Below are 57671 nucleotides of genomic sequence, written 5' to 3'. Positions count from 1 at the left end.
GCGGGCGGCCGGCGGACGGCCACCCGCCCGGGCCCGGTCCGGTAACGGGCCGGCGGGCGGTCCCCGCGGGCCGCCACCGGTCGCGTCGTCCGGGCCGGGCCCGGTTCAGCTGTTGGAATTCCCGCAGTACGTCGTGGTCGTCTCGACCTTGTCGAGCAGCCGGATCGAGATCCGGTCGACGCCCGTGCCCGCCGTCGTGCCGGTGGACCCCGCCACCGGTACGGATGGAGCCTCTTCCATATCTTCCCCTTTCTCGACGTGGCGGCATCGGTGCCGCCGTGCGCAGCGCCGGGAGGTCATGGCGGGCCGGGGGATGGGGGCCCACATGCCGGGCAGCGGGGGTCCGGCGGGTGGCGGGTATAGACGTGCTGGTCCGGGGCGACCAGGTTGACGCCGGTGACGTAACCGCCGGGCAGCTCCGGCACTCCGGTCACCAGGGAGATGACCGCGTGCGCGGTGAGATGGCCCGACACGCCGGCCGAGGTGGCGATCACCCCCGTGTCACCCAGCACGGGCGGCGGCGCGTCGAGCGACGCCTCGACGGTCTCGGTGAGGCACTCGTAGCAGGGGCCGGCGGGGTCGAAGACGGCCACGCTGACCAGCGGGCCGCTGTACCCGCCGACCGCCCACGGCGTCTTGGCCGCCCGGCACGCCCGGTTGGCCCAGACCCGGATGCCGTCCGGGCCGGCGGGCTCGTCCGCGCACAGCGCCAGCGCGTCGAACCCGCGGACGAGTTCGGCCAGCTCCTCCGCCCGGACGATCTGCCGGACCTCGCCGGTGATCTCGGCCGACGAGTTCACCTCGGCGAGCCGGGCGACCGCGACGCTCGCCTTCGGCCGCCCGATGTCGGACTCCCGGTACAGCGACTGGCGGGTGAGGTTCGACAGTTCCACCACGTCGCGGTCGACGCAGTGCAGGGTGCCCACGCCGCAGGCGGCCAGCGCCCAGGCGGCGTGGCTGCCGGTGCCGCCCAGCCCGAGGACGAGTACCCGGGCCCGCTTGAGGCGGATCTGGGCGTCCCAGCCGTGCGGGCGCGGCCGCAGGTCGACCCGGCGGAAGAAGGCCATGTTGCGCGAGTATCGCTCCTGCTCGGTGGCGCTCAGCTCGCCGGGCGGAGTGGCGGCGGCGTCCTCGACGTATCCCGACCCCACCAGCAGGTCGACGATCCGCTGCGCGGCGTCCACGCTTAGACCGGGGAAACGATCGTGCAGATGGCCGGCGATCTCCCGCTGGGTCCGGGTGCCGTCCATGATGTTGAGTGCGGCCCAGGCGAAACCGTCCGGGTCGGTGATTTCCGCGGCGATCCCATAAATGGCGCCACCAATGCGGATTTTGTCTTGTCCGTATTTATGGGGACGGTGTTCCGGTTTCACTCTGGGCAACCGCACGGAGACCTCGGGTACTCGTGGCCGACGGAACCGGCTAAAGGATGATGCTGGCCCCGGAGGATCTCGTCAATACCGTACTGGACTCGATGCTAATACATTATGAAATGTAGGGATCTGGTAGGAAAATGTGGTGTACGACGCCTTTCTTGCGTTCAGCGGGCGGTGAAGTCGGCGAAGTCGAAGCCGGGGGACACCACGCAGCTGACCAGCACCGCCGCGTCGCCGGCCGGGCGGGCCGCCTGCCAGGTGCCCGCCGGAACCAGCGCCTGCGGCACCTGACCGGCCTCCACCTCCGGACCGAGCAGCACCGTCTCGACGCCCGGCGTCCCGCCGGCCGGCGGGTGCTCGCCGGTGCCGCCGAGCACCAGTGCCAGCGGACCGCCGCGATGCCAGAACCAGACCTCGTCGGAACGCACGGCGTGCCACACCGACTCCTCGCCCGGCTGGAGCAGGAAGTAGATGCCGGTGGCGGTCCGGCGCGGGCCGCCGTACCCGGGCGGCTCCAGCGCCACCTCCGTCCGCCAGGTCTCCCGGTACCAGCCGCCCTCCGGATGGGGCAGCAGGCCGAGCGCCTCGGCGACCGGCGGCCGCTCCCGCACGGCGACGAACCGGCCGCGCACGTCCCGGCGCAGGAACCCGACCCGGTCCCCGTCCACCACGACCAGCTGGCCGGACTCGGTGAACCGCTCGTTGGCGACGCGCAGCGCCTCCTGCTCGCCGGCCACCGGCTCCCCGGGGCCGTCCGGATACGCCTGGAACGTCATCAGCAGCACACCGATGATCTTATCGACACCTGGCCGCCTGGCCACGGGTCACCGCGCAGGCCGCCGGGTCACCGCGCCACCCGGGCGCCGGGTCACCGCGCCACCGCGCCACGGGGCCACCGCGCCACCGGGCCACCGGGCCACCGGGCCACCGGGCCACCGCGTCACTGGGCCACTGGGCCGCCGGGTCATGGCGCGCTGCGGGGCGTCGGTCTGTCGAGCCGCCGGGCGTCCGCCATGGCCGGTCCGGCTGCGGGTGAGGGTGCCTCCGGCGGCTCGCCCGGCGGTCTCGGTGGCGCCGGGCGGACGCGGTCGGTCAGGTACGGCCGGTCCGGCCGGCGGCGGGGGCGGGTTCCGGGGCCGGCGCGGTGTCCGGTGCCAGGGGGAGGCGCCGGATCGCGGGCAGCGCGAGGACGAGCAGCGCGGTGACCGCCTGCCAGGCGGCGCCGAAGGCCAGCACCGGCCCGGCGCCGGCCAGGTCGGCGGCCGGCCCGGCGGCGGCCAGCCCGGCCGGCCCCAGGGCGAACGCGCCGACCGCGGTGAAGGAGGTGACCCGCGCCAGCACCGCCGCCGGCAGGTGCCGCTGGTTGACCATCGCGTACAGGGCGCCGCTCACCGCGGCGCCGACCCCCGCCACCAGCGCCGCCGCGCCGACCAGCGGCACGGGCAGCCCGGCCGCCAGCGCCGCGGACGGCAGCGCCCAGCCGAGCGTGGCGAACGTCGCGACGGCCAGCGGCCGCCGCCACGCGCGGCGCCCGCCGACCAGCGCCAGGCCGCCGGCCACCGACCCCGCGCCGTAACAGGCCATGATGATGCCCCAGTCCAACGCGCCGCCCAGCCGGTCGTGCGCGACCACCGGGCCAAGGACGAGGAACGGGGCCCACACCAGCATGTTGAACAGCGTGAACTGCAGCGTGCTGACCCACAGCCAGCCGCGCGAGCGGAACTCCCGCCAGCCCGCGCGCAGCGCGGCCGCCTCGGATCCTCCGCCGGACGCGGCGGGGGAGTCGTCCACCGCCAGCCGGGCCAGCATGATCGCGCTGAACGCGTAGGTGGCGGCGTCCAGCGCGATGACCGGCCCAGGGCCGGCCGCCGCGACGGCGAGGCCGGCCAGCGCGGGGCCGCTCACCGTGGCGAGCGACTGCGCCAGCCCGCCGAGCGCGTTGGCATCCTGCAGCTTGCCCTCGTACTGCCGGCCGGCCGCCGCGACCCGGGGGACCACCGCGCCGCGCGCGGGCAGGTAGCAGGCCTCGCCGGTCCCCGATATCACCGCCAGGACGGCGAACACCACCGTCGGCGGGCGGCCGGACATCAGCGCGACGGCGAGCGCCGCCTGGCCGAGGCAGCGGATCAGGTCCCCGGCCACCATCATCCGGCGTGGTCCCAGCCGGTCGGCCAGCACTCCGCCGGCCGGCATCAGCACCACCATCGGCAGGATGCGGGCGGCCATGACCAGCCCGAGTTCCCGCCCGGACCCGCCGGCGCCGAGCACCGCGAAGCTGAGCGCCAGCGAGGCCATGGCCGAGCCGAGCAGGGACGCCGCCTCACCGGCGAAGAACAGCCGCAGGTCGCGATGGGCGAGCGGGACGAGCCGCCGCCGGACCGTATCTCCGATCACGCCCGCCAGCCTGACGCCGCGCCCCGGCACTCTTCAATACCTTCGCTGAGGAAAGTTGAGTCCCTTTACTGCAGCAACGGCGCGCACAGCAGGCCGGGAGGAACCACCTGGTCGAGGGCATTGCCGCAGCGGTAGGGTCGGCTCATCGTCATCACCGGCGTCTGTTTTTTACTGCGGTAGAGCCCTAGTCCGCAGGAGGGAGTCACGTGGCCACCGGCCCGGCACCGGTCGAGCATCCGGCACCGGTCGAGTACGCGGTCGCCGCCGAGCTGTACCTGGCGAGCCTGCGCCTCGGGACGGCCTCCCGGCGCGTCTACCGCATCGCGCTGGCCACCTGGGCCTGGCACCTGGTCGGCCGGGTGCCGCCGCCCGGCCGGTCCCGGCGCGGCGCGGCGCCGCCCGTGCTGCCGCTGGCGCTGCTGGACCCGCCGGACGGCGCCCGCCGGCTGCGGGACGCCCTCGAGCGGCGCGCGGCCGGCGCCGACCCGCGCACCGTCGGGCGCGAGCTGTCCATCCTGCGCGGCGCGGTCACCTGGTGGCGGACCAACGGCTGGATCACCGGCGACCCGCTGCACCGGCTCCGCCCGCCCGCGGCGGCCGCCGCCGCACCGGCCGCGGTCCTCGGCCCTGAGCACCTCAAGGCGATCTTCCGGCTGCCCGCCGGGCTGCGGGAGCAGGCGTGCTGGCGGCTGGTCCACGAGACGGCGGCGCCGATCGAGCGCCTGCTGGCCCTGGACGTGGACGACCTCGACCTGGTCCGCCGCCGGATCCGCGCCGAACCGGCCGTCCGGTGGGGCGCCGGGGCCGGCCGGCTGCTGCCGCTGCTGGTGGCCGGCCGGGCGTCCGGGCCGGTGTTCCTCACCGAGCGTCGCGCCGCGGCCGGGACGCCGGCCCGGGACCGCTGCCCGGTCACCGGCCGCGGCCGGCTGTCCTACCGGCGCGCCGCCGAGCTGTTCACCGCCGCCACCGCGCCGCTGGACCCGGCCGGCCGCGGCTGGACCCTCCGCGACCTGCGCACCGCCCGCCGGCCGGTCGCGCCCACCGGCTGAACCGCGCCGAAGCGCCGGGTGCCCGTCATCCGAATGGCGGCCGTCTTCAGGTGCCGCACCCTGGCGTTCACCGCAGGTGGCCCGAGATCACCCGGGTGAGCGGCCGCCGGACTCCGCCGGCTTCGATCCGGCCGACGGTACGAACGGCGCGCTGTCCCCGGCGGCGAATCGGTGCACATGATCGGGCTTGACGCGGCCGCGCGCGTCGGTCAGCGACGCGAGGTACTCCAGCAGTGACCGGTGCACGAACAGGTACCCCTCACCGGCCGGCCGCATGAACTGGCAGCGCACGGCGTGGTCCAGGAACGGCCGGCTCGGCAGGGGGAAGAGACCGGCCCGCCGAAGTCCCCGGCGCAGCAGGTACTGCTGGATCGCGGCCTGGCCGCCGAGCGCGCCGAGCCCGTACAGGAAGGTGCCGAAGGCGACCAGCGCGCCCACCGCCAGGCCGCGGGCGGCCAGCGAGGTCAGCGCCACGACCAGGCCGGTGAACGTGCCGGCCGCGGTCCCGAGGGCGAGCGCCGTACGCACCCCCTCGGCCAGCACTCCGCGCACCCGCGGCCCTGGCACCTCGCTCCACCGGGGACCGGGCTCGGCCTGGTATACCGCTTCGGCGAACCGCCACACCACCACCCCCGCCACCGTCATCACCACGGCGACGGCCGCCGCGCCGCCGGCGACCGCCGGCCATCCCTGATCCCATCCGAACAGCGCGCCCGCCGCGGCCCCGGCCCCGAGGGCGGCCGGCCGGGCCCGCCGCACCTTGCGATCGTGATGGAGGCGGATGCGGTACCGGCGCTCGAACCGCCGCTCGCGTCCGGTCAGCAGCCCGAAGTCGCGCTTCAGCGTGTGGACGGCCTGGGCCCATCTGGTCCGGCCGAACCTGGTCTCCCGGCGTTCTTCGTCCACGCGCAGGGTGAGATGTAGCAGATCCAGCCGGAGCGGCGGGTAGGCGACGCTCCTCGGCCTCCCGAACAGCGAGCCGACGGCGATGGCGCCCAGCGCGCCCGGCAGGCCCGCGGCGAGGTAGCCCGGGATCGCCAGCAGCGACGCGCCGGCCAGGCCCATCAGCCCGGCGCCATCGTCCAGCAGGAACCGCCCGCCGGCGTCGATCGCCCATGTCTCCCGGACGCGGTCCGGAGTGAACAACACCTGCGCGTCGCGATTCATCTGGTGGGCCAGGAACGCGAGCCAGGTCACGGTCTGCTCGACACCGAACCGGGGGTCGGGCCGGCGGCGCACCATGGTGGCCGTGTACGTGTCGAACAGCAGCCACCGGCGCGGCCCGTCGCCCGGCTCCCCGGGCGCGGCGACCGGCCCGCCGTCGCGGTAGGCGAGCGCCATCACGCTGAGCAGCAGGGGCGAGTCCAGCAGCTCCCACAGGCCGGGATCGGCGGCCAGCGCGGCGCGCATGCCGGCCAGCCCGGCACCGCCCTCGCGCAGGAAGCGCTCCACCGTCGCGCGTTCCAGCGGCAGGACGGTGAGCGTGCCGTACACGTCCAGCCGCGCGGTGAGCTTCTCGTAGTCGGTGGTCCGGCTGCACACCACCAGCGGCGTGAGCCGGTGTTCACCCCGGAACGCGTTGATCTCCTGGACGCAGTCCTCGCGGTACTTCTCGGCCACCTCGTCCAGGCCGTCCAGCAGCAGCGCCAGCCGGTCGCCGTGGAGCCAGGCCTCGGCGTATCGCGCCGGGATGTCGTACCGGGTGCCGACCTCACCGGCGACCCACTCGGCGAACGGCCGGCGCTCGGCCGCCCAGCCCGGGAGTTGCAGGACGACCGGCACCGGCTGCCGGTCATCGGCCGCCGCCCGGTCGAGCAGGTGCTCCAGGAGCTCCAGCAGCAGCGTGGACTTCCCGGCCCCCGGCGCGCCGGCGATCAGCATGGCCCGGTCCAGGTCGTCGTAGACCTCGGGCACGGCGCTCGCCGGGCGCGGACGGCGGTCCGGTCCGTGCCGGCGGGTGGCGGTCATCCGCCACGGGCGCGGCAGGCCGTCGGCCACCGCGAGCCCCAGCTCCACCCGCGCCGTCCGGTGCAGCGAATGGCGCAGCACGCCGTCGATCCAGGTGCCGCGCACCCGTTCCAGCGCCACGGCCCGCGCCGCCTCCGGGTTCCCCGGGTCACCGGCGTGCCCCGGCCGGTCCAAAGCGAGCACGGCGAGATACGCCAGGCCGTAAACCAGCAGAGCCAGGACCGGCCAGGTTGCCCACCACGGTAATCGCAGGTCGTCCAGCGGGCTCGACACCAGGTTCGTCGCGATGCCGGCCAGCGCGGTGCCCACCACGGTCGCGACGGCGACGAGGATCGGCCGCCGTGACCTGAGCCGATGCCCTAGGCGCGGGCCGGTCGTTCTCGGTAAGTGGGGCCGCGCCACGTCGGAGCGCCTCCTGGAAGCGATGCGAAGCGATTTTTCATGAACCGCCCGATGCTACCGCCCACCCCGGCGCGGAACCGGGACAACCAGCGATGTCACCGCGCCCCCCATCTGCCCGCCCGCCGGACGGCTCGGGTCACGGCAGGGCGGTACGGACCTCGCCGGCGGTCACCGGTGAGGTCCCGCCGGTCAGCCGTGCTGGGACGCGCGCGCGCCGAGGACGCAGAACTCGTTGCCCTCCGGGTCGGCGAGTGTCACCCACGACACGTCCTCGTCCTGGCCGACGTCCACCCTGGTCGCGCCCAGGGCCAGCAGCCGCTCCACCTCCACCTGCTGGTCCTGGGGCCGGAAGTCCAGGTGCAGCCGGTTCTTCGCCTTCTTGCCCTCGGGGACCGGCGCGAACAGCAGCCCGGGGAGGATCTCCTCGGCCACCCGGATCTCGTACTCGTCCGCCGACCCGTTGACGACCACCCAGCCCAGGGCCTTGGACCACCATTCGCCCAGCCGGACCGGGTCGGCCGCGTCGATCACCACTTGCTCCCAGATAAGACTCATGCCCTCCTGCGTACCCGACGACGATTACTTATGCGGTGTTTCTTGGCGCGCTGTGTTTTTTGGCGCGCGCTTCGCGCGCGCGGGTTCGGGCGCCTTCAGCCGGCGTTGTTCGAGCGTCGCTCGCAAGTCTTCGTTCCTCAGGCTTACTCGCTCCTCCTCACAACACCGGCGCGCCCGAACCGGCCTGGGAGGGGCCTACGGCGGATGAATCACTCGCTCCGCGCGAAATGGGGGAGTCCGCCTCGCCGGAGCGGCCTGGGAGGGGCCTGCGGCGGATGACGTGACGGTCGGTGGGGCGGTGGGGAGGTGAGGCTCCATGGGGGGGCGGGGTCGGGTTCGTGTCGAGTTCGTCCTAGGTGTCTTGGGCGGGGCGAGTGGGAAGATCTGCCCTTTCACCTGGGAGTGTTGGCCCTGACGAGGGCCGGATTTTGTCGGAGGGCGCCGATAGTGTGCCGCTCGTGATCGAACGTTGGAGCCGTGATCAGGTGCTCGCGCTCGCCCCCGACGCCTCCTCCCAGAAGGGGGCGCACAGCGTGAGCGGCCCGGCGAAGTGGCCGGCCGCCGGGCTCGCGGCCGGGCTGCTGTGGGGCGAGTGCAAGGGCAGCGGTGCCACGCCGTACCGCGCCTGTGTCGATCTCGCCGAGCCGGCCTACCGGTGCAGCTGCCCGAGCCGGAAGTTCCCGTGCAAGCACGCGCTCGGCCTGCTGCTGCTCTGGTCGGCCGACGGCGTGCCGCCGGCCGACGCGCCGCCCTGGGCGGCCGAGTGGCTCGAGCAGCGCCGCGCCCGCGCGGCCAAGGCCGCGAGCCCGGCACCCGAGGCGGCCGGCCCGCCCGCCGCGGCCGCGGACGGGGCCCGGCGCGACGCGGGCGGCGGTGACCAGCAGGCCGCCGCCCGCCGGGCCGCCCAGCGGGAGGAGCGGGTGGCCGCGGGCCTGTCGGAGCTGGAGCGCTGGCTGGCCGACCAGATCGCCCACGGGGTCGCCGGGGCCCGGCAGGGCGCGCCCGCGCAGTGGACGGACCTGGCCCGGCGCCTGGTCGACGCGCAGGCCGCCGGCGTGGCGGGGGTGGTGTCGCGGCTGCCCTCGGTGCTCACCGCCGAAGACTGGCCGGCCCGCCTGCTGGGCGAGTACGGCCTGCTGCACCTGCTCGCGACCGGATATCACCGCGCGCCGGAGCTGCCGGGCCCGCTGCGCGACACCGTCCGCTCGCGGGTCGGTTTCCAGGTCGCCCGGGAGGAGGTGCTGGCCGGCCCGGTGCTGCGCGACCGGTGGCACGTGCTGGGGCACCGCGACGACCAGCAGGACAACCTCATGTCCCGCCGGGTCTGGCTGAAGGGCGAGTCCACCGGCAGGTTCGCGCTGGTGCTGTCCTTCGCGCCGCCGGGGCAGGCGCTGGACGCCTCCCTGGTCAGCGGGTCGCGCGTCGAGGCCGAGCTGGCCTTCTATCCGGGCGCGGCACCGCTGCGCGCCCTGGTGGCCGCCCGGCATGGCGCGCTCCCCGCGACCACGCCGCCCGGGGGTGGCGTGGCCGAGGCGCTGGCGGAGGTGGCCGCCGCCCTGGCGGGCGACCCCTGGCTCGACTCCTGGCCGGTGCTGCTGTCGGGCGTGGTGCCGGCCCGGGGCCGGGACGGCTGGCTGCTCGGCCATCCGCCCGGCCCGTCCGCCGCACCGGCGGCCGAAGGCGGGCCCGTCGCCGAGGACGACGAGCCGGCCGGTCCTGCGGTGGACGGCCTGGCGCTGCATCCGGCGGGCGGCACGCCCTGGCGGTTGCTCGCGGTGTCGGGCGGCCATCCGCTGACCGTGGCCGCCGAATGGACCCCGGACGGCCTGCGCCCGCTCAGCGCGTGGGCCGAAGACGGAGAGGTGGTTCTGCTGTGAGCACGATCGACGACCCCGAAGCGTCGCCCGGCCCGGCGCCGGACGTGGTCGCGGTGGCGGAATGGGAGCGTCTGGTGTCGGCGGCACTGGTCGGCACCGACCGGCGACCGGCGCCGGGCCTGCTGGACCGGGCCGCGGCGCACGTCGTCGGGGCGCGGGCGGGCCGCCGGCCGTCCCGGGGCCGGCCGCTGCCCGCCGCGCCCGCCGAGGCGCAGCCGCCGGTGCCGCGCGCCGCCGGTGACCGGGTGGCGCGCATGCTCGACGGGGAGCAGCCGCGGCTGCTGGCGGAATGGCTGGAGGCGGCCGCGGCCCGCGGCCTGCGGCTGCCGCCGGGCCTGCTGCCGCGCGTGCTGGACCTCGGCGCCCGCGATCGCTCGCTGCGCGCCCCGATCGGCGTGCTGGCCGGGGAGCGCGGCCGCTGGCTCGCCGGGCTCAACCCGCCGTGGGGCTACCTGCTGCACGAGGCCACCACGCCCGGTGGTGCCCCGCCGCCCGCCGCCGGCGACGCGGCGGGCGGCGGGCCGGACGCCGAGACGCTGCGCCGGTGGGAGTTCGGCACCCGCGGCGACCGGCTGTCGGCGCTGCGCGGGCTGCGAGCCGTCGACCCCGCCCGGGCCCGCACGCTGCTGCTCTCCGGCTGGGACCGGGAGGCGCCCGAAGACCGGGCCGCCTTCGTCAACGCGCTGGCTGACGGGTTGTCCATGGCCGACGAGCCGTTCCTGGAGTCGGCACTGGACGACCGGCGGCGCGAGGTGCGCACCCAGGCGGCCGACCTGCTGACCCGCCTTCCCGACTCCCGGCTCGGCCGCCGGATGGCCGCGCGGGCCGCGGCCTGCGTACGACCGGCCGGTGACATGTTGCACGCCGAGCCGCCGCAGGCGTGCGACGGCGGAATGGAACGCGACGGCATCCGGCTGCGCGCCCCGGGCGGCACCGGGCAGCGCAGCTGGTGGCTGCAGCAGATCATCGCGCACACCCCGCTGCCGTTCTGGACCGCCCATCTCGGCCGCACCGCCAAGGAGATCGTGGCGCTCAACCGCGGCGAGTGGTCCCGGGAGATCAGGCTCGGCTGGGAGCGGGCCACCGTGCTGCAGAACGACCCGACCTGGGCGCGCGCGCTGTTCGCCGTCGAGCCGCTCACCGACCTGCTGGCCGTCCTGCCCGTCGAGGAACGCGCCGACAGGGCGGCCGAGCTGGTGCGCGACCAGCCCGTCGACGGACAGCTGATCATGATGCTGGGCGGGGTGCCGGCGCCGTGGGGCGCGGCGCTGACCGGCGCGGTGCTCGACAAGATCGTCGATACCGCCGGCCGCCAGCCGTGGAATCTGGCCGAGCTGGTCCGGCTGGCCGGGGAGCGCGCCGACCCGGCCATGCACGCGGCCGCCGCCGCGCGCTCGCCGGAGCCGCCCGTCCAGGAGGCCGCCGCCACCCTGCGCTTCCGCTTCGACATGCTGGCCGAGCTGGGGCCGCCCGGTGATCGACGACCACCGGGCTGATCCCGCCGGCCGATGCCCCCTCAAGATCCCCTCGACCGATCACGGAGATGTGATGACGACCGTTCTGCGACCGCACGCGGAGGACCAGTTCGCCGAGGAGCTGGCGCTGCTGGCCAAGTCCGACGACCGGCCGCGGCCGCCCGGCTGGCGGCTCTCGCCGTGGGCGGTCACCACCTACCTGCTCGGCGACGGTGCGCAGGTGACGCCCAAGTACATCGGGCCGCGCCGCATCGTGGAGGTGGCCGTCGCGACCCTGGCCACCGACCGCGCGCTGCTGCTGCTCGGTGTGCCGGGCACCGCCAAGACCTGGCTGTCGGAGCACCTGGCCGCGGCGATCAGCGGTGACTCGACGCTGCTGGTGCAGGGAACGGCGGGCACCGCCGAGGAGGCCGTCCGGTACGGCTGGAACTACGCCCGGCTGCTGGCGGAGGGGCCGTCGCGGGCCGCGCTGACCCCGAGCCCGGTCATGCGGGCCATGGCGGAGGGGCGGCTGGCCCGGGTGGAGGAGCTCACCCGGATGCCCTCCGACGTGCAGGACGCGCTGATCACGGTGCTGTCGGAGAAGACGCTGCCGATCCCCGAGCTGAACGAGGAGGTGCAGGCGGCCCGCGGGTTCAACGTGATCGCCACCGCCAACGACCGCGACCGCGGCGTCAACGAGCTGTCCAGCGCGCTGCGCCGCCGGTTCAACACGGTGGTGCTGCCGGTGCCGGCCACTGCCGAGGAGGAGGTGGACATCGTCGCCCGGCGGGTCGCCCAGCTGGGCCGCTCCCTCGACCTGCCGTCCGAGGCGGCCGGCCTCACCGAGATCCGGCGGGTGGTGACGGTGTTCCGCGAGCTGCGCGCCGGGGTGACCGCCGACGGCCGCACCACGGTGAAGTCGCCGAGCGGCACCCTGAGCACCGCCGAGGCCATCTCCGTGGTGACCAGCGGCATCGCGCTGGCCGCGCACTTCGGCGACGGCGTGCTGCGCGCCGGCGACGTGGCGGCGGGCATCGTCGGAGCGGTGGTGCAGGACCCGGTGTCGGACCGGGTGATCTGGCAGGAGTACCTGGAGACCGTCGTGCGGGAGCGCACTGACTGGCGTGACTTCTACCGCGCCTGCCGCGATGCGTCCTGAGCCGGTGCGCGCCCGGCCGGCACCGGGCCCGCCGGGCGGGACGGGGCCGGCCGCCTGCGCTTCGGCCCGGCCGCGCCGAGCGGTGACGGCCGGCCGGGTGGAGCTGCGAAGAAGGGAGCGGGGATGACCACGTTCACCGTGATGGGGGTGCGGCACCACGGCCCGGGGTCGGCCCGCGCGGTGGCCGCCGAGCTGGCCCGCCTGCGTCCCGACATCGTGCTCATCGAGGGCCCGCCGGAGGCCGACCCGCTGGTCCACCTGGCCGGCGACCCGGGCATGGAGCCCCCGGTGGCGCTGCTGGCGCACGTGCCCGGCGAGTCGTCCCGGGCGGCGTTCTGGCCGTTCGCCGCCTTCTCCCCCGAGTGGCAGGCGATCCGCCACGCGCTGGCCGCCGGCGTCCCGGTCCGGTTCTGCGACCTGCCCGCCGCGCACGCCCTGGCCGAGCCCGTCCCGGGTCTCGCGGAGCCCGCCGCTCCTGGTCCGGGTTCGGCGGGCTCCGGTCCGGCCCCGGCGGGGTCCGGCCCGGGCGCCGGGAGTGATCAGGCGCCGGGCGATCGGGACGCCGGGCAGGTACCGGCCGGGCCGGAGACGCGGGCGGACGATGCCGGCGGTGCGCCGGGCGCTCCGGTGGTGGGGGAGCGGCGTGATCCCATCGGGGAGCTGGCCCGGGCGGCCGGCTATGACGATCCCGAACGCTGGTGGGAGGACGCGGTCGAGCACCGGGGGGACACGCCCTTCGAGGTGATCGCCGACGCGATGGCCGCGGTGCGGGAAGGGCACGTGCCGGACGAGCGCGAGGCCCGGCGCGAGGCGTACATGCGCCGGACCATGCGGGCCGCCGCCAAGGAGGGGTACCGGAACGTCGCGGTCGTCTGCGGCGCCTGGCACGTCCCGGCGCTGGTCCGGCCCGGCCCCGGCGCGCCGGACGACCGCCTGCTGAAGGGCCTGCCCAAGGTGAAGGTCGAGGTCACCTGGGTGCCGTGGACCTACGGCCGGCTCGCGTCGTGGAGCGGGTACGGCGCCGGCGTCACCTCGCCCGGCTGGTACGACCACCTGTTCGCCGCGGCCGACCGGCCGGTCGAGCGGTGGCTGGCGGCCGCCGCGGCGGTGCTGCGCGAGGAGGACCTGCCGGTGTCCTCCGCCCACGTCATCGAGGCCGTCCGGCTGGCGGAGGCGCTGGCCACCGTCCGCGGCCGGCCGCTCGCCGGGCTGGGGGAGGTCACCGAGGCCGTGCGGGCGGTGCTGTGCGAGGGTGACGACCTGCCGGTCGAGCTGGTGCAGCGCCGGATGGTGGTCGGCGAGCGGCTCGGCGCGGTGCCGGACACCACGCCGATGGTGCCGCTGCAACGCGACCTGCGCGACCGGCAGCGCAGGCTGAAGCTGCGCGCCGAGGCGCTCGAACGCGAGCTCGACCTCGACCTGCGCAAACAACTCGATCTCGACCGCAGCCGGCTGCTGCACCGGCTGGCGCTGCTCGGCGTCCCCTGGGGCCGGCCCCGGGAGGCCCGGGGCAAGGGCACCTTCCGCGAGTCGTGGACGCTCGAATGGCGGCCCGAGTTCGACATCGAGCTGATCGAGGCGGGCGCGTACGGCACCACCGTGCCGGCCGCCGCCACCGGGCGGGTCCGCGAGCTGGCCGGCCCGGGCTCCAGGCCGCCGGATCCCGCGGGTCCGGGCGCCGCGCGCCGGCCCGGCCGGACCGCGGCGTCCCTGGCGGAGCTCACCGGCCTGGCCGAGCGGTGCCTGCTCGCCGACCTGCCCGGCGCGCTGCCCGCCGTGCTGTCGGCCATCTCGGCCCGGGCGGCGCTGGACAACGACGTCACCCACCTGATGGCCGCGCTGCCGGCGCTGGTGCGCGCCCAGCGGTACGGCGACGTGCGCGGCACGCCGGCCGACGGGCTGGCCGGCATCGTCGCCTCCCTGCTCGACCGGGTGTGCGCCGGGCTGCCCGCCGCGGTCACCGGGTTGGACGACGACGCGGCCCGCGAGCTGGCCGGCCATATCGACGCGGTGCACGCCGCCGCCGGCCTGCTCGGCTCGCGCGGCGACGCCTGGACGGCCGCCCTGCGCGGCCTCGCCGGGCGGCGCGGCCTGCCCGGCCTGATCGACGGCCGGCTCACCCGCATCCTGCTGGACGCCGGCGAGTTCGCGGCCGAGGAGGTGGCGCGGCGGATGTCCCGGTCGATGTCCCCGGGCAACCCGCCCGCCCGGGCGGCCACCTGGGTCGAGGGCTTCCTGTCGGGCGGCGGCCTGCTGCTGGTTCACGACCAGGCGTTGCTCGGCCTGGTCGACGCCTGGCTCACCGGCCTGTCCGGCGAGGCCTTCGTCGACGTGCTGCCGCTGCTGCGCCGCACCTTCGGGGCGTTCCCGGCGCCCGAGCGCCGGGCCGTCGGCCGGCGGGTGGCCGCCGGCGAGACGGCGGCGGCCGCGCCCGAGACCGACGAAGAGCGCGCGGCACCGGCCGTGCGCACCGTGCTGGCGATCCTGGGGAGGGCCTGATGGACGAGCGGTTGCGCAGGTGGCGGCTGGTGCTCGGCGGCGACGCCGACGGCACCGGTTGCGAGCTGGGCGGCGACGACGCCCGGATGGACGCCACGCTCGCCGCCCTCTACAACAGCGGCGGCTCCGGCGGGTCCTCCGGCGGCGACTCCGCCCGGGGCGCCGGTCTCGGCGGTTCGGCGCCGCGGGTCGCCCGGTGGCTCGGCGACATCCGCTCCTACTTCCCCTCGACGGTCGTCCAGGTCATGCAGAAGGACGCGATCGAGCGGCTCAACCTCACCCGGTTGCTGCTGGAGCCGGAGATGCTCGAGGCGGTGGAGCCGGACGTGCATCTGGTGGGCACGCTGCTGTCGCTGAACCGGGTGATGCCCGAGACCGCGCGGCGCTCGGCCCGCGAGGTCGTCCGCAAGGTGGTGGCCGACCTGGAGCGCCGCCTGGCGCAGCGCACCCGGGCCGCGGTGACCGGCGCGCTGGACCGCTCGGCGCGTACCCACCGGCCGCGGCGTGCCGCCGATATCGACTGGGACCGCACCATCCGGACCAACCTGAAGAACTACCTGCCGGACCGCGGCACCGTGGTGCCGTCCCGGCTGGTGGGGTACGCGCGCCGGCAGCAGGCGATCGTCCGCGAGGTGACGCTGTGCATCGACCAGAGCGGGTCGATGGCCGCGTCGGTCGTGTACTCCAGCGTCTTCGGCGCCGTGCTGGCCTCGATGCGCTCGCTGCGCACCTCCCTGGTGGTCTTCGACACCAGCGTGGTCGATCTCACCGACCAGCTGCACGACCCGGTCGAGCTGCTCTTCGGCACCCAGCTGGGCGGCGGCACCGACATCAACCGGGCCATCGCCTACTGCCAGGGGCTGATCACCCGCCCGGCGAACTCCATCTTCATCCTGATCAGCGACCTGTACGAGGGCGGCGTCCGGGAGGAGATGCTGCGCCGGGTAGCGGCGATGACCGCGGCGGGCGTCCAGGTCATCGTGCTGCTCGCCCTCTCCGACGAGGGCCAGCCGCACTACGACCGGGACAACGCCGAGGCGCTCGCCGCGCTCGGCGTCCCGGCGTTCGCCTGCACGCCGGACGCCTTCCCCGGGCTGATGGCCGCCGCGATCGAGCGCCGCGACATCGCCGCCTGGGCCGAGCGCACCCTCGCCGTCCGCACCGGCTGACCGCGGCGGCTGACCGTGCCGGTTGGCCGTGCCGGTTGGCCGTGCCGGTTGGCCGTGCCGGTTGGCCGCGGCTGGCTGCGGCGGCTGACCGGCGCCGGTCGGCCGCGGCGGCTCCGGCGCCGGAGCGTGGTGCCCCGCGCGACCTAGGACGGAAGGCCGAGCACGGGGACCGATGCGATCTGTCGGTGCCGATCCATAGGTTGGACAGGTGTCTTCCACAGTGATCGAGTCCCCGGCCGCCGCGCCGTCCGGCGTCTTCGGCCGCCCCTACCGGGCGCTCAGCACCGGCATGGTGGCGCTGGTGTTCCTGATGGCCTTCGAGTATCTGGCGGTGGCCACCGCCATGCCGGCGGTGGCCCGTGAGCTGGACGGGCTGGCGCTCTTCGGCCTGGCGTTCAGCGGGTCGATGGCCGCCGGAGTGATCGCCACGGTGGCCGGCGGACGGTGGAGCGACGTGCGCGGCCCGGTCGCCCCGGCGTGGGCGGGCGTCGGCGCCTTCGTGGCCGGGCTGCTGGTCGCCGGGTTCGCGCCCACCATGCACATCCTGGTGGCCGGCCGCTTCGTGCAGGGCGTCGGCGCCGGCCTGTTCTCGGTGGCGCTGTACGTGCTGGTCGCCCAGGTGTACCCGCCGGCCATGCATCCCAAGGTGTTCTCGCTGCTGGCCGCGGCCTGGGTGCTGCCGTCCCTGGTCGGCCCGGCGGTCAGCGGCATCGTGGTCGAGCACGCCGGGTGGCGCTGGGTCTTCCTGGGCGTGGCGCTGGTCTCCCTCCCGGCCGCGCTGGTGCTGTGGCGCGGCCTGGCCGGGCGGCCGACGGCGCCGCGGGACGAGCCGGCCGCCCCGCCGGCGGGGCGGTTCGCCGTCCGGCTCGCCTGGGGCGGCATGGTGGCCGCCGGGGCGACGCTGCTGCAGTACGGCGGCGGGCTCGGCACCTCCGGCCTGCCGCTGCTGCTGGCGGGCCTGGCCGTGCTGGCCGTCGCGCTGCCCCGGCTGCTGCCCGCCGGCACGATGCGGTCGGTGCGCGGGTTCCCCTCGGTGGTGCTGCTGCGCGGGCTGACCGCCGGCGCGTTCTTCGCCGGCGACGCGTTCGTCCCCCTCATGCTGACCACGTCGCGCGACCTGAGCGCCACGCAGGCCGGGCTGTTCCTCACCGGGGGCGCGCTCAGCTGGTCGCTCGCCTCCTGGGTGCAGGGCAGGCGTCCCGGCAACCGCCGACTGCTGCTGCGCGGCGGCACCGCGCTGATCGCGGTGGGTGTCGCCGGCGCCGCGACGCCGGCCCTTTCCGCCGTTCCGCTGGCGGTCGGGTTCGTCGCCTGGCTGATCGCCGGCTTCGGCATGGGGCTGGTGTACCCGACGCTGTCGGTGCTCACCCTGGAGCTGTCGGCGGCCGGGGAGGAGGGGCGGAACTCCTCGTCGCTGCAGATCGGCGAGTCGGTCTTCGCCGTCGTCGTCCTGGCGGTCACCGGTGCGGTCTTCGCCGCGGCCGGCACCGCCGGGTGGGTCTTCCTCGCCTGCTTCGCGGTCATCCTGGTCCCGGCCCTCCTCGGCGCGCTGGCCGCCGGCCGGGCCCGGGGCTGACGGGTCCGGCCGTCCCGGGGGCGGGTGCCGTTCGGAGTGGTGGCGCGCAGCAGGCACCATGGAGAGGAAGGTGTCCGACGAGGGGGTCCCATGCCGCGCGTCCGTGAGCTCGAGGTCTTCCGGGTGGTTCTGCCCTACGGCAGGCGCCCGGAGAGCATCCTGGTGAAGCTCACCGACTACGGGGGCATGACCGGCTGGGGCGAGGTCGTGCAGCCGCCCGAGCCGCGGCCGGCGGCCCCGGCCGAGCAGAGCGGCGCCGACCGGGGGCATGTCCTTGCCAAGACCTGGGCGAACCTGGAGGAGTCCCTGGCCCCGGCCCTCCTCGGCCTGGACTGGGAGCATCCCGACGAGCTGGGCGCGGTCCCCGGCGGCTCGGCGGCCGACCTGGCCTGCTGGGACCTGTGGGGCCGGATGGCGGGGGTGCCGCTCGCGCACGCGCTGGGCGGCACCCGCACGTCCATCACGGCGACCGTCCGGGTGGCCGCGGAGCGGTCGCTGGAGGCCATGGTGGCGCGGGTCAACCGGCACGTCTGCGCGGGGTACTCGCACGTCACCCTGGACGTGCATCCCGGGTGGGACGTGGAACCGGTGCGCGCCGTCCGCAGGGCCTATCCCGCGCTGGCGCTCGCGGTGGACGCCCGCGGCGCCTACACCTCCACCGCGGAACTGGCGGCCCTGGACGCCTACGGCGTCACCGCGATCGAGCGGCCGTTCGCCGGCCCCGGCGGCGCGGCGGATCTCGACCGGCACGCCGAGCTGCAGCAGCAGGTCGACGCGGTGGTCGCCGTGGAGGTGCATTCGGTGGCCGCGCTGGAGGAGGCGATCGCCGCGCGGGCCGGCTGCGCCCTGCTGCTGCGCCCGGGACGGTTCGGCTCGCTGCGCGCCGCCCGGCTCGCGCACGACCGGGCGGCGGCCGCCGGCTGGGACATCGCCGCGGCGGGCGGGCGCGGCACCGGCCTGGCCCGGGCCGCCACGGTGGCCGTCGCCAGCCTGCCCGGCTGCACGTTGCCGGGCGATGTCACCGAGCCGCCGCGCAACGCGCAGATCGTCACGCCGCCGGTCGGCGCGGCCGGCGGGGTCGTCGCGGTCCCGCTCACCCAGCCCGGCCTCGGCCATCTGGTCGACGAGGACCGGGTCCGCCGGCTGGCCGGCGACTCCTTCCGGATCTGACGGCCGCCGCGCCGCCTTGCCCGGCGTTGCCGCGGCCGGGCGTCCGGCGGGCGCGCTCCACCACGGCCGCCCCGGCCCGCCGCCCGGCGGCGCACAGCAGGTGCACAGCAGGCGCACGGCAGGCGCATGCCGTGTCCGGCCCCGCCTCGGGTCAGCCGGCGCAGATGCCGCGCGGCGTCGCGGTGGCCCGGGGCCGGGCGGCGGACCCCGACGGATCGGCCGTGGGCCGGCCGGGCGCGCTCGCCTCGGCGGTGGACCGGGCGCCGGTGCGGGTGGACTCGCGGATCGCCTTGGCGCTGAGCCGGCGGATCAGGGAGAAGTCCGGGTCGCCGGTGTTGACGAGCGGCGGGACGAACTGCACGCCGCTGATCCGGGCGTCCCGTGCCTTCAGCGCGAGCGGCACCAGCTCCGGCAGCACCGCGCGGGGGACGTCGGTGCGGAACATGCCCTTGGACGCCCGGGCCAGCTCGGTGAACCGGAGCAGCACGGTGGCCGGGTCGGCCTGGTGGAGCAGCGCGTCCATCACGCACCGCTGGCGGCCCATCCGCGTATAGTCGTCGCTGTTGGTGCGCGAGCGGGCGAACCACATCGCGTCCGCGCCGCGCAGCCGCCGGGTGCCCGCCTTGATCAGCCCTTCGTCGTGCTTGCCGAACACGATGTCGGCCGGGACGGTGAGGGTGAGGCCGCCGAGGGCGTCGATCATCCGGGCCAGGCCCCACATGTTGACCAGCGCGTACCAGTCGACCTGCACTCCCAGGGTGTGGCCGATGGTCTCCTTGAGCGTCTGCGGGCCCATGTGTCTGCGCCCGCCGAACAGCTCCGGATGGGTCTCGGCGTACTCCCAGACCGAGAACAGCAGGTCCTCGCGGGAACCGTCCGGGTTGGCGGGCAGCCGGAACCCGCCGGGGAAGGCGCGGCGCATCGGGCTGCCCGGCGGGAAGCGGACCTTCTCCAGGTTGCGCGGCAGGCTGAGCAGCACGGTGTCGCCGGTGCGCACGTCGACGCTGGCCAGATTGATGCTGTCGGTGCGCACGCCGACCCGGTCCGGTTGCCAGTCACCGCCGAGCAGCAGGACGTTGACCCGGGTGCGACCGGCCCACGGGTCGGCCGGGACGGGCGCGCCGGTGGGCGCGGCGGCCACCGTGGCGGGGGCGTCGAAGACGGCGTCCAGCGCCTCCTGTGACACCAGCGCGTACTGGGCGGCCACCGCGAACGGCAGCGCGGCGGCCACCGACAGTGTCCCGGCCAGCACGCCGGACACGACCTGCCCGGCCGGGGGCAGCCGGCCCGGCCGCAGCACCACGTACGAGCGGACCAGCAGCGCGAACCAGGCGACCGCCGCCAGCGCCGCGACGGCGGTCAGCGAGCGCAGCCACACCGGGTCGGCCAGCCGGCCGGCCAGCCGCGCGCCGCCGGCCAGCGCGGTCGCCGCGCCGCCGGCGCACGCGGCGAGGAACCCGCCGGCCAGGACGAACCCGGTGCGGCGGCGCCCGGCACGCAGGTGCGCCGCGCCCGGCAGCACCGCCGACAGGGCCGTCCACCCGATGACCGCCGCCGTCCCGCGCGGTCCGCTCGTCCAAGGCAATGCCGCCCCCATGTATAGATCAAGGAGCGGAACGGTAGCCGGTGCGGTGGACCGCCCGGTTAACGCCTCACCAATACCGCCTTATCCGCAGACATCCGGCGGTCGCCGGGTGCGGCGGGGCCGGCCGGTCACCAGGGGATGCCGAACAGCCCGTAATAGGCGGCGGCCACCAGCAGCAGCGCCGTACCGCCCAGCACGGCCGCCAGCGCGAACCGCTGCCCGCGGGACGGCTGCCAGCCGTCCCGCAGCGCGCCGGCCACCGCCGCGACCGCGGTGACCTCCTGGACCAGCATGAGCATCGCCAGCACCCGGACGACCAGCCACCCGGCCAGCACCGCGGGCCAGGCGCCCGCCTGGTTCACCGAGAACAGCACGATCAGCATGATGAACGCCATCACCGAGGCGAACAGCCCGACCCCGGTCCACACGAGCCGGCGCAGCCGGCGGCGGACGGCCGGCCACCGGTCCGGCCGCCCGGCGGGCAGCAGGTCGCGCCCGCGCAGCCGGGCCACCATCTCGGTCACCGGCACCGCGACGTAACCGACCGCCGCCAGCATCACCGCCAGCCCCAGGAACGCGCCACGGCCGTACCAGGGCGCCTTCGGGACGTCGGCCGTCTCGTAACGCTGCACCGGGGTCGCGCCGGCCACCCGGACCTCCGCCGCCGGCCGCGCCGTGCCGGGCAGGGCGGTGATCCAGTTGGCCATGGTCCGCAGGTACTGCTGGGTGAACGCGCCGCCCTTGATCCGCATGGCGTGGTCGGCGCCCGCGATGAACCGGATCGTGTAGTCGGCGTTACCGGCGTCGGCCAGCGCCGACACCAGGGTGCGGGTGCTCTCCACGAACGGGATGGACGGGTCCGTGGTCCCGTACAGCGCGAGCACCGGCTGCCGCATCCGGCGCAGCGCCGGCACGCCGTCGTAACGCAGGAAGTCGAAGCCCACCCCGCCCATCGCGCGCGTCAGCAGGTCGCGGACGCCGTCCGGCGCGCTGAGCCGCTCCAGCTGCTCGTTCAGCGCCCAGGCCACCTGGCGCACCGGCGTCACGTTCGGGGCGGACACCATCACCATGTAGCGGACGTCCGCGCTGCGCGCCGCCGCGATCGGGGTGACCCAGGTGCCCTCGCTGACGCCCCACAGGCCGGTCCGGGCCGGGTCCACGTCCGCGCGCCGGCGCAGCAGCTCGACCATGTGCAGCGCGTCCTCGGCCAGCAGGGCGAAGTCGCGGTGCCGGAAGTCGTAGCCGGCCGTCCGCTTGTCGTAGGCGAGCGTGATGACGCCGGCCCGGGCCAGCCAGGTCGCCTGGGTGGTGAACTCGCCGCGGTCACCGGAGCCCGACCCCTGGACGAAGACCATCGCCGGATGCCGCCCCGGCGTGCGCGGCGACCGGATCGTCGCGGTGAGCGTCTCGCCGCGGACCGGGACGCGCACCTCCTGCACGGTGACCGCTGCGGGCGTCGCGACCGGGCGGTACTCGGCCGGCGGCTGCGGCGGCAGGGCGGGCAGGGCCGCGCCGCCGACCATCGGCGGCGGGTCGAACGCCGGCGGGGAGATGGCGTAACCCATGGTGGCCAGGATCACCAGCAGGATCCCGGTCGCCAGGCTCACCCGGCTCCGATCGCTCACGCCGCCTCCTCACGAGCGGGGGCAGGTGGCGGGGTGATGCCACCGCGCCCGGGCGCACACCTCCAGGGTGCCTGGCCCGGACCCGCCGGCGCATGGGACGTTCGCCCCGGACCGGCCCTCCGATCATCAGATTAAGTCACACGGGTCGAACGATGGTGCGAGAGGTACCGCATTTGTCGGTGGGACCTGTTAGCTTCCTGCGACATGCGTGTGCTGCACACCTCCGACTGGCATCTCGGCCGGTCGTTCCACCGGGAGAGCCTGATCGGGGCCCAGGCGGCCTTCGTCGATCACCTGGTGGAGACCGTCCGCGCCGAGTCCGTCGACGTGGTGGTCGTGGCGGGCGACGTGTACGACCGGGCGCTGCCCTCGGCCGACGCGGTGGCCCTGTGCGACGAGGCGCTGCGGCGGCTGGCCGCCGCGGGGGCGCGGACCGTGCTGATCAGCGGCAACCACGACTCGCCGCGCCGGCTCGGCTTCGGCGCCGACCTCATCGACGCGGCCGGCGTGCACCTGCGCACCGACCCCGCGCGGGTCGCCGAGCCGGTCGTCATCGGCGAAGTCGCCTTCTACGGCATCCCCTACCTGGAGCCGGAGGTGGTCCGCGGCCCGTGGGAGCTGGCCGAGCGCACCCACACCGCGGCGATCGGGCACGCCATGGGCCGCATCCGCGCCGACCTGGCCGCCCGCGGCGGCCGCTCCGTCGTCCTGGCGCACGCCTTCGTCACCGGCGGCGAGAGCAGCGACAGCGAGCGCGACATCAGCGTCGGCGGCGTCGCCCACGTGCCGCTGGCCGCCTTCGCCGGCGTCGACTACGTGGCCCTCGGCCACCTGCACGGCCGCCAGCGGATGAGCGAGTCGGTCCGCTATTCCGGCTCGCCGATCGCGTACTCGTTCTCCGAGGCCCATCAGGTCAAGGGGTCCTGGCTGGTCGAGTTGCCGCCGGCCGGCCAGGTCACCGCCGGCTTCGTGCCCGCCCCGGTGCCGCGGCCGGTCGGCCGGCTGCGCGGCCGGCTGGCCGACCTGCTGGCCGGCCCCGAGTGGGCCCGGTACGAAGACCACTGGCTGCACGTCACGCTGACCGACCCCGAGCGGCCCAAGGGCGCGATGGAGCGGCTGCGCCGCCGGTTCCCGCACACTCTCGGCCTCGCCTTCGACCCCGAGGGCGGCTCGCCGGTCGCGCCGCGGCCGCCGCGGCTGGCCGGGCGCCCGGAGATCGAGGTGGCCCTCGACTTCGTCCGCGCGGTGCGGGGCGAGCCCGCCGACGAGGCGGAGCGCGCGCTGCTGCGCGAGGCGGTCGAGGCGTGCCGCGCGCAGGAGACCCTGGTATGACCCGAGACGGGGTGCACCGCGACGGCACGACCGCCGGCGAGGTGGTCGCCGGCGGTCTGGCCGGTGCCGGCATGACCGCCGGCTGTGTTGCCCATGACGGTCCGGCCCGTGCCTGTGCGGCCCGCGACGGCGCGATCGGGGCCGCGGCGGCCCTGGACGGTGTGGTCCGGGACGGTGTGGTCCGGGGTCGGGCCGGGGCCGGTGCGGGGGGCGCCCGGTGAGACTCCACCGGCTGCGGCTCACCGCCTTCGGCTCCTTCCCCGGCGAGGAGGAGATCGACTTCGACACGCTCGGCGAGGCCGGCCTGTTCCTGGTGCACGGCCCGACCGGCGCCGGCAAGACCACCGTCCTGGACGCGGTCTGCTACGCCCTCTACGGCCAGGTGCCCGGGCAGCGCAACAGCGCCCGCCGGCTGCGCTGCGACCACGCCCCGCCGGCCCGGGGGCCGCAGGTCATGCTTGAGGTGAGCCTGCGCGGGCGGCGGCTGCGGGTCACCCGGTCACCGGTCTGGCAGCGGCCCAAGCTGCGCGGCGAGGGGCTCGTCGAGGAGAAGGCCAAGGTGCTGCTGGAGGAGCTTCCCCCGGCCGGCGAATGGCGGTTCCTGTCCGGGCGCGCCGACGAGGCCGGCGAGCTGATCGGCGGGTTGCTCGGCATGAACGCCGACCAGTTCTGGCAGGTCGCGATGCTTCCGCAGGGCGACTTCGCCCGCTTTCTGCGCGCCGACGGCGACGAGCGGCGGCGGCTGCTGGAGCGCCTGTTCGCGGTCCGCGTGTTCGGTGACATCGAGCAGTGGCTGGCCGAACACCGCACCCGCACCGGCCAGGAGCGCGGCGATGCCCGGCGGCGGGTCGACTCGGTGGTGGACCACCTGCGCGGTGCCGCCGGCCCGGCACTGCTGGATCGCCTCGGCGCGCCCCCCGCCCCGGACGGCGCGCCTCTCGCCCCGGACGGCGCCTCTCTGGCCTCGGATGGCGTACCCCCTGTCCCGGACGGTGCGTCCCCCGTCCCGTCCCTGGCAGGCGCGCCGCGGATCCCGGGTCCGCGCCCGCCCGCCGACCTTTCCGCCACCGGTGTCCCATCCGGCGGTACGCCTGCCGGTGCCGGTCTGGGCGGGCCCGGCGCGGCCGAGGACCCTGCGGTCCCCGAGTTCCGCGAGCCCCGCGACCTCGGCGAGCTTCGCGAGGTCCCCGATCCGGCGGATGATCCGCTCGGCTGGGCGCGGGCGCTGGTGGCGGTGGCGGAGGAGGCCGTGGCCGCGGGTGCGCAGGTCCGCGCCGCCCGGGCCGGGGTGCTACTGGCCACGCGGACCGCGCTGGAGGCGGGCCGCGAGCTGGCCGACCGGCGCCGCAGGCACGCCGACGCGGTGGCCCGCCGCGACGACCTGGACCGCACCGCCGACGAGCGGTCCGACCTGGAGACCATCCTGGCCGAGGCGGCCCGGACCGAGGGGGTGCTGCCGCTCGCCCGGTACGCCGAGCAGTGCGCGGAGGCGGTGGCCAAGGCCGAAGGGCTCGCGGCCGACGCGCTGGCGCGGGCGCTGCCGTTGCTGCCGCCCGGCGAACGTGACCCCGGGCGGATCGCGGAGCTGGAGCGCGGGCGCCGCGACGAGGTCGCCCGGCTGTCGCAGCTGCTGCCGGAGGTCGCCAGGCTCGCCGTCCTGCACGAGGAGCTGGCCCGGTCCAGCGGCACCCTGGCCCGGCTGACCGCCGAGGAGGCGGCCACCGCCGAGCGGCTGGCGGCGCTGCCCGAGTCGCGCCAGGAGACGGATGACCGGCTGCGGCAGGCCCGGGCGGCGGCCTCCCGGCTGCCCGGTGTCCTGGCCGCGGTGGAGACCGCCCGGGCCGACCTGGCCGCGGTGCGGCACCGCGACCGGCTCGCCACCGAGCTCGCCGCCGTCCGCGACGGGCTGCACCATGCCCTGGCCGCCCTTCCGGCCCCGCTGGCCGCCGCCGTCCTGGGCCGCCGGCCGGCCGGGACGACCGGCGATACGGGCGATCCCGCCGCGGCGGACCCACCGGCGGCGATCCCCGGTGGCGTGGCGGGCGGGGAGCCGGCGGTGCCCGGTGGCGCGGTGGACGAGGGACTGGCGGTCATCTCCGGCGGTGCGGTGGACGGGGGGTCGGCGGCGGTGCCCGGTGGCGCGGTGGACGGGTGGCCGGTGGCGGCGGTGCCCGGTCGTGTGGCGGGCGGGTGGCCGGTGGCGGCGGTGGCCGCCCGGCTGGACGAGCTCGCCGTGGCCGGCGGGCTGCGGGCGGCGGTGCGCGGGCTCCGCGACCGGCTGGCCTCGGCCGAGCGAGCGCACCGCGAGGAGCTGGCCCGGCTGGAGCTGCACCGGGCCGACGAGTCGCGGGCCACCGAGATCCGGGCGCGGCTGGCAGAGCTGGACGACCGGCTCGCCGCGCTGGCCGAGCGCGAGGCGGCGCTGGCCGACGCGCGCGCGGAGCTGCCGGCGTCGGTGGCCGCAGCCGAGGCCGCGCTGGCGGACGCCCGAGCCGCGCAGGCCCGCGTCCCGGCGGCCGAGGCCGCGGTCGAGGCGGCCGAGGCGCGGCGCGAGCAGGCCGAGCAGCGCGACACGCTCACCGCCCGGCTGGCGGAGGCGGAGGCGGAGCGGCGGCTGGCCACCGACGAGGCACAGGAGTTGCGCGACCGCCTCCAGTCGGTCCGCCAGGCCCGGATCGAAGGCATGGCGGCCGAGTTGGCCCGCGGGCTGGTGGCCGGCGAGCCGTGCGCGGTCTGCGGCTCCGCCGAGCATCCGGCGCCGGCGTCCGCCGCGGCGGTCACCTTCACCCGGGACGACGAGGATGCCGCGCAGGCGCTCTCCGACGCCGCTCAGGACGCCAGGCAGCGCGCCGAGGGCCGGGTCGCGGTGCTGTCCGCCCGGCTCGCCGAGGCGGAGGCCGGCGCGGACGGGCTCGCGGTGACCGCCGCGCGGGCCGCGCGTGACGCGGCGGCCGGCGAGCTGGCCCGGCTGCGGGTGACGGCGGACGGCGCCGCCGCGCTGTCGGCGGCGGCCGATCGGCTGCAGCGCGCGCTGGAGGAGGCCGGGAGCGACCTGCGGGACACCGGCGTGGAGCTGGCCGAGCACCGCGCCCAGCGAGCCGGCCTGGCCGAGGAGCTGGCCCGGCTGGACGGCGTGCTGGCGGCCGCCCGCGGCGGCGACGCCGACGTCGCGAGCCGCTGTGACCGGCTCCTGGACGAGGCCGGCCGGCTGGTTCTCGCGGTGCGCGCGGCGGCGGCGACCGACGAGGCCGCCGCCGCGCTCGACCAGGCCCGGGCCGCCGTCCGCCCTCGCCCGATGCCAGGGACGGGCATGCCGGGGCCGGCCGCGGAGACGTCCGAGGCGGGGGAGCCAGGCGCGAAGGTGCCGGCCACCGGGGTCTCGGCCACTGGGGTCTCGGCCACCGGGGTCTCGGCCACCGGGGTCTCGGCCACCGAGGTCCCGGCCGCCGGCGTCTCGGGCGCGGGGGTCTCGGGCGCGGGGGGCCCGGCCGCCGGGATCTCGGGCGCGGAGGCGGCGGGCGCGACGATGCCGGGTGCCGGGCCGGCGCGCCGCGCGGAGCGTGCGGCCGGGCCGCCTGAGGTGCGGTTCGAGGAGGTGACGGTGGCGCTGGCCGGGGCGGAGCGGACGCTGGCCGCGGTCCGGGCGACCGCGGACCGCGAGCCGGAGCTGGCCGAGGCCGCCGCCCGGATCGAGGCCGAACTCGCCGAGCTGGCCGAGCTCGCCGCCGGTCTCGGCGTGCGGATCGCCGCCGAGCGTGCCCACGGGGAAGGGCTGGCCGGGGACGCCGGCCGGCTCGCGGCCCGGCTCGCCGAGGCCCGGGGGGACGACCCGACGCTGCGGGCCCGCCTGGAGCGGCTGGCCGACGAGGCCGACCTGCTGCGCGACGCCGCCGAGTCGCTCCGGCAGGAGCGGGCGGCCGTCGCCGAGCGGGACGCCTCGCGCGGCCGGGCCGAGACCGCGGCCACCGAGGCCGGGTTCTCCGGCCTCGCGGACGCGCGGGCCGCGGCGCGCACCGAGGCGGACCGGGCGGCCATGGCCGCCCGGCTGCGCGAGCTGGACGCCGAGCACGCCGCGGTGTCCCGGCTGCTGGCCGACCCCGAGCTGGCCGCGGCGGCCGCCGCGCCCGCCCCCGACCTCGCCGCCCTCACCGCGGCGTTCGAGACGGCCGAGCGCGCCCACGGGGCGGAGGTCTCGGCCGGTGACCAGGCGGCCGCCCGGCGCGACCGGCTGCGCGCGCTGGCCGGCGAGCTGGCGGACGCCGTCGCCGGCTGGCTCCCCGCCGAGGAACGGCACCGGCTGGCCCGGCGGCTGGCCGAGCTGGTCGTCGGCACCTCACCGGACAACACGCTGGACATGCGGCTGTCGGCGTACGTGCTCGGCGAGCGGCTGCGCCAGGTGGTGGACGCTGCCAACACCCGGCTGGACCACATGTCCGGCGGCCGCTATCTGCTGCAGTACGACATGCGCAAGTCAGCCGCCGACCGCAGGCGCACCGGCGGCGGGCTCGGCCTGCGGGTGCTGGACGGCTGGACCGGGACCGGCCGCGACCCGGCCACGCTGTCCGGTGGCGAGGCGTTCATGACGTCGCTGGCCCTGGCGCTCGCGCTGGCCGACGTGGTCACCGCCGAGGCGGGCGGGGTGGAGCTCGGCACGCTGTTCATCGACGAGGGGTTCGGCACCCTGGACGAGGACACGCTGGACGCCGTGCTGGACATCCTCGACGAGCTGCGGGACGGCGGCCGCGCCGTCGGCATCGTCAGCCACGTGGCCGAGCTGCGCAGCCGGATCCCGGTCCGGATGACGGTGGCCAAGGGCCGGTTCGGCTCCACCCTCACCGTGACCGCCCCGGCGTGACCGCCCCGGCCTGACCGGTCAGTGCGGGAGGGTGATGGGGGCCAGCAGGTAGCCGCCGGTGACCAGCGCGGCCAGCGAGGTGAGCAGGAAGAGGAAGACGAAGACGCCGCCGGGGACGCGGGTCAACCGGGCCAGCTGGTCGGCGTCGGAGTCGCGGGCCCGGCCGTGCCGCCGCTTGGCGCGCAGTTCGAGGATCGGGCGGACACCACCGACGAGCAGGAACCAGGCCGCGGTCTGTGCGGCGACGCCCTGCACGTCGGGCGGCGCGAACCAGGACAGCGCGAAGACGGCGCCGCCGATGGCCAGCAGCGCCACCACACCGAACACGTTGCGGATCATCAGCAGCATGCCGGCCAGCAGCAGCAGGGTCGTCCACAGCAGGATCGTCACGTACCCCGCGGCGGTGAGCCAGGCGGCGCCCACGCCGAGCAGCGAGGGGGCGACGTACCCGGCCGCGGCGGTGAAGATCATGCCCGGTCCGGTGGGGCGTCCCCTGGTCAACGTCACCCCGGAGGTGTCGCTGTGCAGGCGGATGCCCTCCAGCTTGCGCCGGGTGAGCAGGGCGGCCAGCGCGTGCCCGCCCTCGTGCGCGACGGTGATCAGTCCGCGGGACATGTACCAGGAGGTGGGGTGCAGGACGACGAGCAGCGCCACCAGCCCGGCCAGCACCGTGATCCACCAGGGCGGGTCCGGCTGCACGGTGGTCAACCGGGCGAACAGACCGCTGATCGTCTGCAGGGTCCACCTCCTCGGGGAGCGTCAGGAGGCCCGCCCGCCGGACGGCCCGCCGGGGCGGGGCGCCGGCGGGGGAGGGGCGCGTGTACATAGCCTGCCACGCCCGGCACCCTCCCGCGCCCGGCTCGGCCCCGGGCCGGTGCGCGAGTGCCGGGAGCGGCCGGGCGGGCCGGAGAAATGGGAGGGTGAGCTGGATTACGCGAAGTACCGGGGAGATGGGCTCGGTATGGGAGACTGCGCGGCCTAAGCTGGGAGAATGCAAAATCCCGCAACACCGGCGTCACGTGGTGACGCCGCGTCGCACCAGCGGCTGATCGAGGTGTTCTTCGACGCCTTCGCGCGGGGCGACATCGACGCCCTGGGCGGCTGCTACCACCCCGAGATCAGTTTCGGGGACCCGGTCTTCCCCGAGTTGGAGGGCCGGGACCGCGTCATCGGCATGTGGCGCATGCTGGTGGACCGCACCCGAGAGGTCGAGGTGACGGTGCGCGACGTCGCCGCCGACCACTACTCCGGCTCGGCCCGGTGGACGGCCCGGTACATCTACGCGCCGACCGGCCGGCGGGTGCTGAACCAGGTGACGGCGCAGTTCCGGTTCGAGGACGGGCTGATCGTCCGGCACCATGACGACTTCGACCTGCGCCGGTGGTCGCGGATGGCCTTCGGCCGGCCGGCCGGCACCGTGCTCGGCCTGACGGCGGTGGCGCGCCGGCGGATGCGGCGGCGGGCCCGCGGGCGGCTGGAGGAGTATCTGCGCAGCAATTCCCTGATATCCGGTTAAGGTCTGGCAGGAGGCGGAAGTAGGGGAGGCGGCCGGCCGACCGTGGGGCGGCCGCCGCCGACCAGGGAGGTGAGCCGTGCCGGACCGGCGAATGCGCGGGCTGCGCGACCTGATGCGGCCGCCGGCGCGCGGCACCGAGCGGGAGGTCGCGCCGGAGCATTCGATGGATCCCCGGCACGGCGAGAACGGCGCGCCGTCCCGGCCGAGCGTCATCGACAACGCGATCTACGTGGACGGCCGGCGGGTGGACAGCCCGCCGTCGCTGTCCGGCGCGCTCGCCGCGCTGCGGGCCCGGCCGGGCAGCATGGGGTGGATCGGGCTCTACCGCCCGGCGGAGGCCGAGATGCTCCGGGTGGCCGACGAGTTCGGGCTGCACGAGCTGGCGGTGGAGGACGCCATCGTCGCCCACCAGCGGCCCAAGGCCGACCGGTACGGCGAGACGCTGTTCGTGGTGCTGCGCGCCGCCCGCTACCTGGACTCGCCGGAGAAGGTGGAGTTCGGCGAGCTGCACGTCTTCGTCGGGCCCGACTTCGTGCTGACCGTCCGGCACAGCGAGGCGCCCGACCTGGGCAAGGTCCGCCGGCGGATGGAGACCGACCCGGAGCTGCTGCGCCAGGGCCCGCAGGCGGTGCTGTACGCGATCCTGGACGCGGTGGTCGACGGGTACGCGCCGGTGGTGGCCGGCCTGCAGAAGGACATCGACGAGATCGAGGTCCAGGTGTTCGGCGGCGACCCGGCCGCGCCGCGGCGCATCTACGCCCTGTCCCGCGAGGTCATCGAGTTCCAGCGGGCCACCCGCCCGCTGCTGGACATGCTGAACGGCCTGATCGCCGGTTCGCCCAAGTACGGGGTGGACGGCGAGCTGCAGCGTTACCTGCGCGACGTGGCCGACCACGCGATCACAGTGGTGGAGCGGGTGGACAACTTCCGGCAGATGCTGCAGGACATCCTGATCGTCAACTCGACGCTGGTCAGCCAGGCGCAGAACGAGGAGATGAAGAACGTCACCCAGGCCAGCTACGCGCAGAGCGAGGAGGTCAAGCGGATCTCCTCCTGGGCGGCCATCCTGTTCGCGCCCACCCTGGTCGGCACGATCTACGGGATGAACTTCACCCACATGCCCGAGCTGGGCTGGGTGTTCGGCTATCCGTTCGCCGTCGCGCTGATGGCGGCGGTCTGCGGCACCCTGTACCTGGTCTTCAAGCGTCGTGACTGGCTGTGATCGGCGCCACGGGACGGGCGCGCCTTTCGGGGTAGGCCGACGGTATGGAAGATCGCACACTTGAACTGCACGCCATGGCCATGGACGAGTTCGGCCTGCGGGTCTCGATGATCGACGAGGCGCACTGGGACGCCCCGACGCCGTGCGCGGACTGGACCGTACGCGAGCTGGTGAACCATCTGGTGGTCGAGCAGTTGTGGGTGCCGCCGCTGCTGGCCGGGGCGACGGTGTCCGACGTCGGGGACCGGTTCGACGGCGACCGGCTGGGCGGCGACCCGGTGGGCGCCTGGACCGACGCCGCGGCGGCGGCGCAGCGCGCGCTGGCCGAGCCGGGCGCGCTGGACCGGGACGTCCGGCTGTCGTCCGGGACGGTGAAGGCCCGCCGGTACTGCATGGAGATGACGGCCGACCTGGCGGTGCACGCCTGGGACCTGGCCCGCGGCCTGGGCGTGGACGACCGGGTGGACCCGGTGCTGATGGGCGAGGTGCTGGGGTACCTGGCGCCGATGGCGGGCGAGCTGGAGAAGAGCGGGTTGTTCGGCGCGCCGGTCCCGGTGCCGGACGACGCCGACCCGCAGACCCGGACGCTGGCCCTGACCGGCCGCCGCCCCTGAGCGGCCGCCGTCCCTGGCGCCCGCGATCCAGCACCGCCGCCGCTCCTGATGGCCGCGATCCCAGGCGGGCGCGATCATGATCGGGCGCACTCCTGGTCGGCGTCGCCGTTGACCGGTCGTCGCCGCCCGCCGCCGGCCGGGCGGCGGGGCGGCGGTCAGCCGAGCAGCCGGCGGGCCGCCTTCTCGATCTCCGCCTCGGACAGCAGGACGTGCGCGGCGGCGTCGCCGAGCGGGACGAAGCTGTCCCGGGACGTCACCCGGGCCACCGTGCCGGTGAACCCGCTGTCGTTCAGCGCGGCCAGCACGCCCTCCGACACGCCGCCGGAGGCGCGGGTCTCGTCGGCGATCAGCACCCGGCCGGTCAGCTCGGCGGCCTGCAGCAGGTCCTCCACCGGCAGCGGCGCCAGCCAGCGCAGGTCGAGCACCCGGCAGCCGTATCCCTCGGCGGTCAGCCGGATCGCGGCGCGCAGGCTCATCCGCAGGCCGTTGCCGAAGCTGACGATGGTGAGGTCGCGGCCGTCGCCGTAGGCGCGGGCGCGGCCGATCGGCACGTGCGTCTCGGCCCAGCGGGCCGGCGGCACGTAGGGGGCGAGCCACCCGTTGTCGCCGTCGTCCACCAGGTCGCGGGTGTGGTAGAGCGCGATCGGCTCCATGAACACCGACACCGTGCCGTCGGCGCGCGCCGCGGCGACGCAGGTGCGCAGCATCGCGGCGGCGTCGTCCGGCCGGGCCGGGGAGGCGATCACCAGCCCCGGGATGTCGCGCAGCGCGGCGACGGAGTTGTCGTTGTGGAAGTGGCCGCCGAACCCCTGCTGGTAGGCGTAACCGGCCACCCGGACGACCATGGGGTTGCGGTAGGCGCCCTGGGAGAAGAACGGCAGGCTGGCCGCCTCGCCGCGCAGCTGGTCCAGCGCGTTGTGCAGGTAGGCCAGGTACTGGATCTCCGGGATGGGCAGCAGGCCGGCCACTCCGGCGCCGAGCGCCAGCCCGAGCAGGGCCTGCTCGTCGAGCATGGTGTCGAACACCCGCCCGGCGCCGAACCGCTTCAGCAGGCCGCGGGTGACGCCGTACACTCCGCCCTTGCGGCCGACGTCCTCGCCGAAGACCAGCGCCTCGGGGTGCGCGGCCAGGATGTCGGCGAGCGTGCGGTTGATCGCCTGGGCGAGGGTCAGCGGCCCCTGCTGCTCCGGCGGCGCCTCGCCGGGCGGGGTCCGGTCCAGGGAGAAGCGGGCGGCCTCGGCGGCGACCCGTGCGGGCCGGCGCGGCGCGAGCGGCGCCATGACCTCGGCCGCCGACCGCAGCCGGGGTCGCCGGGTGCACTCCAGGGCCAGCTTCAGGACGTGCTCGCGCAGCGTCTCGTACCGGGTGAGGATCTCGTCGGGCGTGGCGAGGCCGCCGTGCACCAGCAGCGCGGCGGTGGCGACCAGCGGGTCGCGGGCCAGGTCGGCGGCGATCTCGCGCGGCGTGCGGTAGGCCGCCTCCACGTCCGAGCCCGCGTGTCCCATCAGCCGGACGGTGCGCAGGTGCAGCAGCGCGGGGGCGCGGCGGGCACGGACGTGCGCCACCGCGCGGGCGGCGGTGTCGTAGGCGCCGGCCAGGTCGCAGCCGTCGGCCTCGAACCGGGGGAGCAGCGGGTGGGCGGCGGCGGCCACCCATCCCGGCGGGGTGCGCACGCTGATGCCGATGCCGTTGTCCTCGCAGACGAACAGCACCGGCAGCGGCAGGCCCTGGTAGGCGGCGTAGGCGGCGGTGTTGAGGCCGGTCAGCGCGGTGGCGTGGTTGGCGGAGGCGTCGCCGAAGCCGCACATCACCACCGACCCGGCCGGCCAGGCCGCATCGACGCCGAGCTTGCGGGCCCGCTCGATGGCGAAGGCGACGCCGGCCGCGCGGGGCAGGTGGCTGGCCACCGTCGAGGTCTGCGGGATGACCGCCAGGTCCGGATGGCCGAAGACCTTGTGCCGGCCGCCGGCGATCGGTTCCTCGGCGGCGGCGGCCAGGCCGAGCAGCACGTCGCGCAGGCCCTCCTCGGCGAGCCGGCCGGCCTGCGCCGACCGGGCGAGGTAGAAGGCGCCGGACCGGTAGTGCGGCAGGGCCGGGTCGGTCGGGCGCAGCGCGGCCGCGACGGCGGCGTTGCCCTCGTGCCCGGCCGAGCCGATCGTGTAGAAGCCCTCACCCTGCTCGCGCAGCCAGCGGGCCGCGACGTCCAGCAGCCGGCTGGCGAGCTGGATCTCGAACAGTTCCCGGCAGCGGGCGCCGGTCAGCGTCGTGTCCGGCCGCACCGGCAGGCCTGGATCGCGCGGCCGGCCGGGGACGAGCGCGGCGACCGACTCGGCGAAGTGCGTCTCGACTGCATCGCGGGCCACAACGCCGATTATGTCGCCACCGCCACGGCCCGTCCCCCTGTTGCGGCAAGTCGGCGGGTCCTGAGACGGCCATCTACTTGACAAAGGTAAATGACAGTTCGTCAGAAATCACAACCACTGGACGTTTCCTGACGTCTTCTTTAATGACATGACGTGGCACCCTCAACGCCGCGTCCAAGCGACGGGAAGGACGGTAAACCCGTGTTCCAACGCTTTAGGGCCGCCGTCGTGGCGATGGCGGTGGGCGCCGGGGCATTCACCCTGGCGGTCGCGCCCGCGACGGCGGCCGGAGCCCTTGATGGTCCCTCAGTGACACCTCCCGAGGTCGACCCACCAGTGGTCGTGGTCGACGACGCGGATGGCACGCGGGTGACCTTCACCTTCGAGGTGGAGGGCGGCGCGACCACCGCCGGGATCACCCTGCGGGGGCCGGACGGTTCCAGGGTGGACGTCGCGGCGGCCAAGACCGGCGAGGAGGGCGGCGAGCAGAAGTGGGCGGGCGCCCGCACCTTCACCCGCGCCGACGCCGCCGGCCGGTGGAAGGTCACCTCCAAGGCGACCAGCGTGGTCGGCACCGCCATCGGTGAGCGGTGGTTCCAGGTCCGGCAGGTGCGCGACACCGACATCCGGGGCTTCAACGCCTCGCCCGAGCCGGTGCGCCGCGGCGGCACGCTGACCCTCGACGGCCGGCTGGTGATCGACGGCTCCGGCGGGTGGCACGCCTACCCGCGGCAGAAGGTGCACATCGCCTTCCGGGCCCGCGGCGCCGCCGGCTACGAGCGCGTCGCGCGTGCCTACACCGACGGCCGCGGGCACTTCACCGCCCGGGTGACGGCCAAGGCCGCCGGCTGGTGGCGGGCCGAGTACGACGGCTCCTCCCGGGCGCACAAGGCGGTCAGCGACAGCGACCAGGTCGACGTGCGCCGCGGCCGGGCCGACAGCCGGATCATCCGGTTCAACGCCTCCCCCGAGCCGGTGAAGTACGGCCGGTACGTCACCGCCCGGGGCGTGCTGCAGGTCCGGGAGCACGGCTCCTGGGCGTCCAACGGGTACGAGAAGGTGGCGCTGTACTTCAAGCGCTCCGGCCGGAGCACCTGGGAGTACGTCAAGACGACCACCACCGGCCGGTCGGGGGCCTTCCTCGCCAAGGTGAAGGCCTGGCACTCCGGCCACTGGCAGGTCCGCTTCGCCGGTGACCGCGCGGCGGGGCCGGCGGCGAGCTACGCCGACCACGTGAAGGTCCGCCGGTGACCGGCGGCTGATCCATCGGGTCCCGGCCTGCCCGGCCGGGACGGGGCGGCGGCGCGCACGACGGCCGCCGCCCTTACCGTTTCCTGGGCCGACCCATGCCCGGCGCGCCGGCTCCCCCCGTGCCCCGGTTGAGATGATCCAGGCAGGCTCGTGATCAGCCGCGCCCCGCGCAGGGCGCCCGGCCACGCCGCGGACGCCGTTCCGGCGGGCCGGATCGACGAGAACTCGGGGGAGATCATGTTGATGCGTACGACCTTGGCCGCCGCGGCCGTCCTGGCCGGGCTGTCGCTGGCCGGACCGGCCGCCGCGGCGGACGCCGCGGGCGGGGGGCACCGGGCGGCGCCGCCGGCGCGCAGCGCGCCGGCCACGAACTGCAGCGCGGAATGGTGCGCCGGCCGCTGGTGCCCGCCGGGCTACCGCTGCGTCTACCGGCCCAAGCAGTGCTTCACCCGGCCGTGCCCGCAGTACGACTGCGTGCGGATCGGCGGCTACCCGCCGTACGGCTATCCCTACGGCTACCCGTACTACCCGCCGTATGGTTACCCGTACTGGCCGTACGGCCAGACCTGGAACCGGCCCGGCCAGCCGCACTATCCGCCGTACTCGCCGACCACGCCCACCGGCCCGGGCCCGCAGACCCCGCCGCCGCCCGGCACGCCGGTCCCGCCCGGCACCCCGCCGCCGCCCGGCCCGGGCAACCCGTACCGGTAACGCGGGCGAAAGAGTGCCCACCGCGGCCGCGCCGGCATCGTCCGGCGCGGCCGCCGCCGTCAGTCCGACCGGCGGAACTGCGCGATGGCGACGCCGAGCAGTGCCACGCCCATCAGCGCCACGATGCCGAGTTCGAGGCCGATCGGCACCCGGTGGCCGAACCAGTGCACCCCCGGGTTGAGCGTCCGGGCGGCCGCCGGGCTGACCGCCAGGTGGGTGAAGACCGCGTGACGCATCGGGTCGACGACGTAGGTGAGCGGGTTGACCTTGGTGAGCGCGCCGAGCCAGCCGGGCAGGCCGGCCAGCGGGAACACCGCGCCGGACAGGAAGATCATCGGCATGATGGCCATCTGCATCACCCCGAAGAACGACTGCATGGTCTTCATCCGGGCGGCCAGGCTGACGCCGAACGCGGTGATGGTGAACGCCGCGAGGAACATCTCGCCGAGCAGGGTCAGCAGCAGTCCCGGCGAATAGGGGACGTGCACCAGGCCGGCCATGGCGAGGATGACGCAGCCCTGCACGGTCGCGACCAGCCCGCCGCCCAGGCACTTGCCGAGCACGATCGACGCCCGGCTCACCGGGGCGACCAGCATCTCGCGAAGGAAGCCGAACTCCCGGTCCCAGACGATCGACCCGGCGGAGAACATCGCGGTCGTGATCACCGTCATCGCGATCACGCCGGGATAGATGAAGGTGCGGAAGTCCACTCCCTGGGCGGGCCCGCGGGCCACCAGGCCGCCGAGGCCGGTGCCGATCACGAACAGCCACAGCACCGGCTGGAACAGCGTGGAGACCAGCCGGGTCCGGTCGTTGGCGAAGCGCAGCAGCTCGCGGTGCAGCACGATCTTGACCGCGCGCAGGTCGTGCCGGACGCCGCGGCCCGGCACGCGGACCCCGGCCACCCCGGGGGCGGTGACACCGGATGCCATCGGCTACCTCCTGGCCATCATCCGGGCCCAGTTCGCCGTGGCGCTCTCGGCCTCGGCGTCCCGGATCGTGGAACCGGTGTACTTCATGAACACGTCGTCGAGTGACGGGCGTGACACGCTCACCGCCCGGATCGGCACGCCGAGCCGGGCGAACAGTGCGGGCACGAACTCCTCGCCGGAGGCGACCGCGAAGGTCACCGCGCCCTCGCGGACCGTGGCGGGCAGGCCGAACCGCTCATGGAGCGCGGCGATGGCCGCGTCGTCGTCGGCGGTGTGGATCTGCACCCGGTCCTCGCCCACCCCGGCCTTCAGCGCCTCGGGGGAGCCGACCACCACGATCTCACCGTGATCGATGATCGCGATGCGGTCGCAATACTCGGCCTCCTCCATGTAGTGGGTGGTCATGAAGATGGTGATGTCCTCGGCGCGGCGCAGCCGGTCGATGTACCCCCAGATCGCCGCCCTGGTCTGCGGGTCCAGCCCGACGGTCGGCTCGTCCAGGAACAGCACGCGCGGGGAGTGCAGCAGGCCGCGGGCGATCTCCAGCCGGCGCTTCATGCCGCCGGAGAAGGTGAGCACCTTGGCGTCCCGGCGGTCCCACAGCGCGACCATCTCCATGACCTCGCGGATCCGGCCCGGCACCGTCGCCTTCGGCACGCCGTACAGCTCGGCGTGGAAGCGGAGGTTCTGCTCGGCCGACAGGTATCCGTCCAGCGTGGGATCCTGGAACACCAGCCCGATGTTGCGCCGGACCTCGTGGCGTTCCCGGACGACGTCGTGGCCGGCCACGGCGGCCGAGCCGCCGGTGGGCCGGACCAGCGTGCACAGCATGCCGATGGTGGTGGTCTTGCCGGCGCCGTTCGGCCCGAGGAACCCGAAGACCTCGCCCTGGCGCACCTCGACGTCGATGCCGCGCACGGCCTCGACCTCACCGTAGTTCTTGCGCAACCCCCGCACCGCGATGGCGGGGACGTCCGCTCCGCTCACGTCGCCTCCTCGGCTCCATCATCTCCTCCGGGCGCCCGCGACCGCCGTCCGGGCGGCCACCGATCACCGGCGCCATCCACAATGAAGATATATCTAGATATTTCTATGAACAATTCCCGCAACAGGAAGGGCCGGCCCGCCGGCGGCGGACCGGCCCCGTGAGGCAGGCGATTGTTAGTCTTGGTTAACCATGGTGGCCAGTGCGGCCCGGGCCATGCCGTGCAGCAGCACGGCCATCGCCTCCCGGGGCAGCTCGCCGGCGCTGTGCGGGGTCGAGTTGAGCAGGCCGAAGACCGCGTGCGTCGCGGCGCGCAGCCGGGGCGGCGGCGCGCCGGGGTACAGCTCGGCCAGCACGGTGACCCACTCCTCCACGTACAGCCGCTGCAGCCGGCGGACCTGCCGGCGGGACGGCTCGGGCACGTTGCCGAGCTCCCGGTCGTGCACGGTGATCAGCGCCGGGTGGTCCAGCGCGAAGTCGATCTGCCCGCGGATCAGCGCGTCCAGCGCCTCCTGCGGTCCGGCCGCCCGGGTGACCCGCTCGTCGCCCGCCGCGCGCAGCCGCTCGCTCACGTCCAGCAGCATCTCGGCGAGCAGGGCCTCCTTGCCGGGGAAGTGCCGGTAGAGCGCCGGGCCGGAGATGCCCACCGCCGCGCCGATCTCCTCGATCGGCGTGCCGTGGAAGCCGCGGGCGGCGAACAGCCCGGCCGCGGCGTCCAAGATGGCCCGCCGGCGCGGGCTCGGCGCGCGGGCAGGACTCCGGACGACCGTCATGAGCGGCAATGGTAGACGAATTCGTTAATGATGACTAACATCGGCAGCGTAGTTAGCGGTCGTTAACCGTGGGAGGTGTGCGCCATGGCCCCGGTGCTCCGGACGGCGGTGAGCCCGGCCGGCGAGGAGTTCAAGCGCAACGCGGAGGTCAACGAGGCGCTGGCCGCGGACCTGCGCGAGCGGCTCGCCGTCGCGGCGCTCGGCGGTCCCGAGCGGTCCCGTGCCCGGCACGTCGAGCGCGGCAAGCTGCTGCCCCGCGACCGGGTCGGCGCGCTGCTCGACCCCGGCTCGCGCTTCCTTGAGCTGTCACCGCTGGCCGCCACCGGCCTGTACGGCGGGGACGCCCCGGCCGCCGGCATCATCACCGGCGTCGGGCGGGTCGCCGGCCGCGAGTGCGTGATCGTGGCCAACGACGCGACGGTCAAGGGCGGCACCTACTACCCGCTCACCGTCAAGAAGCATCTGCGCGCCCAGGAGGTCGCCCTTCACAACCACCTGCCGTGCGTCTACCTGGTCGACTCCGGCGGGGCCTTCCTGCCGCTGCAGGACGAGGTCTTCCCCGACCGCGAGCACTTCGGCCGGATCTTCTACAACCAGGCCACCATGTCCCGGCGTGGCATCCCGCAGATCGCCGCGGTGCTGGGCTCGTGCACCGCGGGCGGCGCCTATGTGCCCGCGATGAGCGACGAGGCGGTCATCGTGCGCGGCCAGGGCACGATCTTTCTGGGCGGTCCGCCGCTGGTGAAGGCCGCCACCGGCGAGGAGGTCACCGCCGAGGAGCTCGGCGGCGGCGACGTGCACGCCCGGGTCAGCGGCGTCACCGACCACCTGGCCGAGGACGACGCGCACGCCCTGGCCATCGTCCGTGACATCGTCGCCACCCTCGCGCCACGCGCCGCCGCCCCCTGGGAGCGCGCCCGGCCGGCCGAGCCGGCGCACGACCCGCGCGACCTGTACGGCATCGTGCCCGCCGACACCCGCACCCCCTACGACGTGCGCGAGGTGATCGGCCGGCTGGTCGACGGCAGCCGGTTCCTGGAGTTCAAGGCCGAGTACGGCCACACGCTGGTCACCGGCTTCGCCCACCTGCACGGCCACCCGGTCGGCATCGTGGCCAACAACGGCATCCTGTTCAGCGAGTCGGCGCTCAAGGGCGCCCACTTCGTCGAGCTGTGCGACCAGCGCCGGATCCCGCTGGTCTTCCTGCAGAACATCAGCGGGTTCATGGTCGGCCGGGCCTACGAGTCCGGCGGCATCGCCAAGCACGGCGCCAAGATGGTCACCGCGGTGTCCTGCGCCCGGGTCCCCAAGTTCACCGTGGTCGTCGGCGGGTCCTTCGGCGCCGGCAACTACGCCATGTCCGGCCGCGCCTACTCGCCCCGCTTCCTGTGGATGTGGCCGAACGCCCGCATCTCGGTCATGGGCGGCGAGCAGGCCGCCAACGTGCTCGCCACCGTGCGCCCGGCCGGCGCCGGCGACGAGGCGGAGTTCAAGCGGGCGATCCGCGAGAGGTACGAGGAGCAGGGCAACCCGTACTACTCCACCGCCCGGCTGTGGGACGACGGTGTGATCGACCCGCTGGACACCCGCACGGTGCTCGGCCTGGCCCTGTCCGCGGCGGCCAACGCGCCGCTCGACCCCGCCGGCTACGGCGTCTTCCGGATGTGATCATGTTCGACACGGTACTTGTCGCCAACCGGGGCGAGATCGCGCTCCGCGTCATCCGCACCCTGCGCCGGCTCGGCGTCCGGTCCGTCGCGGTGTACAGCGACGCCGACGCCGGGGCGCCGCACGTCCGCGCCGCCGACGTGGCGGTCCGGCTGGCCACCGGCTACCTGGACGGCGCGGCCGTCGTGCGGGCCGCCACCGAGACCGGTGCCCGGGCCGTGCACCCGGGTTACGGCTTCCTGGCGGAGAACGCCGGGTTCGCCGAGCTGTGCGCGGCGGCCGGGCTGGTCTTCGTCGGGCCGCCGGCCGGGGCGATCGAGGCGATGGGCGACAAGATCCGGGCCAAGGAGACGGTCGCCGCGGCCGGCGTGCCGGTCGTGCCCGGCGGCGCCGAGCCCGCCGACGACCTGGCCGAGGCCGCCGGGCGGATCGGCTTCCCGGTGCTGCTCAAGCCGGCCGCCGGCGGCGGCGGCAAGGGCATGCTGGTGGTGCGCTCGGCCGGGGAGATGGCCGCCGCGGTGGAATCGGCCCGCCGCACCGCCACCGCGGCGTTCGGCGACGGCACCCTGCTGGTCGAGCGGTTCGTGCCCGACCCCCGGCACATCGAGATCCAGGTCATGGCGGACGCGCACGGCAACGTGATCCATCTCGGCGAGCGCGAGTGCAGCCTGCAGCGCCGGCACCAGAAGATCATCGAGGAGGCGCCGTCCCCGCTGCTGGACGAGGAGACCCGGCGCCGGATGGGCGAGGACGCGGTGCGCGCCGCCCGGTCGGTCGGCTACGTGGGCGCGGGCACCGTCGAGTTCATCGTCTCCGGCGGCCAGGCCGGCCACCCGGCGTACTTCATCGAGATGAACACCCGGCTGCAGGTCGAGCACCCGGTCACCGAGATGGTCACCGGGCTGGACCTGGTGGAGCTGCAGCTGCGGGTGGCGGCCGGCGAGCCGCTGCCCATCGCCCAGGCCGACGTGCGGCTGCGCGGTCACGCCGTGGAGGCCCGCGTCTATGCCGAGGACCCGGCACGCGGGTTCCTGCCCACCGGCGGGCGGGTGCTGGCCTTCGGCCACCCGGCCGGCGGCGACGGGGTGCGGGTGGACGCCGGGGTGGCGGCCGGCGGCGTGGTCGGCAGCGACTACGACCCGATGATCGCCAAGGTGGTCGCCTGGGCCCCGGACCGGCCGGCCGCGCTGCGCCGGCTGGACGCGGCGCTGCGGGCCACCGCCGTGCTCGGCGTGACCACCAACATCGCCTTCCTGCGCGCCCTGCTCGCCGACCCCGACGTGGCCGCCGGCCGGCTCGGCACCGGGCTGATCGACCGGCGGCTGGACGCCCTGCTCGCCGCCGCGCACGGCCCGGTCCCCGACGACGTGCTCGCCGCCGCCGCGCTGGTCATGCAGGACGGCCTGGCCGCCCGGGCCGGCGACGACCCGTGGGACGTGCCGGACGGGTGGCGGATCGGCGAGCCCGCCTGGACCACCTGGCTGCTCGCCGTGCGCGGCGAGAGCGCCGCGGTCGGCGTGCGCGGCACGGCCGGGCGGGCCGAGGTCGCGCTCGGTGACGGGCCGCCGCGCGCCGCCGCGCTGGCCGGCGGCGACGGCGAGGCGCTGGTCACCCTGGACGGCCGGACCACCCGGCTGTACTGCGCGGTGACCGGCGAGACCGTCTGGCTGGGCCGCGACGGCGAGGCGTGGGCGGTGACCCCGCACCGCCCCGGCGACCCCGGCGACCGTCCCGGAGCCGGAACGGCCGGCGACGGCGTGGTGCGCAGCCCGATGCCGGGCACCGTGCTGCTGGTCAAGGTCAACCCGGGCGACCGGGTCACCACCGGCCAGCCGCTGCTGGTCGTGGAGGCCATGAAGATGGAGCACACCGTGACCGCCCCGGTGGACGGCGTGGTCGCCGAGCTGCCGGTGCGGGCCGGCCGGCCGGTCGAGATGGACGAGCCGCTCGCCGTCGTCCGCGCCGACGCCGAGGCCGGCGAGCCCGCCGGGTCCGCCGGAACGGAAGGATCATGATGCGCGCGCCGCAGGAGTTCCCGCTGGACGGGCTGCCGGAGCGGGTGACGATCTACGAGGTCGGCCCGCGCGACGGCCTGCAGAACGAGGCGGCGATCGTTCCGGTGGAGGTCAAGGCCGAGCTGGTGGCCCGGCTGGCCGCCGCTGGGCTCACCACGATCGAGGCGACCAGCTTCGTGCACCCGAAATGGGTGCCGCAGCTGGCCGACGCCGAGGAGCTGCTGGCCACGATGGACCGCGCGCCGGGCGTCCGGTACCCGGTGCTGGTGCCCAACGAGCGCGGCCTGTCCCGGGCGCTGGCCCTGGGCGTCACCGACATCGCGATCTTCGGCAGCGCCACCGAGACCTTCGCCCGGCGCAACCTCAACCGCACGGTCGCCGAGTCGATGGAGATGTTCGCCCCGGTCGTCGCCCGGGCCCGGGACAGCGGGGTGGCGGTCCGCGCCTACCTGTCGATGTGCTTCGGCGACCCCTGGGAGGGGCCGGTGCCGGTCGGCCAGGTGGTCGCGGCCGGCGTGCGGCTGCTCGACCTCGGCTGCCACCGGCTGTCGCTGGGCGACACGATCGGCGTCGGCACCCCCGGGCACGTCACCGCGCTGCTGGCCGCCTTCGCCGCGGCCGGCGTCGGGCCCGAGCGGCTGGCGGTGCACTTCCACGACACCTACGGGCAGGCGCTGGTCAACACCCTGGCCGCGCTGCGCGGCGGGGTGACCGAGGTGGACGCCTCGGCGGGCGGCATCGGCGGGTGCCCCTACGCTCGCAGCGCCACCGGCAACCTGGCCACCGAGGACCTGGTCTGGATGCTGTCCGGTCTCGGCGTGGAGACCGGCGTGGACCTGCCGTCCCTGGCGGCCACCAGCGCCTGGCTGGCCGGGCGGCTCGGCCGTCCGAGCCCGTCCCGGGTCGTCCAGGCCCTGTCCGCGGCAGCTGCCGAAACCAAGGAGTGACATCATGCACCGGCTCGACGACGAGTACGAGGCCCTGCGCAAGACCGTCGAGGAGTTCGCCCGCGACGTGGTCGCCCCGGTGATCGGCGGTTACTACGAGCGCGAGGAGTTCCCCTACGACCTGGTCACCCAGATGGGGCGGATGGGGCTGTTCGGGCTGCCGATCCCCGAGGAGTACGGCGGCATGGGCGGCGACTACTTCGCGCTGTGCCTGGCGCTGGAGGAGCTGGCCCGGGTCGACTCCTCGGTGGCGATCACCCTGGAGGCCGGCGTCTCGCTCGGCGCGATGCCGCTGTACCGGTTCGGCTCGGCCGGGCAGAAGGCCGAGTGGCTGCCGCGGCTGGCGAGCGGCGAGCGGCTCGGCGCCTTCGGCCTCACCGAGCCGGGCGGCGGCTCGGACGTGCCCGGCGGGATGCGCACCACGGCCACCCTGGACGGCGAGGAGTGGGTGATCAACGGATCCAAGGCGTTCATCACCAACTCCGGCACCGACATCACCGGGTTCGTCGCGGTGGCGGCGGTCACCGGGCGGCGGGTCAACGCCGCCGGGCGGGACGTACCGGAGATCAGCACGATCATCGTGCCGGCCGGCACGCCCGGGTTCACCGTCTCGCGGAAGTACTCCAAGGTCGGCTGGTCGGCCTCCGACACCCGCGAGCTGTCGTTCACCGACTGCCGGGTGCCGGCGGCGAACCTCCTCGGCGAGCGCGGGCGCGGCTACGCGCAGTTCCTGCAGACCCTGGACGAGGGGCGGATCGCCATCGCCGCCCTGTCGGTCGGGCTCGCCCAGGGCTGCGTCGACGAGTGCCTGCGGTACGTCAAGGAACGGCAGGCGTTCGGCCGGAAGATCGGCGAATACCAGGCGATCCAGTTCAAGGTCGCCGACATGGAGACGCGCGCGCACACCGCCCGGCTGGCCTACTACCACGCCGCGGAGAAGATGCTCGCGGGCGAGCCCTTCAAGAAGGAGGCGGCCATCGCCAAGCTCGTGTCGTCCAACGCGGCGATGGACAACGCCCGGGACGCCACCCAGATCTTCGGTGGCTACGGCTTCATGAACGAGTTCCCGGTCGGCCGGTTCTACCGGGACGCCAAGATCCTGGAGATCGGCGAGGGCACCAGCGAGGTCCAGCGCATGCTGATCGCCCGCCAGCTGGGCATGCCCGCCTGAGCGCGGGCCGCCCGGCACCGAGCGGCGAGCACCGGCGCTGACCTGCGCTATCGTGAAAAAGCGTGAGGTCGTGCGCCCGGTGGCCCCGGACGGCCGGCCCGCCGACCGGGGAGGGGGACCTCGATGACCGACCCTCGAGAGGCCGTCGAACGGCTGCGCGAGGCCTACAACCGGCATGACCTGGTCGCCCTGGCCCGCAGCTTCGGCGAGCGGGCCGTGCTGGTCTCGCCGGACGGCATCGCCGAGGATCGGGACGAGATCGCCTCCTACTACGGGGTGTTCATGGAGGCGTTCCCCGACACGATCGTGACCCCGCAGACCGTCGGGGTCTACCACGACACGCTGGCGGCCGAGTTCATCATCACCGGCACCCACGAGGGCCCGCTGCTGGTCGCGGGCGGGGAGATCGTCCCGGCCACCGGCCGGCCGATCGCGGTGCGCGCGTGCAGCCTGTCGACCGTGGAGGACGGCCTGATCGCCAGCCACCGCCTCTACTACGACCAGCTGGAGCTCGGCGTGCAGCTCGGCGGCGACCTGCGCTTCGCCGGCCCGCCCTGACGCCGGTCAGGGGTACCCCGGATGGACGAATGCCACGTCCACTACCTAAAGTCCTAGCCATGACTTCTGATGATCTCCTGGTGCGGAGGGCCGAGAAGACGGACGCCGAGGAGATCTTCGGGCTGGCCCGCGAGTTCGCCCTGTCGTTCCGGCCCGAGCGGGCCGCCTTCGAGGCCGCCTTCCCGGCGCTAATCGACAACCGCGACGCCCGGCTGCTGGTGGCGACCGTGGGCGGTGACGTGCGGGGCTACCTGCTCGGCTTCGTGCACCTGACGCTGTTCGCCAACGGCCACGTGGCCTGGGTGGAGGAGGCGATGACCCAGCACGGGTTCCGCCGCCGCGGGCTCGGCCGGGCGCTGCTGGAGGAGTTCGAGGTGTGGGCGCGGTCCCGGAACGCCGGGTACATCGGGCTGGCCACCCGCCGGGCCCCGGAGTTCTACCAGGCCCTGCAGTACGAGTCGTCGGCCACCTTCTACCGCAAGGTGCTGAATCCCGTCGAGCCGCGGCCCTGATCGCTCAGGTGGTCAGCTGGGCGTCCAGCCGGTAGCCGTCCACCGTCACGTAGACCGAGTCGCCCGGGCGGGCGTTCAGCCGCATGAGCACCGGTTGCAGCGAGTCGAACACCGGCTGGCGGTCCCGCCACACCAGCACCACGGCGTTCTCGCCCGGCCCGGTGACCGACAGCAGCGTGCCCGGCCGCATGCCGAGCTGGGTGGCGTACCCCTCCGGCACCGGCACCGGCTCGCCGCGCAGGTGCTCGCTGGTCACGTCGATGCGCTGCCAGCGGCGCGGGTCGGACGCCGGCCCCGGCACCGGCGAGCGGCCGGCCGCCCGCGGCTCGGGCACCAGGTGCGGCCGGGGCGGGCCGGACAGCGCGGTCAGCGCGGCCAGCGCGGTCCGCGCGTCCGGCAGCTGGTCGGCGACCGACGGGATGGGCACCCCGCCGCGGACCTGGTGGCCGTTGGCGCCCGGGGTGCGGCGGGGCAGCGGGGTGAACCCGCCGGTGGTGGTGGCCGGGTCCGGCGGGCGCTGCGCGGCCGCCTTGGGCAGCGCGTCGATCCACGCCTGCGCGGAGTGGGCGCGGATGCCGATCTGGGTGAGCAGCTCCACGGCGTCCTCGCCGGAGGTGCGCCCGCCGAGCACCGCGACGGTGCGCTCGCGCAGCCGGGCGATGTCCCCGACGACCAGCCAGCCGTCCTGCAACCGGCGGTCGCGCATCAGCGCGACCAGCACCCGCCACAGCGGGGTGCCGAGCGAGGGCACCTCGATGGGGTGGGCCGGGTCGGCCGCGATCAGCTGCTCCTCGGTGGCGGCGACGCCCAGCCACTCGGTGAGCCGGAACAGGTGCCCGGTCACCGCGGTGGACTCCGGCGAGCGCAGCCAGTTCAGCACCCGCTCCTCGGCCGCCCGCTGCGCCTGGGAGAGCACCTCCCGCTCCACGTGCAACTCGTGGGCGAGCGCGCGCAGGCTGATCGGCTCCTCGGCGAACAGCCGCTCGATGGCCACCGCGCGCTCCAGCGGCGTCCACTCGCGGAACACCGCGTCCACCAGCCGGACCAGCGGGTTGTCCGACACCGGCGGCGCCGGCGGCGCGGGCCGGGCCGGCGGCGCGCCGGCGCCGGGCGTGGCGGCGAACGGCCCGGAGGTCGTGGGCCCGAGCGGCCCGGCGCCCGGGCCGGCGCGGAACGCGCCCGGGGCGGCGGGGCCGGCGCCGGGTATGGCGGGGAAGGAGCCGGTGGCGCCGGGGCCGGGGGGCGGCACGGCGGGGGGCGCGGTGGGGGGCGCGGCGGGGGGCGCGGCCGGCCGCGGCAGCGCCGGGTGCGGGGCGGTGACCGGCGCCCGCGGCGCCGAGACGGCGGGCACCCGGCCGAGCACCTCGCGGAACACCGCGGTTATGATCACTTCGGCGGACGGCGGCACCGCGCGCAGGTCGGCGGCGCTGAGCCGGCGCAGGCGCTGCCAGCCGCCCAGGCCGTTGATCGTCGAGCGGGCCGGTTCCGGCCAGCCGGTCAGGTTCGGATCCACCGCGTGCACGTGCAGGGCGGGCAGCACGTCCATGAGCGCCAGGTGGTCCCACCGGCTGACGGCCAGCCGGGACAGGCGGTCGCACACCCAGTCGACACCGGTGGTGCCCATGGCGCGACTCAGCGCGACCGACGCCCACCAGCCACCCGGGAGGCGCGGGTCGGCGAGCACTTCGGCGATCTGCTGAGGGCGGCTCCAGCGCAGGACCGGGACCAGGTCGCTCAGGCAGATCATTGAATCGGCGTCCATCGGCTGACCGCATCCTCCCGAGTGTGACGCATGTTGCTAATGGTGCAGCTTACGCCGGAGGCTATCAACTGCTGCCATCTCCGGAGAACACCGCGGTCACCGGCGGGCGCCCGCCCAGGCGGGTGACCGCCGCGGCCCCGGCCAGGCATCCGGCCGCCAGCGCCGAGCGGGCGGATCCGCCTGCCAGCAGGGTGGTGAGGAACCCGGCGGCGAAGGCGTCTCCGGCGCCCGTCGAGTCTACGACCCGCGCGGCGGCGGCGGGTGCATGATCGCGTACTCGGCCGTCCCGGGCCAGGATCGCCCCGCGCGCCCCCAGCTTGACCACCGCGGTGCCGTACCGGGCGCTGAGCTCCGCCGCGGCCGCCTCGGCGCCGTCCCGGCCGGTGAGGACCCGCGCCTCGTCCTCGTTCGGGACGATGATGGAGGCGGCCGCGGTCTCCCGCAGGAACCGTGCCGGTCCGAATCCGGCCAGGAAGCCGGCCGAGGCGGGGTCCACGCTGATCCGCGCGCCGCGGCGGGCCGCGGCGCGCAGCGCCAGCCGGGCCAGCTCCAGGCCGGGCCCGGCGAACATGGTGTACCCGGACAGGTGCAGGTGGGCGACGCCGTCCAGCAGGCTCTCGTCCCAGTCGTCCGGTCCGATGCGCCCGCCCGCGCCGCGGTCGGTGAGCATCGACCGCTCGCCGGTGGCGTCCACCATCGCGATCACCACCGCGGTGCGGCGGGCCGGATCCAGGCGCAGGTACGGGCGGGCGCCGCAGGCCCGCAGCTCGGCGGCGTGCCAGGCGCCGCTGTCCTGGCCGGCCCGGGCGAGCAGGCGGGTGTCGGCGCCCAGGTGCGCGGCCCAGCAGGCGGTGTTGGCGCCCGACCCGCCCGGGCGGACCGCGATCTCGGCGGCGGCGTCGGCGCCGGCCACCACGGGCGCCCGGTGCCGGGCGACCACGTCGGTGACGACGTCCCCGATCACCAGCAGGGCGCCCACTCAGCCCGCCGCGCCGCCGGCGAAGGCGGCGGCGATCCGCCCGGCCAGGCGGACATTGCCGCGCACGGCGGCCAGGTTCGCCTCGAGCGAGGCGCCGCCGGTGCCGCGGACCAGTTGGTCCAGCAGGAACGGGGTGATCGCCTGGCCGGTGACGCCCTGGCGGCCGGCCTCGGCCAGCGCCTCGGCCAGCACCCGGTCGTGCAGGTCAGGGTCGAGTTGCTCGTCCTCGGGCACCGGGTTGGCCACGATGAACGCCGACGCCGGGCCGCCCAGGCCGTCCTGGGCGCGCATCACGGCGGCGGCCTGCTCGGGGTCGTCGATCCGCCAGTCGACCGGCAGGCCGGAGGAGTGCAGGTAGAAGCCGGGAAAGGTGCCGGTCCGGTAGCCGGCCACCGCCACGCCGCGGGTCTCCAGCCGCTGGAGGGTGGCCGGGACGTCGAGGATGGACTTCACCCCGGCGCACACCACGGTGATCCGGGTGCGGGCGAGGGTGTCCAGGTCGGCGGACTCGTCCTGGGCGGCCGGCCAGTCCCGGTGCACGCCGCCGAGGCCGCCGGTGGCGAAGACCCGGATGCCGGCGCGGGCGGCGAGGAAGGCGGTGGCCGAGACGGTGGTGGCGCCGTCGGCCCGCAGCGCCACGGCGGCGGGCAGGTCGCGCTGCCCGAGCTTGCGCATGGCCGTCTCGCCGGCCACCCGCTCCAGCGCGCCCGCGTCCAGGCCCACCCGGGCCACCCCGTCCAGCACGGCGATGGTGGCCGGCACCGCGCCGGCCGCGCGGACCAGGTCCTCCAGCTCGGCCGCGACGGCGAGGTTGCGCGGCCGGGGCAGGCCGTGCGCGATGATCGTGCTCTCCAGCGCGACCACCGGGGCGCCGGCGGCGAGCGCCGCGGCCACCTCCTCCGACGGCTGGATGATCGGCTGGCCGGGGCCGGTCGTCTGCATTCTCGCTCCGCGTCCTCTCCGTCGGTACGCTCCAGGATTGCCGCTACATGCGCCGTATAACCGTACTGTCCGAGTTGGGAGGCCGGGTCATGCCCCGTTCGCACTACGACGCCGTCATCGTGGGCGCCGGGCACAACGGCCTGGTCGCCGCCGGCTACCTGGCGCGCGCCGGCCGCCGGGTGCTGGTGCTGGAGCGGCGCCCGCACCCGGGCGGCCTCGCGGTGTCGGCCGAGGCGTTCCCCGGGGTGCCGGCCCGCCTCTCCCGCTATTCGTACCTGGTCAGCCTGCTGCCCCGCAAGATCATCTCAGACCTGGGGCTGCGGCTGGAGCTGCGCCGCCGCCGCTACGCCTCCTACACCCCCGCCGGGGACACCGGCCTGCTGGTGGACAACGCGGACCCGGCCCGCACCGCCGCCTCCTTCGCCCGGGTCACCGGCGGCGGCCACGACCACGCCGCCTGGGAACGCTTCTACGCCATGACCTCCCGGCTGGCCGGGCGGATCGCCCCCACCCTGCTGGAACCGCTGCGCGACCGGGCGGCGATGCGCGACGAGGTGGTCGCCGACGCCGAGACCTGGCGCGACCTGTTCGAACGGCCGGTCGGCCAGGCCGTGGCCGAGCGGTTCGCCGACGAGACCGTGCGCGGCGTGGTGCTGACCGACGCGCTGATCGGCACCTTCGCCGACCCCGAGACCGACCTGCGCGCCAACCGGTGCCTGCTCTACCACGTCGTCGGGGACGGCACCGGCGAGTGGAACGTCCCGGTCGGCGGCATGGGCGCGGTCACCGGCGCGCTGGCCGCCGCAGCCCGGGACGCCGGCGCCGACATCCGCACCGGCATGGAGGTCCGCGCGGTGGACCCCGGCGGCGAGGTCGCCTTCCAGGACGCCGCCGGCGGCGAGCACACCGTCACCGGCGACCACGTGCTGGTCAACGCCCCGCCCGCCGTGCTCTCCCGGCTGCTCGGCGAGCCCGCCGGCCCGGTGCCGGAAGGCGCCCAGCTGAAGGTCAACATGGTGCTGTCCCGGCTGCCCCGGCTGCGCGACGTGCCGGTGGACCAGGCGCAGGCGTTCAGCGGCACCTTCCACATCAACGAGCGGCGCGACCAGCTCGACCTCGCCTACCGGCAGGCCGCCGCCGGCGTGATCCCCGGCCTGCCGCCGGCCGAGGTGTACTGCCACTCGCTCACCGACCCCTCCATCCTCGGGACGGAGCTGTGGGAGTCCGGCGCGCACACCATGACGCTGTTCGGCCTGCACATGCCTGCCCGGCTGTTCCGCGACGACCCCGGCGGCGCCCGGGACGCGGCGCTGGCCGCCACCTTCGCCTCCATGAACTCCGTGCTCGCCGAGCCGATCGAGGACTGCCTGCTGCGCGCCCCCGACGGCACGCCGTGCGTGGAGGCCCGCACGCCGGTCGACCTGGAGCGCGAGGCCGGGCTGCCCGGCGGGCACATCTTCCACCGCGACCTGGCCTGGCCGTTCGCCGAGGACCCGGCCGAGGCCGGCCGCTGGGGCGTGGAGACCCGGCATCCGCGCGTCCTGCTGTGCGGGGCCGGCGCCCGGCGCGGCGGCGGGGTCAGCGGCATCCCCGGCCACAACGCGGCCATGGCCGTGCTGGCCGGCGGCCGGCCGCGCTAAGCGTCCTCTCATCTCGGCGGCATACCGTGAGGGCGTGAGCGTGACGACGGAGGGCCGCCCCGCCCGGCTGCTGGTGGTCGACGACGAGCCGGCGCTGCGCGAGGCCCTGCAGAGCAGCCTGGAGTTCGAGGGTCACCAGGTCGTGCTGGCCCGCGACGGCGCCGAGGCGCTGGAGGAGCTCGGCCGGGAACGGTACGACCTGGTGGTGCTGGACGTCATGATGCCCCGGCTGGACGGGCTGACCGCCTGCCGCCGGCTGCGCGCGGCCGGCGACGCGGTGCCGGTGCTCATGCTCACCGCCCGCGACGCCGTGGGCGACCGGGTCTCCGGGCTGGACGCCGGCGCCGACGACTACCTGGTCAAGCCGTTCGAGCTGGACGAGCTGTTCGCCCGGGTGCGGGCCCTGCTGCGGCGCGGCGGCCGGTCGGCCCCGGTCGGCGGCACCGGCGTGCTCGCCCACGCCGGGTTGCGCATGGACCCGGCCACCCGGGAGGTCACCCGGGACGGCCGGCCGCTGGAGCTCACCCGCACCGAATACCTCCTGCTGGAGCTGTTCCTCAGCCATCCCCGCCAGGTGCTCACCCGCGAGCAGATCCTCAGCGAGGTGTGGGGGTTCGACTTCGAGCCCTCCTCCAATTCCCTCGACGTGTACGTCATGTACCTGCGCCGCAAGACCGAGGCCGGCGGCGCCCCCCGGCTCGTCCACACCGTGCGCGGCGTCGGGTACGTGCTGCGGGCCCCGGCCTGATGCCGCCCGGCGGCGGATCGCTGCGGTCGCGGATCACCCTGCTGGTGGCGGCCGCGGTCACCGTGGCGATCGCGGTCTGCGCCGGCCTCTGCTGGCTTCTGGTCCGCGACGAGCTGTGGCGCAAGCTGGACGAGTCGCTGCAGCAGCCGCCGGTGGACGCCCGGATCGCCCAGATGATCCAGCGGGAGTGCTCGGCCGACCCCACCGGTGACAGCAGTCCCGGGCCGTTCCTGCGCCTGCAGCAGATCGTCACCGCCGACGGCGTCCGCTGCGCCCAGGGCTGGGAGGCGGTCAAGGTCGCCCCGGCCGACCTGCCGATCACCACCACGCCGGGCGGGCGGCGGCTGCGCGACGGGACGACCGACGCCGGGGAGCCGGTCCGGGTGCTCACCGTGAACGTCGGCCCGGGGGTGGCGGTCAGCGTCTCCCGCTCGACGGCCGAGGTCGAGGGCGCGCTGCGCGGCCTGGCCCTGCTGCTGGGCGTGGTCACCGCGCTCGGCGTGCTCGGCGCCGCGGCGGCCGGCCGGGTCATCTCCGGCGCGGCGCTGCGCCCGATCCGCCGGCTGACCGGCGCCGTCGAGCACATCACCCGCACCGAGGACCTGGACACCCGCATCCCGGTCGAGGGCGAGGACGAGATCGCCCGGCTGAGCGCCTCGTTCAACGCGATGACCGCCGCGCTGGCCGGCTCCCGCGAGCGCCAGCGGCAGCTCATCGGGGACGCCGGGCACGAGCTGCGCACCCCGCTGACCAGCCTGCGCGCCAACATCGACCTGCTGCTGCACAGCGAGAACTCCGGCCGGTCGCTGGACCCGGGCGCCCGCACCCGGCTGCTGGGCAGCGTCAAGGCACAGATGGCCGAGATGTCCAGCCTGATCGGCGACCTGCTGGAACTGTCCCGGGTGTCCGGGGGCGAGGAGCCGGTGGCCGGCCTGCCGTTCCACGAGATCGTCGCCGCCGCCGCCGACCGGGTCCGGCTGCGGGCCGGTGACGTGCGCCTAGCCGCCGAGACCACGCCCTGGTACGTCGACGGCCGCGAGCAGGCGCTGGAGCGGGCGGTGGTCAACCTGCTGGACAACGCGGTCAAGTTCAGCCCGCCCGGCGGCACCGTCACCGTGCGGCTGCGCCGGGGCGAGCTGACCGTGCGCGACCACGGCCCCGGGATCCCCGAGGAGGAGCTGCCGCAGGTGTTCGAGCGGTTCTGGCGTTCCTCCACCGCCCGCAGCATGCCCGGCTCCGGGCTCGGCCTGGCCATCGTCGCCCAGGCCGTCCGGGACGCCGGCGGCCGGGTCACCCTGGCCAACGCCCCCGGCGGCGGCGCCGTCGCCCGCCTCACCCTCCCCGGCCGCCCGGACCCCCGCCCGGCCGGCCGGCATCCCGGCTGAGAGGGAACTCCTGGTCGCGGCGGTATCGGGGCCCGGATCCGGGGTAGGACGCGGGACCTCGGACGTGCAGGACAGGACAGGAAAGGAAGGTCGGACGTGGACCAGCAGAGTTTCGTCGCGCTCCTCAACGAGGACCTGGAGAGCGAGTACCGCTCGATCGTGCAGTACACGCAGCACACCGCGACGATCACCGGTGCCGAGTACCAGAGCCTCATCGAGGAGCTGAAGGCCCATCTCGGCCAGGAGCTGAACCACGCGACGACGCTGGCCGGGCAGATCGCCTTCCTGGGCGGCGTCCCGTCGGTCTCGGTGCCGGAGATCCCGAGCGTGCCGGACGGCGCGGCGGCGCTGGCCCAGGACCTGGAGCTGGAGGAGGAGCAGCTGCGCCGCTACCGGGAGCGGGTGACCCAGGCCATGGAGCTGGGGCTGCCCGACGTGGCCGAGGCGCTGCGCCCGCTGCTGCAGCAGACGCAGGACCACGTGATGGACCTGCAGACCGCCCTCGGCCGGTGAGCCGCGCGGGCCCCGTGCCGGCCGGGCCCGCCCCGGCCGGCACGGTGGACCGGCTCGCCGGCGGAGGTAGGATCAACGCCGTGGGCAGGGTGGAGGGCGCGGCCGACGGCGCCCGGGGCAGCCGGGCCGACCAGGCCGACCAGCGCCGGGCCGAGCTGCTGGCGGCAGCCCGCCGGGTGGTCCTGGAACGCGGCATGTCCAGCACGAGGGTGGCCGACATCGCCCGGGCGACCAACGTCAGCGGCGGTCTGATCCACTACCACTTCGCCACCAAGGACGAGCTGATCAACGCGATGCTCCGGGCGACCGTCGACGGCGAGGTCGCCCGGCTGCGCGAGCTGGTCGGTGGCACCGGGCCCGCCGTCGAGCGGCTGGACCGGGTGCTCCGCTTCTACATCCCGGGCTCGCGCGCCGACCAGAGCTGGATCCTGTGGATCGACGCCTTCGCCGCCGGACTGCGCGAGACGGTCGTCCAGCAGAACCTGCTGGAGCTGGAGACCGCCTGGATCGGCGCGGTCGAGGAGGTCGTCCGGGCCGGCACCGCGACCGGGGAGTTCAGCTGCGACGATCCGCGCGGCGCCGCCGAGCGGCTGGACGGCATGCTGGACGGCCTGATCATCCGGTACACGCTGCACCCCTCGGTGCTCAGCCGCGCCCGCATCCTGGAGCACGCCCGGGTCGCCGCCGCCCGCGAGGTCGGGCTGCCCCGCGCCGCCTTCCCCGCCGGCTGAGCGGCGGAACGGCCGGCGTCAGTCGCCGGTGACGCCGTCGACGATCTCGCGCAGGATGTCCAGGTGGCCGTTGTGCCGGGCGGTCTCCTCGACCAGGTGGTGCAGGATCCAGCGCAGCGTGGCGTGCCGGCCGTCGCGCAGCGGCTCCTTGGCCAGGGCGTCCAGGTCGGTGGCCGCGACCAGCTCCCGGTAGCGGGCGCACTGGGCCTCGTAGTCGGCCAGCAGGCGCTCCAGCGGTTCGTCCAGCGCGACCCGGAACTCGCGGTCGGGGTCCTCGTCGGTCCACGGGCCCCGGTCCGGCTCGCCGAGGAAGCGCACCTGGATCCAGGAGTACTCCACCCAGTGCACGTGGGAGACCAGCCCCTTGATCGTCATCAGCGGCGAGCCCGGCAGCGGCGCCCGCGCGGCGTCCTGCTCCGAGACCCCCGCGCACTTGGCGTGCACGGTGGCGCGGACGTAGTCGAGCATCGTGGTCAGCGTGGCGCGTTCGTCCCAGGTATCGGGCGTATCGGTACGTGTCATTCCGGCAGGCTTTCTGATCCGCGTCCCACCTGTCGAACCATTTAACGGGACGTCATCGACGCGGGCGCGCGGCGGCCGGGGAGACCGCGGCCGGCCCGGCCGCCGACACCGGACGTCATCCATGCGGGCGCGCGGTGGCCGAAGGGAAGGCGGGCCGGCCAGGCCGCCGCCTGATCGCTTTCGCCGCGCGATATATGGGTGCCGATCATGCGCCGGTAGCCGTCGCGCAGGAGCTGCAGCAGGTGTACGACGTGATGGTGTTGCCGCCGCAAGGCTGACCGATTTCTTTAGACAGGCGGGGCAATGCGGCGGGGCAGTTGTGCTCTGGTCAATTGAGCAGGTGCAGTACTCTCTTGGCCTGCCGCTTGAGAGTGCCGGCTGGGTTGTGCGGTGCCGCCGGCCCGCCGGGGCCGAGCTGGAGGAACCAGCCCAGCGCGATCAGGCGGCGGAAATCGCGAACTCGCTCGGTTTCTGCTGGGAGCAGATCGAGGTGAGCCAGGAGTTGCTCGGCGTCCAGGACGCCGTCGAGGCGGGAGATGTGCTCGCAGACCTCGCCGAGCTCGAACGCCCGGTCGCTGCGGCCGGAGTCTTCCCAGTCGATCAGCCGTACCCGGCGTTCGTGCTCGTCCCACAGATAGTTGGCGCGGTTTCCGTCCGCCAGTCCAAGGACGGAGGGACGCGGATTGCTGATCAGCTTGTCGGGGGCGGTGGAGGCCAGCCAGGCGGATCCAGCGCGCAACGCCTCCTGTACCAGCGGGTCATCGCCGAGGTCGGGCTGCTTGTCGGCCCAAGCGCGGGTCTTATCCACGGCCGCCGGCGGTCCCCATGGGGCGGGCTCGACCTTGTCCACCACGTGGGCCGGGATCTGATGCAGCCGGTTCAAGGCGGTGGCCATGGCCGTGATCTGCTCGCCGGTGGCGTTCTCGCCGCGCAGGACGCGGCCGGGAAGCCTGCTCATCACGATCACGGGCGGGTGAGCCGCCAGCGCGGCCTCGACGGGTGCGGGCGCGAGGCCGGGCGCGTGCTCGGCGAGCAGGTTGAGCGCCGCCCACTCCCGGCGGGGCTCTCCTCGTCCCCAGGAGGTGTAGCGCTTGACCACGACGTCGTCTCGAATGTCGAGGCTGTGGGTGCATCGGCCAGCCGTCATGCGTCCGCTTCGCCCTTTCTGTGCCTCGGGTCGCAGGGCGGCTTGTCCTGCGGCCACGTCCCTTGTGAAGGGGGAAGGAAAGGGCTGAGACTACCGCAGGCCGCGGCTTGTGCGGGCGAGCGGAGATCGGGCGGAGGGTTAGTGCTCGGGTCGTCGTCCCGTGTCGGGGACGGCGAAGCGGGCGCGGCCCAACGCGGTGTCGCGCAGATCCGACAGACGCGGCACCAGGGTGAGCGGCAGTTCCTCAGCAGGGTGAAGCAGCCCGTTTCGGCCGGCCGCCGTCTGATCACTTTCGCCGGGCGATGCCCGGTTCAGCCCGTGGCGGGCGGCGGGGGCGGCAGGGCGGCGGGGACGGGGACCGGGCGGGCGCGCAGTTCCTCGCCGAGGGCCTTGGCCTGCGCGTCCAGCGCCGGGTTCGCCGCGACGCCCTGGCCGAGCAGGCCGCGCACCACGAAGTTGAGCGCGAGCAGGTTCGGCAGCTCGTGCCGCTCCACCGGCAGGTCGCCGAGCCGTGGCAGCAGCGCGCGCAGCCGGTCGGTGGTGAGGAAGCCCGACAGCCAGGCGTAGTGCTCGGCGGTGCGCACCCAGACGCCCAGGTTGGCGTCCCCGCCCTTGTCCCCGGACCGGGCTCCGGCCAGCACGCCGAGCGGCACCGTCACCTCCGGTGCGGCGTCCGGCCCGGCGGGCGCCCGGGCGGCCTCGGTGGCGGTCTCCGGGCCGGCGCCGGCCGGTGATTCCGGGCCGGTGCGGAGACCGCCACCGGCCAGCGGGGCCGGCCGGCCGGCGGATTGGCCGGCGGCGGGCTCCGGCCCCGCTCCAGGATGCGGGCCGGTGGTGGCCGGCGGCGGGCCGGCGGGGGCGTCCGCCGGAGGGCCGGGCCGCCCGGCGGGCTCGGTCCACACCCGCTCGCCGTCCAGCCACACCTCGGCGCGTACCGCGGCGGCCGGTACGGCGGCGGCCCGGTACACCCCGTAGGCCGAGGCCTCACCCGGCGGGGCGAGCAGGTGGCAGCCCGGGTAGCTCGCCAGCGCGGTCTCCACCGCGGCCGAGGAGAACGCCCGGCCCGCGACGCGCGGGTCGGGGTCCAGCACCGTGATCCGCAGCAGCGCCATCGCCGCCGCGTCCCGTGGTGATCCGGTGGGCGGCGGCCCCGCGGATGCCGGCGGACCGGACGGGGCGGTGAACGCCGCCGGCCGGACCGGCATGGCGGCGGCGTCCCCGGTGGGCGCGGGGCCGGCGGATGCCGGCGGGCCGGACGGATCCGTGGACGCCGGCGGCCGGACCGGCGGCCGGTCATCCGGTCCCGCGGGCGCCGGCCAGGCGGGGGAGGGGCCGGCGAGGGGGACCCGCTCCACGTGCACCTGCCGGAAGGTCTCGCGGGGCACCCGGGCGAACACCGCATCCTCGGCCAGCCGGGCCTTGGCCGGGATGTCCAGGCCGGTCAGTACGAACGTCATGGTGTTGCGGTACCCGCCCGGATAGCCGAGCGCGACCTTCAGGGTCTCCGGCGGCGGCTCGCCCCGGACCCCGCTGATCCGTACCCGGTCGGTGCCCGCCTCGGCCAGCCGGATGGTGTCGAAGCGGGCGGTGACGTCCGGCCCGAGATACCGCGGCGAGCCGATCTCGTACAGCAGTTGCGCGGTCACCGTGCCGATCGTCACCCGGCCGCCGGTGCCCGGATGCTTGGTGATCACGCTGGACCCGTCGGCGTGCAGCTCGGCGATCGGGAACCCGCAGCGCTCGATGCCGGGGACCTCGGCGAAGAAGGCGTAGTTGCCGCCGGTGGCCTGGCAGCCGCACTCGATGACGTGCCCGGCGGCCACCGACCCGGCGAGCGCGTCCAGGTCGCCGGGCCCCCAGCCGAACCGCCAGATGCCCGGCCCGGTGACCAGGGCCGCGTCGGTGATCCGGCCGGTCACCACCACGTCGGCGCCGCGCCGCAGCGCCTCGGCGACCGGCCGGCCGCCCAGGTAGGCGTTGGCGGTCAGCGGCCCGGCCGGCGGGGGCCCGCCGGTC

The 57671-nt window shown here is 75.6% G+C and carries 47 protein-coding genes; 28 read left to right on the top strand and 19 right to left on the bottom strand.

The features are described from left to right. Positions 1-105: 105 nt before the first annotated feature. From Sru01_RS36250 to Sru01_RS18270, 4 genes are all read right to left on the bottom strand, one after another. Entirely contained in the window at positions 106-240 is a 135-nt protein-coding gene (locus Sru01_RS36250; RefSeq protein WP_275412184.1) for a hypothetical protein, read from the bottom strand. A 56-nt stretch (positions 241-296) separates the two neighbouring features. After that, on the bottom strand, positions 297-1250 hold the full coding sequence (locus Sru01_RS18280; protein WP_203987503.1) for a HesA/MoeB/ThiF family protein: 954 nt from the start codon (positions 1248-1250) through the stop codon (positions 297-299). Positions 1251-1540: 290 nt separating this feature from the next. Next, positions 1541-2152 carry a cupin domain-containing protein gene (locus Sru01_RS18275; RefSeq protein ID WP_203987935.1) on the bottom strand — a complete coding sequence of 204 codons (612 nt, stop codon included), beginning with the start codon at positions 2150-2152 and terminating at the stop codon, positions 1541-1543. A gap of 316 nt (positions 2153-2468) precedes the next feature. Then, entirely contained in the window at positions 2469-3770 is a 1302-nt protein-coding gene (locus Sru01_RS18270) for an MFS transporter (RefSeq protein WP_203987500.1), read from the bottom strand. A 206-nt stretch (positions 3771-3976) separates the two neighbouring features. Between Sru01_RS18270 and Sru01_RS18265 the strand changes: the two genes are divergently transcribed. Then, on the top strand, positions 3977-4819 hold the full coding sequence (locus Sru01_RS18265) for a site-specific integrase (RefSeq protein WP_203987497.1): 843 nt from the start codon (positions 3977-3979) through the stop codon (positions 4817-4819). Between the two features lie 87 nt (positions 4820-4906). Here Sru01_RS18265 and Sru01_RS18260 read toward each other — a convergent pair whose 3' ends face one another. Both Sru01_RS18260 and Sru01_RS18255 read right to left on the bottom strand, forming a co-directional pair. After that, positions 4907-7099, bottom strand: coding sequence for an NACHT domain-containing protein (locus Sru01_RS18260; RefSeq protein WP_203987493.1), 2193 nt, complete (start codon positions 7097-7099; stop codon positions 4907-4909). A 279-nt stretch (positions 7100-7378) separates the two neighbouring features. Next, positions 7379-7744 carry a VOC family protein gene (locus Sru01_RS18255; protein WP_203987491.1) on the bottom strand — a complete coding sequence of 122 codons (366 nt, stop codon included), beginning with the start codon at positions 7742-7744 and terminating at the stop codon, positions 7379-7381. 458 nt (positions 7745-8202) lie between these two features. Here Sru01_RS18255 and Sru01_RS18250 point away from each other — a divergent pair, with 458 nt between their 5' ends. The 7 genes from Sru01_RS18250 to Sru01_RS18220 all read left to right on the top strand — a co-directional run bounded on the left by Sru01_RS18250 (position 8203) and on the right by Sru01_RS18220 (position 18651). Next, positions 8203-9621, top strand: a complete 1419-nt coding sequence (locus Sru01_RS18250) for an SWIM zinc finger family protein (RefSeq protein ID WP_203987488.1) — start codon at positions 8203-8205, stop codon at positions 9619-9621. Further along, the gene (locus tag Sru01_RS18245; RefSeq protein ID WP_239137530.1) at positions 9618-11117 is read left to right on the top strand and encodes a DUF5691 domain-containing protein; all 1500 of its coding nucleotides are present in this window, start codon (positions 9618-9620) and stop codon (positions 11115-11117) included. Before Sru01_RS18250 ends, Sru01_RS18245 begins: the two co-directional genes overlap by 4 nt. 52 nt (positions 11118-11169) lie before the next feature. Further along, entirely contained in the window at positions 11170-12237 is a 1068-nt protein-coding gene (locus Sru01_RS18240) for an ATP-binding protein (RefSeq protein WP_203987483.1), read from the top strand. A gap of 123 nt (positions 12238-12360) precedes the next feature. Beyond that, the gene (locus Sru01_RS18235) at positions 12361-14736 is read left to right on the top strand and encodes a DUF5682 family protein (RefSeq protein ID WP_203987456.1); all 2376 of its coding nucleotides are present in this window, start codon (positions 12361-12363) and stop codon (positions 14734-14736) included. Continuing rightward, positions 14736-15905: a VWA domain-containing protein gene (locus Sru01_RS18230; RefSeq protein WP_203987454.1), complete on the top strand. Its 1170-nt coding sequence runs from the start codon at positions 14736-14738 to the stop codon at positions 15903-15905. The genes Sru01_RS18235 and Sru01_RS18230 overlap by 1 nt, the downstream gene beginning before the upstream one ends. Before the next feature lie 208 nt (positions 15906-16113). Continuing rightward, positions 16114-17481: an MFS transporter gene (locus tag Sru01_RS18225; protein WP_239137529.1), complete on the top strand. Its 1368-nt coding sequence runs from the start codon at positions 16114-16116 to the stop codon at positions 17479-17481. Between the two features lie 90 nt (positions 17482-17571). Continuing rightward, positions 17572-18651 (top strand): enolase C-terminal domain-like protein, encoded by a 1080-nt coding sequence (locus Sru01_RS18220; protein ID WP_203987440.1) that lies wholly within the window; start codon positions 17572-17574, stop codon positions 18649-18651. A 151-nt stretch (positions 18652-18802) separates the two neighbouring features. Here the strand turns inward: Sru01_RS18220 and Sru01_RS18215 are convergent, their stop codons facing one another. Both Sru01_RS18215 and Sru01_RS18210 read right to left on the bottom strand, forming a co-directional pair. Beyond that, positions 18803-20248 (bottom strand): LCP family protein, encoded by a 1446-nt coding sequence (locus Sru01_RS18215; RefSeq protein ID WP_203987437.1) that lies wholly within the window; start codon positions 20246-20248, stop codon positions 18803-18805. A 116-nt stretch (positions 20249-20364) separates the two neighbouring features. Then, entirely contained in the window at positions 20365-21861 is a 1497-nt protein-coding gene (locus Sru01_RS18210) for an alpha/beta hydrolase family protein (RefSeq protein WP_239137528.1), read from the bottom strand. Positions 21862-22065: 204 nt separating this feature from the next. Between Sru01_RS18210 and Sru01_RS18205 the strand changes: the two genes are divergently transcribed. The 3 genes from Sru01_RS18205 to Sru01_RS18195 are packed head-to-tail and all read left to right on the top strand — an operon-like array spanning position 22066 to position 28048. Next, on the top strand, positions 22066-23193 hold the full coding sequence (locus Sru01_RS18205) for an exonuclease SbcCD subunit D (RefSeq protein WP_203987434.1): 1128 nt from the start codon (positions 22066-22068) through the stop codon (positions 23191-23193). Then, positions 23190-23414 (top strand): hypothetical protein, encoded by a 225-nt coding sequence (locus Sru01_RS18200; protein ID WP_203987384.1) that lies wholly within the window; start codon positions 23190-23192, stop codon positions 23412-23414. Before Sru01_RS18205 ends, Sru01_RS18200 begins: the two co-directional genes overlap by 4 nt. Then, a complete protein-coding gene (locus Sru01_RS18195) occupies positions 23411-28048 on the top strand; it encodes an AAA family ATPase (RefSeq protein ID WP_203987381.1) in 4638 nt (1545 codons plus the stop codon). The genes Sru01_RS18200 and Sru01_RS18195 overlap by 4 nt, the downstream gene beginning before the upstream one ends. 18 nt (positions 28049-28066) lie before the next feature. Here the strand turns inward: Sru01_RS18195 and Sru01_RS18190 are convergent, their stop codons facing one another. Then, positions 28067-28756 (bottom strand): M50 family metallopeptidase, encoded by a 690-nt coding sequence (locus Sru01_RS18190; RefSeq protein WP_239137527.1) that lies wholly within the window; start codon positions 28754-28756, stop codon positions 28067-28069. A gap of 283 nt (positions 28757-29039) precedes the next feature. Between Sru01_RS18190 and Sru01_RS18185 the strand changes: the two genes are divergently transcribed. The 3 genes from Sru01_RS18185 to Sru01_RS18175 all read left to right on the top strand — a co-directional run bounded on the left by Sru01_RS18185 (position 29040) and on the right by Sru01_RS18175 (position 31400). Continuing rightward, positions 29040-29564, top strand: a complete 525-nt coding sequence (locus tag Sru01_RS18185; RefSeq protein WP_203987378.1) for a nuclear transport factor 2 family protein — start codon at positions 29040-29042, stop codon at positions 29562-29564. Positions 29565-29640: 76 nt separating this feature from the next. Further along, positions 29641-30786: a magnesium and cobalt transport protein CorA gene (locus tag Sru01_RS18180; RefSeq protein WP_239137526.1), complete on the top strand. Its 1146-nt coding sequence runs from the start codon at positions 29641-29643 to the stop codon at positions 30784-30786. Positions 30787-30830: 44 nt separating this feature from the next. Beyond that, positions 30831-31400: a TIGR03086 family metal-binding protein gene (locus Sru01_RS18175; protein ID WP_203987375.1), complete on the top strand. Its 570-nt coding sequence runs from the start codon at positions 30831-30833 to the stop codon at positions 31398-31400. 155 nt (positions 31401-31555) lie between these two features. Here the strand turns inward: Sru01_RS18175 and Sru01_RS18170 are convergent, their stop codons facing one another. Continuing rightward, positions 31556-33763, bottom strand: a complete 2208-nt coding sequence (locus Sru01_RS18170; protein WP_203987370.1) for a thiamine pyrophosphate-dependent enzyme — start codon at positions 33761-33763, stop codon at positions 31556-31558. Between the two features lie 309 nt (positions 33764-34072). On the opposite strand from Sru01_RS18170, the gene Sru01_RS18165 reads away from it, so the two are divergent. Further along, positions 34073-35014 (top strand): hypothetical protein, encoded by a 942-nt coding sequence (locus Sru01_RS18165; protein WP_203987367.1) that lies wholly within the window; start codon positions 34073-34075, stop codon positions 35012-35014. Between the two features lie 243 nt (positions 35015-35257). Further along, positions 35258-35725, top strand: coding sequence for a hypothetical protein (locus Sru01_RS18160; protein ID WP_203987364.1), 468 nt, complete (start codon positions 35258-35260; stop codon positions 35723-35725). Between the two features lie 59 nt (positions 35726-35784). Here Sru01_RS18160 and Sru01_RS18155 read toward each other — a convergent pair whose 3' ends face one another. The 3 genes from Sru01_RS18155 to Sru01_RS18145 all read right to left on the bottom strand — a co-directional run bounded on the left by Sru01_RS18155 (position 35785) and on the right by Sru01_RS18145 (position 38415). Beyond that, entirely contained in the window at positions 35785-36657 is an 873-nt protein-coding gene (locus tag Sru01_RS18155) for an ABC transporter permease (protein ID WP_203987361.1), read from the bottom strand. Positions 36658-36660: 3 nt separating this feature from the next. Next, the gene (locus Sru01_RS18150; RefSeq protein ID WP_203987346.1) at positions 36661-37644 is read right to left on the bottom strand and encodes an ATP-binding cassette domain-containing protein; all 984 of its coding nucleotides are present in this window, start codon (positions 37642-37644) and stop codon (positions 36661-36663) included. A 174-nt stretch (positions 37645-37818) separates the two neighbouring features. Further along, the gene (locus tag Sru01_RS18145; protein WP_203987336.1) at positions 37819-38415 is read right to left on the bottom strand and encodes an SACE_7040 family transcriptional regulator; all 597 of its coding nucleotides are present in this window, start codon (positions 38413-38415) and stop codon (positions 37819-37821) included. Positions 38416-38508: 93 nt separating this feature from the next. Here Sru01_RS18145 and Sru01_RS18140 point away from each other — a divergent pair, with 93 nt between their 5' ends. From Sru01_RS18140 to Sru01_RS18115, 6 genes are all read left to right on the top strand, one after another. Beyond that, the gene (locus Sru01_RS18140; protein WP_445009383.1) at positions 38509-40083 is read left to right on the top strand and encodes a carboxyl transferase domain-containing protein; all 1575 of its coding nucleotides are present in this window, start codon (positions 38509-38511) and stop codon (positions 40081-40083) included. Positions 40084-40085: 2 nt separating this feature from the next. After that, complete coding sequence (locus tag Sru01_RS18135; RefSeq protein ID WP_203987330.1) at positions 40086-42098, top strand: ATP-binding protein; 2013 nt, start codon at positions 40086-40088, stop codon at positions 42096-42098. Further along, complete coding sequence (locus tag Sru01_RS18130; protein WP_239137525.1) at positions 42095-43045, top strand: hydroxymethylglutaryl-CoA lyase; 951 nt, start codon at positions 42095-42097, stop codon at positions 43043-43045. The genes Sru01_RS18135 and Sru01_RS18130 overlap by 4 nt, the downstream gene beginning before the upstream one ends. A gap of 4 nt (positions 43046-43049) precedes the next feature. Continuing rightward, the gene (locus tag Sru01_RS18125; protein WP_203987314.1) at positions 43050-44216 is read left to right on the top strand and encodes an acyl-CoA dehydrogenase family protein; all 1167 of its coding nucleotides are present in this window, start codon (positions 43050-43052) and stop codon (positions 44214-44216) included. A gap of 123 nt (positions 44217-44339) precedes the next feature. Continuing rightward, positions 44340-44774, top strand: a complete 435-nt coding sequence (locus tag Sru01_RS18120) for an ester cyclase (protein WP_203987297.1) — start codon at positions 44340-44342, stop codon at positions 44772-44774. A 59-nt stretch (positions 44775-44833) separates the two neighbouring features. Further along, the gene (locus tag Sru01_RS18115) at positions 44834-45286 is read left to right on the top strand and encodes a GNAT family N-acetyltransferase (protein ID WP_203987281.1); all 453 of its coding nucleotides are present in this window, start codon (positions 44834-44836) and stop codon (positions 45284-45286) included. Between the two features lie 4 nt (positions 45287-45290). Here Sru01_RS18115 and Sru01_RS18110 read toward each other — a convergent pair whose 3' ends face one another. From Sru01_RS18110 to Sru01_RS18100, 3 genes are all read right to left on the bottom strand, one after another. Then, a complete protein-coding gene (locus Sru01_RS18110) occupies positions 45291-47048 on the bottom strand; it encodes a hypothetical protein (RefSeq protein ID WP_203987264.1) in 1758 nt (585 codons plus the stop codon). Positions 47049-47112: 64 nt separating this feature from the next. After that, positions 47113-48027: a carbohydrate kinase family protein gene (locus Sru01_RS18105; protein ID WP_203987261.1), complete on the bottom strand. Its 915-nt coding sequence runs from the start codon at positions 48025-48027 to the stop codon at positions 47113-47115. Beyond that, positions 48028-48969 carry a pseudouridine-5'-phosphate glycosidase gene (locus tag Sru01_RS18100; RefSeq protein WP_203987258.1) on the bottom strand — a complete coding sequence of 314 codons (942 nt, stop codon included), beginning with the start codon at positions 48967-48969 and terminating at the stop codon, positions 48028-48030. It lies immediately after the preceding gene. Positions 48970-49058: 89 nt separating this feature from the next. Here Sru01_RS18100 and Sru01_RS18095 point away from each other — a divergent pair, with 89 nt between their 5' ends. The 5 genes from Sru01_RS18095 (at position 49059) to Sru01_RS18075 (ending at position 53986) form a co-directional block, all read left to right on the top strand. Beyond that, positions 49059-50609 carry a phytoene desaturase family protein gene (locus Sru01_RS18095; RefSeq protein ID WP_203987255.1) on the top strand — a complete coding sequence of 517 codons (1551 nt, stop codon included), beginning with the start codon at positions 49059-49061 and terminating at the stop codon, positions 50607-50609. Between the two features lie 34 nt (positions 50610-50643). Next, complete coding sequence (locus Sru01_RS18090) at positions 50644-51357, top strand: response regulator transcription factor (protein WP_275412183.1); 714 nt, start codon at positions 50644-50646, stop codon at positions 51355-51357. Next, a complete protein-coding gene (locus Sru01_RS18085) occupies positions 51357-52742 on the top strand; it encodes a HAMP domain-containing sensor histidine kinase (protein WP_203987252.1) in 1386 nt (461 codons plus the stop codon). The genes Sru01_RS18090 and Sru01_RS18085 overlap by 1 nt, the downstream gene beginning before the upstream one ends. A gap of 96 nt (positions 52743-52838) precedes the next feature. Continuing rightward, positions 52839-53255: a ferritin-like domain-containing protein gene (locus tag Sru01_RS18080; RefSeq protein WP_203987249.1), complete on the top strand. Its 417-nt coding sequence runs from the start codon at positions 52839-52841 to the stop codon at positions 53253-53255. Positions 53256-53335: 80 nt separating this feature from the next. Further along, the gene (locus Sru01_RS18075; RefSeq protein ID WP_203987246.1) at positions 53336-53986 is read left to right on the top strand and encodes a TetR/AcrR family transcriptional regulator; all 651 of its coding nucleotides are present in this window, start codon (positions 53336-53338) and stop codon (positions 53984-53986) included. An 18-nt stretch (positions 53987-54004) separates the two neighbouring features. Here the strand turns inward: Sru01_RS18075 and Sru01_RS18070 are convergent, their stop codons facing one another. Further along, a complete protein-coding gene (locus tag Sru01_RS18070; RefSeq protein ID WP_203987243.1) occupies positions 54005-54508 on the bottom strand; it encodes a DinB family protein in 504 nt (167 codons plus the stop codon). 134 nt (positions 54509-54642) lie between these two features. Between Sru01_RS18070 and Sru01_RS18065 the strand changes: the two genes are divergently transcribed. Continuing rightward, positions 54643-54786 (top strand): hypothetical protein, encoded by a 144-nt coding sequence (locus Sru01_RS18065; protein ID WP_203987240.1) that lies wholly within the window; start codon positions 54643-54645, stop codon positions 54784-54786. A 50-nt stretch (positions 54787-54836) separates the two neighbouring features. On the opposite strand, the gene Sru01_RS18060 is transcribed toward Sru01_RS18065, so the two are convergent. Together Sru01_RS18060 and Sru01_RS35695 are read right to left on the bottom strand one after the other, a co-directional pair. Beyond that, positions 54837-55655: an aminoglycoside phosphotransferase family protein gene (locus Sru01_RS18060; protein WP_203987237.1), complete on the bottom strand. Its 819-nt coding sequence runs from the start codon at positions 55653-55655 to the stop codon at positions 54837-54839. Positions 55656-55966: 311 nt separating this feature from the next. Then, positions 55967-57671: acyclic terpene utilization AtuA family protein (locus Sru01_RS35695; RefSeq protein WP_239137524.1), on the bottom strand; the 1705-nt coding region annotated here is incomplete at its 5' end.

Origin of the sequence: Sphaerisporangium rufum, from assembly GCF_016863395.1 — a bacterium.
Classification (GTDB): domain Bacteria; phylum Actinomycetota; class Actinomycetes; order Streptosporangiales; family Streptosporangiaceae; genus Sphaerisporangium; species Sphaerisporangium rufum.
Note: the sequence above shows the minus strand (reverse complement) of the source record. Positions and strands in the feature narration are given on the sequence as shown.

What these genes read in the sequence shown, in the direction of transcription:
- Sru01_RS18280 (WP_203987503.1), bottom strand. Translation starts at nt 1,250, where the DNA reads ATGGACGGCACCCGGACCCAGCGGGAGATCGCCGGCCATCTGCACGAT.
- Sru01_RS18205 (WP_203987434.1), top strand. Translation starts at nt 22,066, where the DNA reads ATGCGTGTGCTGCACACCTCCGACTGGCATCTCGGCCGGTCGTTCCAC.
- Sru01_RS18185 (WP_203987378.1), top strand. Translation starts at nt 29,040, where the DNA reads ATGCAAAATCCCGCAACACCGGCGTCACGTGGTGACGCCGCGTCGCAC.
- Sru01_RS18220 (WP_203987440.1), top strand. Translation starts at nt 17,572, where the DNA reads ATGCCGCGCGTCCGTGAGCTCGAGGTCTTCCGGGTGGTTCTGCCCTAC.
- Sru01_RS18175 (WP_203987375.1), top strand. Translation starts at nt 30,831, where the DNA reads ATGGAAGATCGCACACTTGAACTGCACGCCATGGCCATGGACGAGTTC.
- Sru01_RS18115 (WP_203987281.1), top strand. Translation starts at nt 44,834, where the DNA reads ATGACTTCTGATGATCTCCTGGTGCGGAGGGCCGAGAAGACGGACGCC.
- Sru01_RS18130 (WP_239137525.1), top strand. Translation starts at nt 42,095, where the DNA reads ATGATGCGCGCGCCGCAGGAGTTCCCGCTGGACGGGCTGCCGGAGCGG.
- Sru01_RS18145 (WP_203987336.1), bottom strand. Translation starts at nt 38,415, where the DNA reads ATGACGGTCGTCCGGAGTCCTGCCCGCGCGCCGAGCCCGCGCCGGCGG.
- Sru01_RS18085 (WP_203987252.1), top strand. Translation starts at nt 51,357, where the DNA reads ATGCCGCCCGGCGGCGGATCGCTGCGGTCGCGGATCACCCTGCTGGTG.
- Sru01_RS18110 (WP_203987264.1), bottom strand. Translation starts at nt 47,048, where the DNA reads ATGGACGCCGATTCAATGATCTGCCTGAGCGACCTGGTCCCGGTCCTG.
- Sru01_RS18230 (WP_203987454.1), top strand. Translation starts at nt 14,736, where the DNA reads ATGGACGAGCGGTTGCGCAGGTGGCGGCTGGTGCTCGGCGGCGACGCC.
- Sru01_RS18120 (WP_203987297.1), top strand. Translation starts at nt 44,340, where the DNA reads ATGACCGACCCTCGAGAGGCCGTCGAACGGCTGCGCGAGGCCTACAAC.
- Sru01_RS18160 (WP_203987364.1), top strand. Translation starts at nt 35,258, where the DNA reads ATGCGTACGACCTTGGCCGCCGCGGCCGTCCTGGCCGGGCTGTCGCTG.
- Sru01_RS18100 (WP_203987258.1), bottom strand. Translation starts at nt 48,969, where the DNA reads ATGCAGACGACCGGCCCCGGCCAGCCGATCATCCAGCCGTCGGAGGAG.
- Sru01_RS18215 (WP_203987437.1), bottom strand. Translation starts at nt 20,248, where the DNA reads ATGGGGGCGGCATTGCCTTGGACGAGCGGACCGCGCGGGACGGCGGCG.
- Sru01_RS18060 (WP_203987237.1), bottom strand. Translation starts at nt 55,655, where the DNA reads ATGACGGCTGGCCGATGCACCCACAGCCTCGACATTCGAGACGACGTC.
- Sru01_RS18240 (WP_203987483.1), top strand. Translation starts at nt 11,170, where the DNA reads ATGACGACCGTTCTGCGACCGCACGCGGAGGACCAGTTCGCCGAGGAG.
- Sru01_RS18255 (WP_203987491.1), bottom strand. Translation starts at nt 7,744, where the DNA reads ATGAGTCTTATCTGGGAGCAAGTGGTGATCGACGCGGCCGACCCGGTC.
- Sru01_RS18275 (WP_203987935.1), bottom strand. Translation starts at nt 2,152, where the DNA reads ATGACGTTCCAGGCGTATCCGGACGGCCCCGGGGAGCCGGTGGCCGGC.
- Sru01_RS18135 (WP_203987330.1), top strand. Translation starts at nt 40,086, where the DNA reads ATGTTCGACACGGTACTTGTCGCCAACCGGGGCGAGATCGCGCTCCGC.
- Sru01_RS18070 (WP_203987243.1), bottom strand. Translation starts at nt 54,508, where the DNA reads ATGACACGTACCGATACGCCCGATACCTGGGACGAACGCGCCACGCTG.
- Sru01_RS18125 (WP_203987314.1), top strand. Translation starts at nt 43,050, where the DNA reads ATGCACCGGCTCGACGACGAGTACGAGGCCCTGCGCAAGACCGTCGAG.
- Sru01_RS18200 (WP_203987384.1), top strand. Translation starts at nt 23,190, where the DNA reads ATGACCCGAGACGGGGTGCACCGCGACGGCACGACCGCCGGCGAGGTG.
- Sru01_RS18155 (WP_203987361.1), bottom strand. Translation starts at nt 36,657, where the DNA reads ATGGCATCCGGTGTCACCGCCCCCGGGGTGGCCGGGGTCCGCGTGCCG.
- Sru01_RS36250 (WP_275412184.1), bottom strand. Translation starts at nt 240, where the DNA reads ATGGAAGAGGCTCCATCCGTACCGGTGGCGGGGTCCACCGGCACGACG.
- Sru01_RS18095 (WP_203987255.1), top strand. Translation starts at nt 49,059, where the DNA reads ATGCCCCGTTCGCACTACGACGCCGTCATCGTGGGCGCCGGGCACAAC.
- Sru01_RS18235 (WP_203987456.1), top strand. Translation starts at nt 12,361, where the DNA reads ATGACCACGTTCACCGTGATGGGGGTGCGGCACCACGGCCCGGGGTCG.